At 55.6% G+C, this 57,671-nt stretch carries 56 protein-coding genes and 2 tRNA genes (1 of these 58 cut by a window edge); 29 read left to right on the plus strand and 29 right to left on the minus strand.

The window, feature by feature from the left end; translation table 11 throughout:
- From LG297_RS13850 to LG297_RS13860, 3 genes are all read left to right on the plus strand, one after another.
- A protein-coding gene (locus LG297_RS13850) for a hypothetical protein (RefSeq protein ID WP_404421200.1) crosses the window boundary here: on the plus strand, positions 1–112 show its final stretch. It extends 269 nt beyond the left edge of the window; the window shows 112 of its 381 coding nt (coding positions 270–381); the start codon falls outside the window, past its left edge; it ends in the stop codon at positions 110–112.
- A gap of 161 nt (positions 113–273) precedes the next feature.
- A complete protein-coding gene (locus tag LG297_RS13855; protein ID WP_404421202.1) occupies positions 274–627 on the plus strand; it encodes a DUF2794 domain-containing protein in 354 nt (117 codons plus the stop codon).
- 79 nt (positions 628–706) lie between these two features.
- Entirely contained in the window at positions 707–1,402 is a 696-nt protein-coding gene (locus LG297_RS13860) for a tetratricopeptide repeat protein (RefSeq protein WP_404421204.1), read from the plus strand.
- A 59-nt stretch (positions 1,403–1,461) separates the two neighbouring features.
- On the opposite strand, the gene LG297_RS13865 is transcribed toward LG297_RS13860, so the two are convergent.
- From LG297_RS13865 to fliN, 4 genes are all read right to left on the minus strand, one after another.
- Complete coding sequence (locus LG297_RS13865) at positions 1,462–2,490, minus strand: ribonucleotide-diphosphate reductase subunit beta (protein ID WP_404421206.1); 1,029 nt, start codon at positions 2,488–2,490, stop codon at positions 1,462–1,464.
- A gap of 40 nt (positions 2,491–2,530) precedes the next feature.
- Positions 2,531–4,402, minus strand: a complete 1,872-nt coding sequence (locus tag LG297_RS13870; protein WP_404426955.1) for a ribonucleoside-diphosphate reductase subunit alpha — start codon at positions 4,400–4,402, stop codon at positions 2,531–2,533.
- Positions 4,403–4,874: 472 nt separating this feature from the next.
- Positions 4,875–7,211, minus strand: coding sequence for a glucose/quinate/shikimate family membrane-bound PQQ-dependent dehydrogenase (locus tag LG297_RS13875; RefSeq protein ID WP_404421208.1), 2,337 nt, complete (start codon positions 7,209–7,211; stop codon positions 4,875–4,877).
- Between the two features lie 201 nt (positions 7,212–7,412).
- Positions 7,413–7,715, minus strand: coding sequence for a flagellar motor switch protein FliN (fliN, locus tag LG297_RS13880; RefSeq protein WP_404421210.1), 303 nt, complete (start codon positions 7,713–7,715; stop codon positions 7,413–7,415).
- A 184-nt stretch (positions 7,716–7,899) separates the two neighbouring features.
- Here fliN and LG297_RS13885 point away from each other — a divergent pair, with 184 nt between their 5' ends.
- Positions 7,900–9,003, plus strand: a complete 1,104-nt coding sequence (locus LG297_RS13885; RefSeq protein WP_404421212.1) for a PLP-dependent cysteine synthase family protein — start codon at positions 7,900–7,902, stop codon at positions 9,001–9,003.
- 77 nt (positions 9,004–9,080) lie between these two features.
- Here the strand turns inward: LG297_RS13885 and LG297_RS13890 are convergent, their stop codons facing one another.
- Entirely contained in the window at positions 9,081–9,584 is a 504-nt protein-coding gene (locus tag LG297_RS13890) for an Hsp20/alpha crystallin family protein (protein ID WP_404421214.1), read from the minus strand.
- Positions 9,585–9,881: 297 nt separating this feature from the next.
- Here LG297_RS13890 and LG297_RS13895 point away from each other — a divergent pair, with 297 nt between their 5' ends.
- Positions 9,882–10,976 carry an NADH:flavin oxidoreductase/NADH oxidase gene (locus LG297_RS13895; RefSeq protein WP_404421216.1) on the plus strand — a complete coding sequence of 365 codons (1,095 nt, stop codon included), beginning with the start codon at positions 9,882–9,884 and terminating at the stop codon, positions 10,974–10,976.
- Positions 10,977–11,098: 122 nt separating this feature from the next.
- Here LG297_RS13895 and groL read toward each other — a convergent pair whose 3' ends face one another.
- From groL to LG297_RS13920, 5 genes are all read right to left on the minus strand, one after another.
- Positions 11,099–12,754 (minus strand): chaperonin GroEL, encoded by a 1,656-nt coding sequence (groL, locus tag LG297_RS13900; RefSeq protein ID WP_404421218.1) that lies wholly within the window; start codon positions 12,752–12,754, stop codon positions 11,099–11,101.
- Positions 12,755–12,812: 58 nt separating this feature from the next.
- A complete protein-coding gene (gene groES, locus LG297_RS13905; protein ID WP_007090384.1) occupies positions 12,813–13,100 on the minus strand; it encodes a co-chaperone GroES in 288 nt (95 codons plus the stop codon).
- Between the two features lie 317 nt (positions 13,101–13,417).
- Positions 13,418–13,558 carry a hypothetical protein gene (locus LG297_RS13910; RefSeq protein WP_404421220.1) on the minus strand — a complete coding sequence of 47 codons (141 nt, stop codon included), beginning with the start codon at positions 13,556–13,558 and terminating at the stop codon, positions 13,418–13,420.
- A gap of 392 nt (positions 13,559–13,950) precedes the next feature.
- Positions 13,951–14,313 (minus strand): hypothetical protein, encoded by a 363-nt coding sequence (locus LG297_RS13915; protein ID WP_404421222.1) that lies wholly within the window; start codon positions 14,311–14,313, stop codon positions 13,951–13,953.
- 176 nt (positions 14,314–14,489) lie between these two features.
- Positions 14,490–15,668, minus strand: a complete 1,179-nt coding sequence (locus LG297_RS13920; RefSeq protein ID WP_404421224.1) for a PQQ-dependent sugar dehydrogenase — start codon at positions 15,666–15,668, stop codon at positions 14,490–14,492.
- 320 nt (positions 15,669–15,988) lie between these two features.
- Here LG297_RS13920 and LG297_RS13925 point away from each other — a divergent pair, with 320 nt between their 5' ends.
- Positions 15,989–16,933 carry a bile acid:sodium symporter family protein gene (locus LG297_RS13925; protein ID WP_404421226.1) on the plus strand — a complete coding sequence of 315 codons (945 nt, stop codon included), beginning with the start codon at positions 15,989–15,991 and terminating at the stop codon, positions 16,931–16,933.
- A gap of 105 nt (positions 16,934–17,038) precedes the next feature.
- Here the strand turns inward: LG297_RS13925 and LG297_RS13930 are convergent, their stop codons facing one another.
- A complete protein-coding gene (locus tag LG297_RS13930; protein ID WP_404421228.1) occupies positions 17,039–18,019 on the minus strand; it encodes a cupin domain-containing protein in 981 nt (326 codons plus the stop codon).
- Between the two features lie 120 nt (positions 18,020–18,139).
- On the opposite strand from LG297_RS13930, the gene LG297_RS13935 reads away from it, so the two are divergent.
- Complete coding sequence (locus LG297_RS13935) at positions 18,140–18,676, plus strand: carboxymuconolactone decarboxylase family protein (RefSeq protein ID WP_404421230.1); 537 nt, start codon at positions 18,140–18,142, stop codon at positions 18,674–18,676.
- A gap of 90 nt (positions 18,677–18,766) precedes the next feature.
- On the opposite strand, the gene glmS is transcribed toward LG297_RS13935, so the two are convergent.
- On the minus strand, positions 18,767–20,590 hold the full coding sequence (gene glmS, locus LG297_RS13940; RefSeq protein ID WP_404421232.1) for a glutamine--fructose-6-phosphate transaminase (isomerizing): 1,824 nt from the start codon (positions 20,588–20,590) through the stop codon (positions 18,767–18,769).
- Between the two features lie 58 nt (positions 20,591–20,648).
- Complete coding sequence (gene glmU / locus LG297_RS13945) at positions 20,649–21,992, minus strand: bifunctional UDP-N-acetylglucosamine diphosphorylase/glucosamine-1-phosphate N-acetyltransferase GlmU (RefSeq protein ID WP_404421234.1); 1,344 nt, start codon at positions 21,990–21,992, stop codon at positions 20,649–20,651.
- A gap of 243 nt (positions 21,993–22,235) precedes the next feature.
- On the opposite strand from glmU, the gene LG297_RS13950 reads away from it, so the two are divergent.
- Entirely contained in the window at positions 22,236–22,919 is a 684-nt protein-coding gene (locus tag LG297_RS13950; RefSeq protein ID WP_404421236.1) for an HAD hydrolase-like protein, read from the plus strand.
- A gap of 79 nt (positions 22,920–22,998) precedes the next feature.
- A tRNA-Val gene (locus LG297_RS13955) sits at positions 22,999–23,075 on the plus strand.
- A gap of 163 nt (positions 23,076–23,238) precedes the next feature.
- On the opposite strand, the gene araD is transcribed toward LG297_RS13955, so the two are convergent.
- The 4 genes from araD to chvE all read right to left on the minus strand — a co-directional run bounded on the left by araD (position 23,239) and on the right by chvE (position 29,090).
- On the minus strand, positions 23,239–24,987 hold the full coding sequence (gene araD / locus LG297_RS13960) for an L-arabinonate dehydratase (protein WP_404421238.1): 1,749 nt from the start codon (positions 24,985–24,987) through the stop codon (positions 23,239–23,241).
- A gap of 154 nt (positions 24,988–25,141) precedes the next feature.
- Entirely contained in the window at positions 25,142–26,329 is a 1,188-nt protein-coding gene (mmsB, locus tag LG297_RS13965) for a multiple monosaccharide ABC transporter permease (RefSeq protein WP_404421240.1), read from the minus strand.
- An 11-nt stretch (positions 26,330–26,340) separates the two neighbouring features.
- On the minus strand, positions 26,341–27,864 hold the full coding sequence (mmsA, locus tag LG297_RS13970) for a multiple monosaccharide ABC transporter ATP-binding protein (protein WP_404421242.1): 1,524 nt from the start codon (positions 27,862–27,864) through the stop codon (positions 26,341–26,343).
- Between the two features lie 146 nt (positions 27,865–28,010).
- Complete coding sequence (gene chvE / locus LG297_RS13975; protein ID WP_404421244.1) at positions 28,011–29,090, minus strand: multiple monosaccharide ABC transporter substrate-binding protein; 1,080 nt, start codon at positions 29,088–29,090, stop codon at positions 28,011–28,013.
- A gap of 224 nt (positions 29,091–29,314) precedes the next feature.
- Between chvE and LG297_RS13980 the strand changes: the two genes are divergently transcribed.
- From LG297_RS13980 to msrB, 5 genes are all read left to right on the plus strand, one after another.
- Entirely contained in the window at positions 29,315–30,316 is a 1,002-nt protein-coding gene (locus tag LG297_RS13980) for a LysR family transcriptional regulator (RefSeq protein WP_404421246.1), read from the plus strand.
- 108 nt (positions 30,317–30,424) lie between these two features.
- Positions 30,425–31,465: a hypothetical protein gene (locus tag LG297_RS13985; RefSeq protein WP_404421248.1), complete on the plus strand. Its 1,041-nt coding sequence runs from the start codon at positions 30,425–30,427 to the stop codon at positions 31,463–31,465.
- A gap of 158 nt (positions 31,466–31,623) precedes the next feature.
- Positions 31,624–32,178, plus strand: coding sequence for an AAA family ATPase (locus LG297_RS13990; protein WP_404421250.1), 555 nt, complete (start codon positions 31,624–31,626; stop codon positions 32,176–32,178).
- 31 nt (positions 32,179–32,209) lie between these two features.
- Positions 32,210–32,671, plus strand: coding sequence for a thermonuclease family protein (locus tag LG297_RS13995; RefSeq protein WP_404421252.1), 462 nt, complete (start codon positions 32,210–32,212; stop codon positions 32,669–32,671).
- Between the two features lie 102 nt (positions 32,672–32,773).
- On the plus strand, positions 32,774–33,214 hold the full coding sequence (msrB, locus tag LG297_RS14000) for a peptide-methionine (R)-S-oxide reductase MsrB (protein WP_404421254.1): 441 nt from the start codon (positions 32,774–32,776) through the stop codon (positions 33,212–33,214).
- Between the two features lie 45 nt (positions 33,215–33,259).
- Here the strand turns inward: msrB and LG297_RS14005 are convergent, their stop codons facing one another.
- The 6 genes from LG297_RS14005 to LG297_RS14030 are packed head-to-tail and all read right to left on the minus strand — an operon-like array spanning position 33,260 to position 39,230.
- Positions 33,260–33,751: an HAD family hydrolase gene (locus tag LG297_RS14005; RefSeq protein WP_404421256.1), complete on the minus strand. Its 492-nt coding sequence runs from the start codon at positions 33,749–33,751 to the stop codon at positions 33,260–33,262.
- Entirely contained in the window at positions 33,748–34,338 is a 591-nt protein-coding gene (locus LG297_RS14010; RefSeq protein WP_404421258.1) for a histidine phosphatase family protein, read from the minus strand. Before LG297_RS14010 ends, LG297_RS14005 begins: the two co-directional genes overlap by 4 nt.
- Positions 34,339–34,355: 17 nt before the next feature.
- The gene (locus LG297_RS14015) at positions 34,356–35,444 is read right to left on the minus strand and encodes an MBL fold metallo-hydrolase (RefSeq protein WP_404421260.1); all 1,089 of its coding nucleotides are present in this window, start codon (positions 35,442–35,444) and stop codon (positions 34,356–34,358) included.
- Positions 35,444–36,526, minus strand: a complete 1,083-nt coding sequence (locus LG297_RS14020) for an ABC transporter ATP-binding protein (protein WP_404421262.1) — start codon at positions 36,524–36,526, stop codon at positions 35,444–35,446. The genes LG297_RS14015 and LG297_RS14020 overlap by 1 nt, the downstream gene beginning before the upstream one ends.
- The gene (locus LG297_RS14025; RefSeq protein ID WP_404421264.1) at positions 36,514–38,250 is read right to left on the minus strand and encodes an ABC transporter permease; all 1,737 of its coding nucleotides are present in this window, start codon (positions 38,248–38,250) and stop codon (positions 36,514–36,516) included. Before LG297_RS14025 ends, LG297_RS14020 begins: the two co-directional genes overlap by 13 nt.
- Complete coding sequence (locus LG297_RS14030) at positions 38,250–39,230, minus strand: ABC transporter substrate-binding protein (protein ID WP_404421266.1); 981 nt, start codon at positions 39,228–39,230, stop codon at positions 38,250–38,252. The genes LG297_RS14025 and LG297_RS14030 overlap by 1 nt, the downstream gene beginning before the upstream one ends.
- Before the next feature lie 232 nt (positions 39,231–39,462).
- Between LG297_RS14030 and LG297_RS14035 the strand changes: the two genes are divergently transcribed.
- Positions 39,463–40,236: a DeoR/GlpR family DNA-binding transcription regulator gene (locus tag LG297_RS14035; protein WP_404421268.1), complete on the plus strand. Its 774-nt coding sequence runs from the start codon at positions 39,463–39,465 to the stop codon at positions 40,234–40,236.
- Positions 40,237–40,238: 2 nt separating this feature from the next.
- Here the strand turns inward: LG297_RS14035 and LG297_RS14040 are convergent, their stop codons facing one another.
- Positions 40,239–41,033 carry a class II glutamine amidotransferase gene (locus LG297_RS14040; RefSeq protein WP_404421270.1) on the minus strand — a complete coding sequence of 265 codons (795 nt, stop codon included), beginning with the start codon at positions 41,031–41,033 and terminating at the stop codon, positions 40,239–40,241.
- A gap of 220 nt (positions 41,034–41,253) precedes the next feature.
- Between LG297_RS14040 and LG297_RS14045 the strand changes: the two genes are divergently transcribed.
- The 12 genes from LG297_RS14045 to LG297_RS14100 all read left to right on the plus strand — a co-directional run bounded on the left by LG297_RS14045 (position 41,254) and on the right by LG297_RS14100 (position 48,897).
- Positions 41,254–41,329, plus strand: a tRNA-Thr gene (locus tag LG297_RS14045).
- Between the two features lie 197 nt (positions 41,330–41,526).
- Positions 41,527–43,266 carry a hypothetical protein gene (locus LG297_RS14050; protein ID WP_404421272.1) on the plus strand — a complete coding sequence of 580 codons (1,740 nt, stop codon included), beginning with the start codon at positions 41,527–41,529 and terminating at the stop codon, positions 43,264–43,266.
- A complete protein-coding gene (locus LG297_RS14055; protein ID WP_404421274.1) occupies positions 43,266–43,919 on the plus strand; it encodes a hypothetical protein in 654 nt (217 codons plus the stop codon). Before LG297_RS14050 ends, LG297_RS14055 begins: the two co-directional genes overlap by 1 nt.
- Before the next feature lie 260 nt (positions 43,920–44,179).
- Entirely contained in the window at positions 44,180–45,289 is a 1,110-nt protein-coding gene (locus LG297_RS14060) for an RNA polymerase sigma factor (RefSeq protein WP_404421276.1), read from the plus strand.
- A gap of 204 nt (positions 45,290–45,493) precedes the next feature.
- Positions 45,494–45,817, plus strand: a complete 324-nt coding sequence (locus tag LG297_RS14065; protein ID WP_404421278.1) for a RebB family R body protein — start codon at positions 45,494–45,496, stop codon at positions 45,815–45,817.
- 202 nt (positions 45,818–46,019) lie between these two features.
- The gene (locus LG297_RS14070) at positions 46,020–46,355 is read left to right on the plus strand and encodes a RebB family R body protein (RefSeq protein ID WP_062952012.1); all 336 of its coding nucleotides are present in this window, start codon (positions 46,020–46,022) and stop codon (positions 46,353–46,355) included.
- A gap of 127 nt (positions 46,356–46,482) precedes the next feature.
- Positions 46,483–46,782 carry a RebB family R body protein gene (locus LG297_RS14075; RefSeq protein WP_404421280.1) on the plus strand — a complete coding sequence of 100 codons (300 nt, stop codon included), beginning with the start codon at positions 46,483–46,485 and terminating at the stop codon, positions 46,780–46,782.
- 11 nt (positions 46,783–46,793) lie between these two features.
- On the plus strand, positions 46,794–47,039 hold the full coding sequence (locus tag LG297_RS14080) for a RebB family R body protein (RefSeq protein ID WP_404421282.1): 246 nt from the start codon (positions 46,794–46,796) through the stop codon (positions 47,037–47,039).
- A 236-nt stretch (positions 47,040–47,275) separates the two neighbouring features.
- Positions 47,276–47,500, plus strand: a complete 225-nt coding sequence (locus LG297_RS14085) for a RebB family R body protein (RefSeq protein WP_404421284.1) — start codon at positions 47,276–47,278, stop codon at positions 47,498–47,500.
- 94 nt (positions 47,501–47,594) lie between these two features.
- A complete protein-coding gene (locus tag LG297_RS14090) occupies positions 47,595–47,918 on the plus strand; it encodes a RebB family R body protein (RefSeq protein ID WP_404421286.1) in 324 nt (107 codons plus the stop codon).
- A gap of 59 nt (positions 47,919–47,977) precedes the next feature.
- Positions 47,978–48,235: a RebB family R body protein gene (locus LG297_RS14095; RefSeq protein WP_007090418.1), complete on the plus strand. Its 258-nt coding sequence runs from the start codon at positions 47,978–47,980 to the stop codon at positions 48,233–48,235.
- 89 nt (positions 48,236–48,324) lie between these two features.
- Positions 48,325–48,897, plus strand: coding sequence for a hypothetical protein (locus tag LG297_RS14100; protein WP_404421289.1), 573 nt, complete (start codon positions 48,325–48,327; stop codon positions 48,895–48,897).
- An 18-nt stretch (positions 48,898–48,915) separates the two neighbouring features.
- Here LG297_RS14100 and LG297_RS14105 read toward each other — a convergent pair whose 3' ends face one another.
- From LG297_RS14105 to LG297_RS14115, 3 genes are all read right to left on the minus strand, one after another.
- Positions 48,916–50,220 (minus strand): adenylate/guanylate cyclase domain-containing protein, encoded by a 1,305-nt coding sequence (locus LG297_RS14105; protein WP_404421291.1) that lies wholly within the window; start codon positions 50,218–50,220, stop codon positions 48,916–48,918.
- 157 nt (positions 50,221–50,377) lie between these two features.
- A complete protein-coding gene (locus LG297_RS14110) occupies positions 50,378–51,949 on the minus strand; it encodes an ATP-binding protein (RefSeq protein WP_404421293.1) in 1,572 nt (523 codons plus the stop codon).
- On the minus strand, positions 51,946–52,671 hold the full coding sequence (locus tag LG297_RS14115) for a response regulator (RefSeq protein ID WP_404421295.1): 726 nt from the start codon (positions 52,669–52,671) through the stop codon (positions 51,946–51,948). The genes LG297_RS14110 and LG297_RS14115 overlap by 4 nt, the downstream gene beginning before the upstream one ends.
- Before the next feature lie 211 nt (positions 52,672–52,882).
- Here LG297_RS14115 and LG297_RS14120 point away from each other — a divergent pair, with 211 nt between their 5' ends.
- Both LG297_RS14120 and LG297_RS14125 read left to right on the plus strand, forming a co-directional pair.
- A complete protein-coding gene (locus tag LG297_RS14120; protein WP_404421297.1) occupies positions 52,883–53,533 on the plus strand; it encodes a hypothetical protein in 651 nt (216 codons plus the stop codon).
- A 198-nt stretch (positions 53,534–53,731) separates the two neighbouring features.
- Positions 53,732–54,205 carry a GNAT family acetyltransferase gene (locus LG297_RS14125; RefSeq protein ID WP_404421299.1) on the plus strand — a complete coding sequence of 158 codons (474 nt, stop codon included), beginning with the start codon at positions 53,732–53,734 and terminating at the stop codon, positions 54,203–54,205.
- Here LG297_RS14125 and LG297_RS14130 read toward each other — a convergent pair.
- A complete protein-coding gene (locus LG297_RS14130; RefSeq protein ID WP_404421301.1) occupies positions 54,202–55,914 on the minus strand; it encodes a Na/Pi cotransporter family protein in 1,713 nt (570 codons plus the stop codon). The genes LG297_RS14125 and LG297_RS14130 overlap by 4 nt on opposite strands.
- Before the next feature lie 213 nt (positions 55,915–56,127).
- Positions 56,128–57,666 carry a glycerol-3-phosphate dehydrogenase gene (gene glpD, locus LG297_RS14135; RefSeq protein WP_404421303.1) on the minus strand — a complete coding sequence of 513 codons (1,539 nt, stop codon included), beginning with the start codon at positions 57,664–57,666 and terminating at the stop codon, positions 56,128–56,130.
- Positions 57,667–57,671 lie beyond the last annotated feature (5 nt).

Consider the following 57,671-nt stretch of genomic DNA (forward strand, 5'->3'; position numbering starts at 1 on the left):
GCTTTATTGTTATCGCTCATTGGCTGCTGTCAGTTGCTATCGCACGCCTGACCCTTATAATACCGGCGCACAAACCATTGACTGGCCACCAACCAGATCACGCAGCCTGTAAGCCAACAAGCCCTTCAACAAGCTGAAATCCCACATATATTTGTAAAAAATTCGCGCGACGGGCCATTCAAACTTGAGGCTGCCGTTAAAGCGCGCTACCGTGTCATATGGGCGTCATAAACGCCTGAACCCGGCCTTCTGAAATTACGTCCGGAGAACGACATGGGTACATTGTTCAATCTGGCTCAGTACCGCAAAGCCAAAAGCTTTGTGCATTTCGACCGGACTGAACTGATGCAACTCATGAACACCTATTCCAGACAAGTCGCAAGCGGTGCTTGGCGCGACTATGCCATCGACCATCTGGATGGCATGGCCATGTTCTCCATCTTCCGTTCCTCTCACGAAACGGCAGTATTCACCGTCATCAAACTTGGCACGGACCACAAGAATGCCGGACATTTTCTGGCCCTTCACAGCGGTGAGAAGATCAAGCAAAGCTCCGAAATCCAGAACGTTCTTGATGCCGTTGAAAAACGCGCACGCAAGGTCGTCCCGCTGTTCAAATCCCGTTAAAGATCGGTCCCGACTTTTGCCCCACCCCATCCTTGAATTTTGCACGCCCGTTCGTGGCATCCGTTCCCTTGTGTGTGGCATGGTCGCGCTGACATGCGTATGTCATGTGTTCCCGGCTTATGCCGATTACACAACCGGTTACAAAGCCTATCAGGCAGGCAACTATGAAATGGCTCGGGCGCAATGGCGCGTTGCCGCCCAGGAAGATGACCCGCGTGCCCAATATGCGCTGGGCCTGCTTTACTATCGCGGCCTTGCCGGGCCACAGGATTACCGACAGGCCGCCGAGTGGTTTGCACTGGCAGCACGCGCCAATCACCCCAATGCTATCTATTATCTTGGTTTAATGTATTTCAATGGCTGGGGTTTGCGATACGATCAGTTCCGCGCAACCGATTTTCTCAAGCGCGCCCTTCGTGCCAATGCCGATAATGTCGATGCAGCCTTCCTGATTGGCGAACAATATTTCCATGGCCGTGGTGCACAGCAAAACTATGTCGAAGCCGCGCATTATTACAGGATCGCCGCCGAAAAGGGTATGCACGCCGCCCAATTTTTATTGGGCGCCATGACCGAACGCGGCTGGGGTGTCGAACCGGATTATGCCGATGCCTATTACTGGCTGCGCCGTTCGGCACTTGGCCCCCTGACCCTGCCGCCCGGTGTCGAACTTGAACTGGACCCGGCTACAGCAATTGCCAATCTTGAACCAAAGTTGCGACTTGAAGAAATCAGACGTGTCGACAAACGGTTGCAGGAATTGGCTGTTCCCTGAACCCGATGATCAAAAGGCCGCCCGAAGGCGGCCTCGTAACATTCAATCGAAAACAGGGATCAGGAAAATGCCTCGTCCCAGGTACCGCGCGTCGCCGCCTTTGAATATTCCGTCGCACGGTTTTCAAAGAAGTTGGTGTGCTCGACTGCATTAAGCATCGCATCCATCCATGGCAACGGGTTCTGTTCGATCCCGTATTGCTCTTCAAGGCCAAGCTGATTAAGGCGGCGATCAGCGATATAGCGGATGTACTTCTTGATATCTTCTGCGGTCAATCCCTGCACCGCACCGGCTTCGAACGACAAATCGATAAATGCGTCTTCGTGGCTGACGATGGTTTTGCAGGCCTCAATCAGGTCGCTGCGCATTTCGTCATCCCAGATTTCCGGATTCTCTTTGCAGAATGTCCTAAACAGGCGAATGATGCTTTCGCAATGCAGGCTTTCATCGCGGACCGACCATGTCACGATCTGCCCCATGCCCTTCATCTTGTTAAAGCGCGGGAAGTTCATCAGCATCGCGAATGACGCAAACAACTGAAGACCTTCGGTAAAGGCACCAAATACCGCCAGCGTTTTGGCAATATTGCGTTTGCCCTGTGTAGTCAGACGCAAATCGCCATGCTCGTCGGTATATTCGTCTTCCGGACCAATACCCCAGATTTGCATATAGTCGTATTTGTCCTTCATTTCCTTGTACTGGAAGAAGGCCTCATACTCGGCTTCAGGCATGCCGATAGTATCAAGAAGGTGCGAATAAGCCGCAACATGGATGGTTTCCATGTTTGAAAATGCCGCCAGCATCATCTGGACTTCAGTCGGTTTGAACACGCGCGTATAGTGGCGCATATAGCAGTTATTGACCTCGATATCCGACTGAGTGAAAAAGCGGAAAATCTGCGTCAGCAGGTTCCGCTCGGCATCGGAAATCGTGTGGTTCCAATCCTTGACATCATCGGCCAGCGGCACTTCTTCGGGCAGCCAGTGAATTTGCTGCTGGGTCAGCCACGCCTCATAGGCCCACGGATAACGGAACGGCTTGTAGACCGGGTTTTCCGTCAGAAGATCAATTACTTTATCGTCAGACATATCGTCACTTCTCGCAAAATTTCTGTGTGCTCAAGCCGCCTTACTGGCAGGCGAGACATTCGTCATAATCGGGTTCACTGGTGGCCTGTGCGGCGGCCGCAACCAGTGCCGGGATTTCAAACGAGCTTTCCGGGCGTGGCATATCGTCATCATTCGACTTCGCACGCCCCGGAATATTCGCAACCACCTCGGCCCGTTGGATCGATTTCGACCGGCAGTAATAAAGGCTTTTGACCCCCTTTTTCCATGCCTGGAAATGGATTTGATGCAGGTCGCGTTTATGAACATTCGACGCCAGGAAGATGTTCAGCGACTGCGCCTGATCGATCATCGGTGTGCGATCACCGGCCAATTCGATCAGCCAGCGCTGATCCAGCTCGAACGCGGTCTTGAAGATGTCCTTTTCCAGATCGGACAGGAAATCAAGATGCTGAACCGATCCTTCATTCACCGTGATGGATGTCCAGACTTCCTCGGTATTCCGGCCTTTTTCTTCCAAAACCTCGGCAAGATACTTGTTACGCACGTTAAACGAGCCCGAAAGCGTCTTGTGGGTATAGGAGTTCGCCGCCATCGGCTCGATCCCCGGTGAAGCGCCACCGCAAATGATCGAAATCGATGCGGTCGGCGCAATCGCGGTTTTGTTCGAGAAACGGGCTTTGATACCATATTCCGCAGCATCCGGGCACGAACCGCGTTCTTCCGCCAACTTCTCGGACGCGGCATCCGCATGCTTTTTGACGTGATCAAAAATCTGCTTGTTCCAGACCTTGCTCATCACCCCTTCAAGCGGCACTTTCTGCGCCTGAAGGAAAGAATGGAAACCCATCACGCCAAGACCAACCGAACGTTCACGCATCGCGGAATATTTCGCACGCGCCATCGTATCGGGTGCATGATCGATAAAGTCCTGAAGCACGTTATCAAGGAAACGCAGGATATCCTCGATGAACTGGTTGTCGTCCTTCCAGGTCAGGTAATGTTCAAGGTTCAGCGACGACAGACAGCAAACAGCGGTACGATCCCCGCCCAGGTGATCCTTGCCGGTCGGCAACGTGATTTCCGAACACAGGTTCGACGTCTTGACGCTCAGCCCGGCCAGCTTGTGGTGTTCGGGCACCGCACGGTTCACGGTGTCGATGAACAGCATATAGGGCTCGCCGGTTTCAACCCGCGACGTCAGCAACCGTATCCACAATGAACGCGCGCTGATTTTGCGGGCAACATGCCCGTCTTTGGGGGATGTCAGCGCCCATTCTTCATCATTTTCGACCGCACGCATAAAGGCATCCGAAATCGCAACGCCCTGATGCAGGTTCGGCGTCTTGCGGTTCGGGTCACCACCGGTCGGGCGGCGCATCTCGGAAAATTCTTCGATCTCGGGATGGCTGACCGGCATGTAAACCGCGGCCGACCCACGGCGCAGCGATCCCTGGCTGATCGCCAGTGTCAGGCTGTCCATCACGCGGATGAACGGCACCACGCCGGACGTCTTGCCATTCTTGCCGACCTTCTCACCGATCGAACGCAGATTGCCCCAGTACGAACCGATACCGCCGCCCCGTGCCGCAAGCCAGACATTCTCGGTCCAGATATCGACAATACCGCCAAGATTATCATCTGCCTCGTTCAGGAAGCAGGAAATCGGCAAGCCACGCGTGGTCCCGCCATTCGACAGGATCGGGGTTGCGGGCATGAACCAGAGCTTGGAAATATAATCATAAAGACGCTGCGCATGCGCTTCGTTGTCCCCGTAATAGCTGGCAACGCGCGCAAACAGGTCCTGATAGCTTTCACCCGGCATCAGATATCGGTCATTCAAAACCGCCTTGCCAAAGTCCGTCAGTAACGCATCGCGTGAACGATCAACAATGACGCGCGCACCTTTTTCGTGCTGCACTACATCCAGCATCTTCATGCTCTCAAGTCCCCTTACCTGAACGGTCGCCCGTTGGCGGCGATCCGCTTCCTGTTTGTTATCTTCATCAAACGGTGTTCGCTTGCCCCTGCCTCGTTTTACCGACTGCCGGATCGCAAAAAAATCGCCGTTCCCAATGCCCGTTGGAAGATGGTTATGCCCGCTCGAGACCGGATTGAAAACACAATATGTAGTGGGAATGGATAAAAAATCGTCAATTGATTGTATCAGTTCCGTTACAATCCCGGATATTCAATGATTCGCGGCAAAGGCGTTTTTTGCCCCTGTTCCGGTCAAGTAAAAGATCGGCAAAAATTTTGCGAACTCTTTGATCCGAAAGGTTGAGTTTCAGGTTCCGGAGAAACCATTCAGACCCCAAATCCGGTTACGATTCCCCAAACAGGGCGCAAAACAAAGAACGCCCGAACAATGCCGGGCGTTCTTTCCGATGTCATTGACTTCCCGATCAGGGCAGTTTGTAGGCAATCACATAATCACCGGCTTTGGTTCCAATTGACCCGTGACCACCCGCCACGATCAGCACATATTGCGTACCGTCATCCGTGGTATAGGTCATCGGGGTCGATTGCCCACCTGCCGGCAGACGTGCCTGCCAAAGCTGTTCGCCGGTGGTGACGTCATAAGCACGGAAATAATTATCAACCGCCGCTCCAAGGAACGCCACACCGCCCTTGGTGATAATCGGACCACCAATACCCGGCACGCCAAGCTCGAACGGCAAGGGCAGCGGCGTCATGTCCTCGACCGTGCCGTTTTTGTGCTTATAGGCAATTTCCCCGGTACGCAGGTCTGCCCCGGCGACATAGCCCCATGGCGGGGCCTGACACGGCACGCCAATCGGCGAAATGAACGGTCCCATGCTGACAGCATAAGGGGCACCCTCGTTCCGGTTAATGCCCATCTCGCTGGCCTTTTCGGTACCGCGCGGGGGCACTTCGTCACGCGGGATCAGTTGGGAAATAAAGGCAAGATAGGTCGGCATGCCAAACATGATCTGGCGTTCCGGGTCGACCGCGATGCCACCCCAGTTAAACGTGCCGAAATTGCCAGGATACACCAGCGTGCCTTGCAAGGATGGCGGGGTATAGCGCCCTTCATATTTCAGCTGATGGAAATGAATACGGCATGCCAGCTGATCAAACAGCGTAACGCCCCACATATCCTTTTCCGTCAGCGGCTCTGGCATAAAGGTCAAATCCGACACCGGCTGGGTCGGGGCAGTGAAATCTTCGGGGATCGCACCGCCAGGTGCGGGAACTTCCTTCACCGGGATAATCGGCTCGCCTGTCCGGCGGTTCAGCACATAGATATCGCCCTGCTTGGTCGGCCCGACCAGTGCCGGAACAGTTTCACCATCTTCCGTGGTGATATCGAGCAGGGATGGCTGTGCCGGAACATCCATATCCCACAAGTCGTGATGCACCGTCTGACGCACCCACTCGACCTGCCCGGTCTCAAGGCTTAGTGCAACGATGGATGATGAATAGGTCTCGACTTCTTCGCTGCGTCCCATACCCAACTGATCGGGTACCTTGTTGCCCAGCGGCACATAAATCATGCCAAGATTTTCATCGGTACTCGACACCGACCAGCTATTGGGGGAATTGGCTGTATAGGTCTGGCCTTCGGGGATCGGCTCCGTCTGCTCGGGATTGCCGGAATCCCAGTTCCAGACCAGTTCACCGGTATCAACATCATAGGCACGAATAACGCCGGACTGCGATTTGGTCGAATAATTGTCATTCACCGCCCCGCCAATAATGATCTTGCCATCGGCAATAACCGGTGGCGAGGTGGAATAATAATACCCGGCCGGATTATAGGGCATACCGGTTTCCAGATGGACGGTGCCCTGATCGCCAAAATCGCGGCAAATCTCACCGTTATTGGCATCCAAGGCGATCAGACGCGCATCGGATGTCGGCAGATAAACCCGCGATGCACATGGCACATCCCCATCCACCACGCGGTCCTGATAAAATGTCACCCCGCGGCATGTCTGATGCTGTCGGTCGGGATTGTCAGGGACCTCCGGATCAAACCGCCATTTTTCCTGTCCGGTTTTGGCATCAATTGCCATTGCCCAGCTATGCGGCGTGCAAAGATAAAGCGTGTTGTCGATCTTAAGCGGCGTCACCTGATAGGTGGTTTCGGGCACATCTTCGGATCGCCTTACATCGCCAGTCTGAAAGACCCAGGCCTGTTGAAGTTCAGTCACATTTTCCACCGTTATCTGATCAAGCGGTGAATAGCGCTGCCCATAGGGCGTGCGACCATATTGGTGCCAGTCACCGGGCAAAATATTGCTGCCAAGATCGGGATTACTGACAACGGGGCTTTCGTTTAACTGGCCCTTGATTGCGTTGGGATTGTTCATCATCGAATAGACGGCAATGACAATTGCCAGAACGATGCTTCCCTCAAGCACGAATGACCGTGCCGGTTTGACTTCCGGCACCGGCTTTCCGACCGACAGTGTCTTGCGATAGACCGGCATTGCCATCCACAATCCGATCAGGACAATCAGTCCTCCCCGTGGCCCCAGTTGCCACCAGTCGAACCCGACTTCCCAGACCGCCCAACCAAGGCTTGCAATCATAAAAACTGCGTAAAACGGTAAAACGGCCGGTCGTTTGGTGAATGACAGAACGGCCGCAACAAGAAACGCCAGTCCGGCCAGCGCATAATACCAGCTACCACCAAGCATGATCAGCCACACGCCGCCAGCGCCAAGCGCAAGACCGATCAGGGCCAGCAACCCCGAAGTCAGAACATTGATCATGAGATTGTCCTCGTTTTAATGATTCAGGACATGCAAACGCAGCCTTTGACCAGAAAATGGCAGGTTAAAGGCAGTATCAGGCTTTGGGCGGAACGTGCGAATGGCGGTTCCGGTTCCTTCAAGCAACTGAAAAAAATGAAAAACCACCGACCTGTCGCAGCCGGTGGTTTGAAATGCGTAGAAGTCGTGAAGGGTTAGCCCCTAGTGATGCGTCTCGATGATCGTGCCGGATTTGACAACTTCGGTAATCGTCACGCCAAGGTTTTCGTCCACCACCACCAGTTCGCCGCGCGCGACAAGCCGGTTATTGACGTAGATATCGACCGGTTCCCCGACCTTGCGATCCAGTTCCAGAACTGCACCACGGGTCAGGCGCATCAATTGCGAGACCTGGATCTGGCTTTTGCCGATCACGGTCGATACGCGCACCGGCACATCATAGGCCGCCCCGATCTCAGACGCGGCATGACGTTTGGCAAAGGGATCGTCATCATTATTGGCCATGGTAACCAGATCACCCGGATAAAATGGAAGAATCGCGAAACTCTATTCTAGAGGTTAGCTTTGAAAAAAGTGTTAGCAAGCTTATTCGCAAAATTTACGGTAGTTTTCTGTATAATAATCGCCTACATGACGAAACCTTCAGGGCTCCGCGCCACCAGCACCAAACAGAAATGCAGGACTTTTCATGAGCTACGATCGCCAATGGGTGGCAGACGCCATCAACATCATCGAAGCCGATTTCAATCGGTCCGCCGATACGCACCTGATCCGTCTTGATCTGCCATCCCTTGATGGCATCGGTTTGTATCTGAAAGATGAATCGACCCACCCATCGGGCAGCCTGAAACATCGCCTGGCACGTTCGCTGTTCCTGTATGGCCTTTGCAATGGCTGGATATCCAAAGACACACCAATTATCGAGGCCTCAAGCGGCTCGACCGCCGTCTCCGAAGCCTATTTTGCCCGCCTGCTCGGTCTGCGCTTTATTGCGGTGATGCCCAAATCGACATCGCAGCAGAAAATCGATCAAATCGCCTTTTATGGCGGCGAAAGTCATCTGGTAGATCACAGTGGCCAGATTTATGCGGAATCCCAGCGACTTGCGCGTGAACTTGGCGGCCATTACATGGACCAGTTCACCTATGCCGAACGCGCGACCGACTGGCGCGGCAACAACAACATCGCCGAAAGCATCTTTGATCAGCTCAAGCGCGAACCCCATCCCGTTCCGCGCTGGATCGTCGTTGGAGCGGGCACCGGCGGGACATCATCGACCATTGGTCGCTATATCCGGTACGGACAGATCCTTGGCATGGGATGCGAGATGTGTGTTGCCGACCCGGAAAACTCGGTTTTCTATGACGCCTATGAAACCGGGAAATGCGACATTACCGGTGAAAGGGCTTCACGCGTCGAAGGCATCGGTCGTCCGCGCGTTGAACCAAGCTTTAACCCCAACGTCGTCGATCATATGATCCGGGTTCCCGATGCTGGCAGCTTCGCCGCCCTGCAGTATCTGGAAAAACATATGGGCCGTCGCTGCGGCGGATCCACCGGCACCAACCTGATCGCCACCCTGTCGCTTATCAGCCAGATGAAAAAGGCTGGCGAAACCGGATCGGTCGTCACCCTTCTTTGCGATGGCGGGGATCGCTATCGCGATACCTATTATAATCCGGAATGGGTTGTCCAACAGGGGATCGACCTTGCCCCATGGCACGCAGCACTCGAAACTTTCGATAAAACCGGCGTGTTTGACATGCCGATGGATTGCTGCACGGCCCGTTAACCGCCTTCGTAACAAACAAAAAAAGACGGGCGGATTTCTCCGCCCGTTCAGGTGCTTCATCAAGGTTGAGGCAAAACTTAGCCCGAAATCGCGATCTTGCGCGGTTCCGGCTTCACTTCCGCTACTTTAGGGAGAGTGAGCGTCAGGACACCGTTCTTGAACGATGCCGCAATTTTGTCTGCATCAACAGTGTCGGGCAGACGGAAGGAACGTTTGAAGCTGCCATAGGTACGCTCAACAACACGCGCACCATCATTGCTTTCACGGGTCGATTTCTTTTCCCCCGTGACCGTCAGGACACCTTCAAGGACCGACACATCGACATCGTCCTGTTCAACACCGGGAAGTTCGGCAGACAGTTCGATCTGATCGTCGGTTTCATGGACATCAATGCGCGGAGTCAGGAGCTTTTGCGTCACCCCATCATCACTTGCACCGACAGTATTCACAAGCCCGTCACGACCAAAAATCGAGCCGATCATACGGTCGAAATCACGTCCGAAAACACCGAACGGATCACCATATGCCGGACGAGAAGCCAAACGACGAGCAGTACCATTTACAGTCTGAAGACCAGTCATAATTACCCTCCTAAACAGACAGGTAGTTCTTGCGCCGCAGGTCCAGTCATGCTGCAACCCTGACGCGCACAAGGCCACCGTGGCCTTTCAAACCAACAAATAGATCAGGGTTATTTTTCAGCAAGTGGCAGCATGCATTTTTTTGAAAAATTTATTCAGGCCCTTCACCTTCGCATTCCACAAGATGGAAAAAACCAAAGCATTCCCTAAGCACCTATGGCGCAAGCGTCTGATTCGAACTAGCTTCTTTTCATTGTTCGCAGGCTTTCCCTGCCCTTCACAGATACAGGACGTTTCATGAGCCAGCTTTTCACGCCCCTTTCGCTGGGCACGCTTGAACTTGATAACCGCATTATCATCGCTCCCATGTGCCAGTATTCGGCTGATAACGGCAAAGTCACCGCATGGCACGACATGCATCTTGGCAATCTCGCGCAATCGGGTGCCGGGCTTCTGATTATCGAGGCCACCGCAATCGAACCCGAAGGCCGCATTACCTATGGCGATGTCGGATTGTGGGACGACGAAACCGAAGCAGCCCTTGATAAGACGCTGAAGGCAGTGCGTAGCCATTCGGATATGCCGATTGGCATTCAGCTCGCCCATGCCGGACGCAAGGCATCCTGCGAAAAGCCCTGGGATGGTGGCGGTGCCATCGCACCGGATCACAAAAATGGCTGGCAGGTCGTTGCCCCATCTGCCGTCCCGTTCCGTGCAGGTGACCCGGAACCCGAAGCACTCAGTACATCGCGCATTCGCGAAATCATTCAGGGCTTTGCCGATGCCGCAAAGCGTGCGGATCGTCTTGGTATTGATGCTATCGAAATTCATGGGGCACATGGCTATCTGCTCCATCAATTCCTCTCACCACACTCCAACAAACGCCAGGATGACTATGGCGGATCGCTTGAAAACCGTATGCGGATCGTGATGGAGGTTTACGATGCCGTGCGCGCCGCTTTCGATCCGGCCAAACCGGTCGGCATTCGCATTTCGGCTTCTGATTGGGTCGATGACGGCTGGGATATTGATCAAAGTGTGGAACTGGCGCGCATCTTAAAGGAACGGGGTTGCGATTTCATCCATGTATCGTCGGGCGGTCTTCACATTGATCAGAAAATCCCGGTTGGCCCGAACTATCAGGTCCCGTTTGCCAACCGGATCAAATCCGAAACCGGCATGACCACCATCGCGGTCGGACTGATCACCGAGGCAGAACAGGCCGAAGCTATCGTATTTACCGGCCAGGCCGATGCCATCGCCCTGGCGCGTGGCATCCTCTATGACCCGCGCTGGCCGTGGCATGCTGCGGCAACCCTCGGGGCGGAGGTCAAGGCCGCCAGTCAGTATCTGCGATGTCAGCCAAGAACGCTGAAAAAACTGTTCGGCTAATCTGGAAAATCCCCGCGGTTCCTGTGGCTGCGGGGATTTTTGTCGCAATCGACACACAAACAAAAAGGGCCTCGCAAATGCGAGACCCTTTCCGTAGCGAGAAGGTCGGTTGGTGGTAAGGCTTAGAAGCCCATACCGCCCATGCCGCCCATACCACCCATGCCGCCCATGTCAGGCGCGCCGCCACCGGTTTTTTCTTCCGGCTTGTCGGCGATCATGCATTCGGTGGTGATCAGCAGACCTGCGACCGATGCTGCGTCCTGCAGGGCAGTACGAACAACTTTGGCCGGGTCGATGATGCCGGCTTTGACCAGATTGGTGTATTCACCTTTCTGGGCGTCGAAGCCAAACTCAACATCAGACTGCTCAAGCAGCTTGCCGGCGACAACCGCACCGTCAACACCTGCGTTCTGGGCGATCTGACGGACCGGAGCCTGCAGCGCGCGACGAACGATGTCGACACCGATGGTCTGGTCGTGGTTTGCACCTTCAAGACCGTCAAGAGCGCGGGTTGCGTACAGCAGGGCCGTACCACCACCAGCAACAATGCCTTCTTCGACAGCAGCGCGGGTTGCGTGCAGGGCATCGTCAACACGGTCTTTGCGTTCTTTCACTTCGATTTCCGAAGCACCACCAATTTTGATCACGGCAACACCGCCAGCGAGTTTCGCCAGACGTTCCTGCAGTTTCTCGCGGTCATAATCGGAAGTGGTTTCTTCGATCTGAGCACGGATCTGGCCAACGCGGGCTTCGATCTGGGCTTTCTCACCGGCACCATCAACGATGGTGGTTTCTTCTTTGGTGATGGTGATCGATTTCGCGGTACCGAGCATATCGAGCGTAACGCTTTCAAGCTTGATGCCGAGATCTTCGGAGACAACCTGGCCACCGGTAAGGATGGCGATGTCTTCGAGCATTGCTTTGCGACGGTCGCCGAAGCCCGGTGCTTTGACAGCAGCGATTTTCAGGCCACCGCGCAGCTTGTTGACGACGAGCGTTGCAAGAGCCTCGCCTTCGACGTCTTCAGCAATGATCAGAAGCGGCTTGCCTGACTGAACGACAGCTTCCAGAAGCGGCAGCATCGGCTGCAGCGAGGAAACTTTTTTGTCAAACAGCAGGACATACGGGTTGTCGAGTTCGGCAACCATCTTTTCCGGGTTGGTCACGAAATACGGCGACAGGTAACCGCGGTCGAACTGCATGCCTTCGACAACGTCGAGTTCGGTGTGCAGGCCTTTGGCTTCCTCGACGGTGATAACACCTTCGTTGCCGACTTTTTCCATGGCTTCAGCGATCATGTCGCCGACTTCACGGTCACCATTGGCCGAAATGTTACCGACCTGTGCGATTTCGTCCTTGCCCGACACTTTACGTGCGCGGCCCTGGATGGCTTCGATGACTTTGGTGGTCGCAAGATCGATACCGCGCTTCAGGTCCATCGGGTTCATGCCGGCAGCAACGGACTTGTTGCCTTCACGAACGATTGCCTGGGCGAGAACGGTTGCAGTGGTGGTGCCGTCACCAGCCAGATCGGCGGTTTTGGAAGCCACTTCGCGCAGCATCTGTGCGCCCATGTTTTCGAACTTGTCAGACAGTTCGATTTCCTTGGCAACCGAAACACCGTCCTTGGTCACACGCGGTGCGCCGAAGGATTTTTCGATGACAACGTTACGGCCTTTCGGGCCGAGCGTCACTTTAACGGCATCAGCAAGGATGTCGACACCACGCAGCATTTTGGCGCGGGCGTCGGTGGAGAATTTTACTTCTTTAGCAGCCATAATATTCTTTCCTCTCTATGAGACGGATGAACGTGGAATAAGTCACCAAAAGGCTGACTTACTCCATGATGCCCATAATGTCGGACTCTTTCATGATCAGCAGCTCTTCGCCATCGACCTTGACTTCGGTGCCCGACCATTTGCCGAACAGAACCTTGTCACCAGCCTTGACGTCCAGCGCGACAAGCGAGCCGTCTTCTTTGCGAACACCGGAACCGACAGCGATGATTTCGCCTTCCTGCGGTTTTTCTTTCGCGGTATCCGGGATAATGATGCCACCGGCTGTCTTGGTGTCGGATTCGACACGACGCACCAGCACACGATCATGTAACGGACGGAACTTCATGTTAGACAACTCCGTGTTTAAGTATGGCTCGATTAAGTACAAAACTAACCGGGATGAGCCCGTATTAGCACTCACCCCCGGCGAGTGCTAACAGCATGTATGGGAACCACGGGATTTTGTCAACAGAAGAGAGAGGGGGGACGCAAAAATGTCATGATTTCCGGGTGTTTTACCCTGCGAAGAGTCATAGACATGACCAGAAATGACCGCCCACATCCCTACCGGTATTGGCTGTTAATGGCAAGATATTTGCCTTTTATCGGCAAGACAAAGGGGGACGACCGCCCCCCCCCCCCCCCCTTCCTCAAAGAACCTGCCTATTTCTGATCTGGCGACCGGTCAAGCGGCGACTGATCTGGCTGGGTTACGGGTGCATCACCCGGCGCCCCCTCAAGCGGCTTGGGCGGCATTGCCTTTTCCGGAACGGATTGCTTCGACGAAAAATCTCGAAACGACATGATGACTATCTTCCAAAACGGAAGTCAAAAATCTGCTTCCTGCTTACAAATGACAATCAGAACATGCATCCGCAATCCCATGCTCCCGAATAGCCACCGTAAACGCATGGGAGAAAGGAAACCGTCAAAGATTCCATTGGCTACTTATTTTGGTCTGACGCCCGGTAAAGCGAGTTTCCCGTCATATCGGTAATCACAAAATCGTCCGGACGTTGCGGCAGCTCTACCCGGAGTATAAATTTTTCTGCCACCCGGACGGCCGCCGCGATATCGAAAACATCATATTCCGCGCGATCAAGCACGGCATGCGCCCCGTCGTCAGATCGCACCCGGTAAAACTCGATTATAACACGAATCATATTCTTTATATCCCGAGCTCATCATCAAACCGCTCAATCAATCGCCAAGCCTTCATTCTCACCCCGGGAAATCGCTTGTTGATCATCTATCCTGTCCGATTTCAGCTTCGGGCTGACACTTTCAATCGGCTCACATTGGCTGCGGTCGATCAGTCTGGCGCGATCAAGATCTCGGGGATCGACCGTGAAACTCCTTGATATAATCGCCTCGCCATCCCGTCCCTGCTGATAAAGCAGCGTCGCTATGCGCCGATAGGCAAGAAAAGATACGCTTTCGATCTGTTCTTCTTCGGTTTCAACCTCGTAATGTCCGGGCGGGAATGGCTCGGGATACCCCTTCAGTGCAAAAGGATGGATGAAATCTATTCCGTGCCGACTTGTGCGGGTCAGGCTCATGATAAAGGGGCCTCCTTAAGACCCTCATTGAAGATGTCCATCCCCCCGGCAAACTGCAATCGGCACATTTTCTCTTGTAACCCTAAGATTACAAGAAATGGCGCATAAGGCAGTTATTACCGGCAAACTTTATTTCCATATTTGCATTCGGCGCGATAAAAACAGCATACTATGCCCTATGCCCCGGGACGCAGCCGAAGAACCCGCCCAGAAGATGCATCTGTCAGCAGATATATCATGCCATCCGGCCCCATACTGACATCGCGGATACGTTCACCCAAATCCTCAAGCATTCTTTCCTCGCCGGTAATCCGGTCATCCTCCCGGTCCAATCGCACCAGCAAACGACCGGCAAGTGCTCCGACAAAAATATCCCCCTGCCATTCGTCAACGGCATCGCCGGTATAAAACGCCATGCCCGACGGCGCGATCGAGGGGACCCAATAATGGATTGGCTGTTCCATGCCTTCCTTCTCTGTGCCGACACCTATCTCGCCGCCAAAATATTCCTGCCCGTGGGTTATGACTGGCCAGCCATAATTCTTTCCGGCTTCGGGTATGTTCACCTCGTCTCCGCCGCGGGGGCCGTGTTCATGAAGCCATAACTCCCCGCTTTCAGGGTTCAATGCCGCCCCTTGTGGATTACGATGACCATAAGACCAGATTTCGGGCATGACCCCGTCCTGGCCGACAAAGGGGTTGTCATCCGGCACGGAACCATCCGGTGCAATACGCACGACCGTTCCAAGGTGGTTACCCAGATTTTGTGCCTCGTCTCGCAATGAAGATCGTTCGCCCAGTGTCACAAACAGATTGCCGTCCGGCGCAAACACCAGCCGCGATCCAAAATGCTTGTTGCCGCTATAGGATGGTTGCTGCTGAAAGATGACTTCGACATTTGATAACCACTTGTTGCTGTCATCAAGAACCGCGCGGGCAACCGCCGTCGCATTTTCTCCCTGACTGCGTGGCTCGGCGTAGCTCAGATAAACCCGGCGGTTGCTTCCAAAATCGGGATCAAGCGCAATGTCAAGCAGCCCACCCTGCCCCGAAGCATAAACCTCGGGCACGCCGCTCAGCCCTGCGGACAAACTTCCATCCGGTGCCATCAGCCGAAGCCTCCCTTCCCGTTCGGTAATCAGGGCTGATCCATCCGGCAGGAAAACCATCGCCCAAGGATAACTCAGCCCGGTTGCGACTTCTTCGACAATGATCGTGCCATGTTCGGTCTGTTCACGATGGATTTCTCTCGCCTGCACCTGTACCTGCGCAAAAGGGACAAGCGCGAAAATTATCATTATCACGAAACCCGCAAGGACGGTCTTGTTCCTGTGGTCAATTACAACAGATGTCATCGCTGCCTCTCCTCATGTGACTGACGGAGAATATGACTTGCTGTACAAAACAGCCAATCCGTCGTCCTAAATCATTGCCGGATTAATGATGATTGTTGTTCAAACGCGGGCGAGGCAAGGACGTTCCTCAACACAAACCTGTGAGTGTGAAGCAAATCTCAGTACTGGAACGGACCATACGTCTCTTGCTGCAGGGTAAAAGATTGTATACAGATCAAACGCTTAGATAACGGGTATCTGCACGACAGGTTTGAATATATCCAGACCGTTTTGATACTCCAACTCCTCAACATAAATACAAACGGGCAGGAGGAACATCCGTGCTTCTTCAACTTTTCCCTTTATGGGCCGCGCTTCTGTCGCTGCTGGCCTATTTTGTACCGGGGGCTTTTACATCCATGAGCGGGGCGATCATCCCGCTTCTGACGGTCATTATGCTGGCGATGGGCCTGACGTTAACCACGCGCGATTTTGCAAATGTTGCAAAAAGCCGCAAGGCAATGGCGGTTGGTGTGGCGCTGCAATTTTTGATCATGCCTGCGGCGGCATGGTCGGTGGCAACCCTGTTTGGTTTTGGGCCTGAACTGATGATCGGCATGCTGCTGGTCGGCAGCGTTGCGGGTGGCACATCATCCAATGTCATGTGCTATCTGGCCAAAGGGGATACCGCGCTGTCGATTTCAATGACGGCGGCCTCGACCCTGATCGGCGTTTTCCTGACCCCGGTTCTGGCATCATTCTTCGCCGGACAAAGCATTGATGTTCCGGTTCAACCGATGCTGATGACGCTTCTTCAGGTGGTTCTGGTCCCTGTTGCGATCGGGGTTGCACTGAATGAATTCGCATCGAAATGGGTACGCAAGATCGAAGGGCTTTTCCCCTATGTCTCGATGTTCGCGATCCTTCTGATCATTGCGATTGTTGTTGCTCTCAATGCCGGGAAGATTGCGACGGTCGGTCTGATTGTCGCTTTCGCCGTTATCCTGCACAACGCCATTGGCCTTGCTCTTGGTTATGGCATCACGGCCCTGCTTGGATTTGACCGCAAGATTTGCCGCACCATTGCCTTTGAAGTCGGTCTGCAGAATTCTGGCCTTGCCACGGCACTGGCGTTGAAATTCTTCACGCCGGCAGCCGCCCTGCCCGGCACGCTATTCAGCGTCTGGCACAATATTTCAGGCTCCCTTCTCGCCGGATATTGGAGCCACAAGCCGATTGCAGACGATGCGGATAGTCCTTCCAAAACCCGTCCCAAATCTGCCTGATGCATTACCCATAAGGTAATAATCGCAAAATGAAACAGGCCAGTGACAGTTGATGTCACTGGCCTGTTTCATTTTGCGATCTTCCAATCACGGACACGCACAATATTACGGCGAGCCGCCATTCGTCCTAACAACCCGCACCGCACTATCTCGGCGCCATTGTGCTGGCGTCACCCCCATATGCTTTTTGAACGCCCGCTGAAAGGCCGCTTCGGACTGATAGCCTGCCAAATCGGCAACTGCCCCGGTCGAAATATTGCTTTTCTCCAACTCCTTCGCTGCCAGCGTCATACGAATATCGAGCAGAAAGTCATTGGCCGAATGGCCCAAACGTTCCTGAAAATGGCGTACCAGAGTAGCGCGCGACATATTGCAGATATCGGCAAGTTCCGGCAGGGTCCATGCTCGCGCCGGATCATCAAGCATTGCCCCCAAAGCCGGGGCAAGCCGCGGATGCCCCGCAAGAGCCAGAAGCCCCATCGGTGCGTTTTCGGATTCACTGGCAAGACGCAGGACGAGTGTGAACAGGGCTACCGAACAGGCATTAAGCATCGCCCTGCCACCAAGACACTCGCCATCGGCCTCAGCCCGCATCAGGGCCACCAGATTTGCCAGACGACTATCGGTCGTATTATTTCCCCGGCTTTCGGTCTGAATGCCAGCACGAACAATCAGCCTTTCGGGCAGATAACGCAGCAACACCCGATCATAAGGGGATTCCAGAAAAAAGCTGCCGCACAGCATGTCGAACTGTTCGCCCGTACCGCTGTTTTCGTTGATCACGACATTGATCCCATCACGCCGCACAACCGGTTTGGCTCGTTGTCCACTGCCGTCGTGCAGGTTATGTGCCTCGCCCCCCGGCAATAAAAGGATATCCCCCGCCATCAGACGGGTTTTCCCCAAACCAGCGGAATCCTCCAGAACAGCTTCCCCTTTTAGCACAATGTGATAGGGGATCTCACCTTTTGCTACAGCATCATGAGACAATGCCCAAGGCGCACCAAAGGAACAACGAATATCCAGAGAACCCCTTACCGGCATCAGGGCAAACAGGTGGCTGAGCCAATCGACGTTCGGCAACATTGCCCCCTAAAATGAAACTATTGAGCATATTTTCAATACTTAACAACATTAACAAACTCACTTCCTGATCGTAAAGTCCGTTCATAGACAACACGAACTTACACCAAGGAGTTACACATCATGTCTCGTATTTCTTATCCGGCGATTGAAACTGCAACCGGTCCCGCCGCCGAAGTTTTTGCCCAAGTAAAAAAAGCCGCAGGCAGTGTGCCAAACGCCTATGCCACCATCGGGTCACTGGCACCCGATATACTCAAAACCATCCTGAATGCTGAAGGTGTTCTGGCATCGGCTACGCTTTCCAAACAGGACCGCGAAACCATCAAGCTGGTGGTCAGTGAGGTGGCCGGTTGCGACTACTGTGTAGCAGCCCACAGCTTCCTCGGCAAATTGGCCGGCATTGCCCCGGACACTCTTTCCGATATTCGCAATGGCACGCCCACTGGTGATCCAAAACGCGATGCTCTGATAGGATTTGTCCGTGCGCTGCAACAATCAAACGGCACAGTTGCCGAGGCTGACTTCAACGCCATCAAGGCGGCAGGATACAGCGATGCCCAGTTGGTTGAAATCAGCCTTGCGATTTCGCTGATTACTTTCACCAACATCTTCAACCGCATCAATGACACTGTCGTCGATTTCCCGTCCATTGACTGACCTCGCTTCTGGTATCTTCCCTCCCTATGCAAACACCCCGCAGTCCATGGCTTCGGGGTGTTTGTGTTTCCGGAAGAAAGCAGCAGCGTTTTATTCCACCGTAACCGATTTCGCGAGGTTCCGTGGCTGGTCGACATCCGTACCCTTGTGGACCGCCACATGATAAGCCAGCATCTGAACCGGGATGGTATAAAGGATGGGAGCCACGAAATCGGCAACCTTGGGTAGTTCGACCGTGGCCGATGCCATATCGCCAAGCTTCGCAAGACCCTCTGCATCCGAGAGGAAAATCACCCGCCCGCCACGTGCGGCTGCTTCCTGCATATTCGAGGCCGTTTTTTCAAAAAGTTCATCGGATGGCGCAATCACGATGATCGGAACCGACTGATCAATCAGGGCAATCGGCCCATGTTTCATCTCACCCGCCGCATAGCCCTCGGCGTGAATATAGGAAATTTCCTTAAGCTTCAGCGCCCCTTCCATCGCAATCGGATAGCCAAGACCACGGCCCAGATAAAGCACATCGCGCGCATCGGCGATATTGATCGCAAGCTCGCGGATTTCATCATCATGATGAAGGACTTCGGCCGCATGTTTCGGTACTTCGGTAAGCGCGTTGACGATGGCGGCTTCCTCGTCCTTGTCCAGCGTCCCGTTATCGCGCCCGATGGTCACGGCAAGGCAGGCCAGAACCGTCAATTGCGTGGTAAAGGCCTTGGTCGATGCCACACCGATTTCCGGCCCGGCATAGGTCAGCAAGACCACATCGCTTTCGCGTGCAATCGTGCTTTCGGCCACATTGACGATGGAAACAATTTTCTGCCCCTTGGACTTCGCATAACGAAGGGCTGCCAGCGTATCAAGCGTCTCGCCCGATTGCGAAAGAAACAGCGCAACGCCCCCTTTTGGAAGCGGCGGGCAGCGATAGCGGAATTCGGATGCGATATCGACATCAACGCCAAGCCCGGCATAGCGTTCGATCCAGTGCTTTGCCACCATACCGGCATAGAATGACGTGCCGCACGCCACAATCGTCAACCGGCTGACATCGTTAAACGAAAACGGCATATCGGGCAGCTTGATCGTCCTCGTCGCCGGATTGATGAAGGCATGCAACGTGTCACCAATCACGGCTGGCTGTTCGAAAATTTCCTTCTGCATGAAATGGTTATAGTTACCCTTGCCCATCATGGCTCCGGAAACAGCCGAAAGCTTTGTTTCACGGGTAACGTCATTGTCATGCTCGTCACGGACCTGAACACCATCGCGGGTCACTTCGACCCAATCACCTTCTTCAAGGTAAATCAGCCTGTTGGTCAGATGCGACAACGCCATCGCGTCCGAGCCAAGATACATCTCGCCCTCGCCCAGTCCAACCGCAAGCGGCGTGCCACGGCGCGCACCAAAAATCACGTCATGCTGCCCGGCAATCATGATCACCAGCGCAAAGGCCCCCTCAATCCGATGTAATGTGGCGGCGACTGCGTCACGCGGGGTTTTGCCCTGATCAAGGAAGTCGGAAACCAGATGCACAATCACTTCAGTGTCGGTATCAGTGGCAAAAGCCCGGCCCTTGCCGGAAAGCTCCGCCTTGATTTCCTGATAATTTTCGATGATGCCATTATGCACGACGGCAACCTTGCCATCGGTGTGCGGATGGGCGTTGTTTTCGGTCGGAACCCCGTGCGTCGCCCAGCGGGTGTGACCAATCCCGAGATCCCCCGCCAACGGCATTTCCGCAAGACGGTTGGCAAGATTGATCAACTTGCCCTCGGCCCGGCGACGGTCAATATGACCATTCACAAGGGTCGCAATCCCGGCACTGTCATAACCCCGATATTCAAGCCGTTTAAGCCCCTCGAGAATACGGTCACTGACGCTGTCCTTGCCGATAATGCCGATAATGCCGCACATAGTGTTGTCTTCCCCGTCGAAATTTGCCAATCGCGCGACTGCGGCGCGTTAATTACCGTTATTTGCCCAAAAGGGCCTTCATCTTTTCACGAAACAGTTTGGCCCAGCCCGGCTTATCCAACCGCTGTGCCCTCTCGATCACCAATGCGTCGGCCTCGACGGTTCCGGTAATGGTGCTGCCTGCACCAATGATCGCGCCATCGCCAATCTTGACGGGTGCAACAAGGGCAGAGTTCGAGCCAATAAATGCACCTGCCCCGATGTCGGTATGCTGTTTGCGGTATCCGTCATAATTGCATGTGATGGTCCCGGCCCCGATATTGGCCTTGGCCCCGACGCGGGCATCACCGATATAGCTGAGGTGATTGACCTTCGCGCCGTCTTCAACAACGGCCTTCTTGATCTCGACAAAATTGCCAACCCGCGCCCCTGCGCCAATTTCCGCCCCCGGTCGCAAACGGGCATAGGGCCCGATATCGGCTTTGTCGCCCACAACACAGCTTTCAAGATGACTGAATGCCTTGATCGTCACATCATCGCCAACCGTAACACCCGGGCCGAAAACCACATTTGGTTCGATAACCACGTCACGGCCCAATCTGGTGTCGCTGGCCAGATAGACGGAAGCCGGATCAATCAGCGTCGCCCCATTGGCCATCGCCACCTCACGCAGGCGTGACTGCATAATCGCTTCGGCCACGGCAAGCTGGCTTCTGGAATTCACGCCAAGTGTCTCTTCCTCGGCAACCTCGACGGCAACGCAGCTATTGCCGTTTGCACGCGCCACCTCGACCGCATCAGTCAGGTAATATTCGCCCTTGGCATTGGCATTTCCAATTGCTTCAAGGATTTCAATCATGCTTTCAGCACGGAAGCACATCACACCAGAATTGCAGAAATTGATCGCACGTTGCGTTTCGTCACATTCCTTGTCCTCAACAATCGCCAGCAATTCGCCATTTTTTGGATCGGTGACAAGGCGCCCGTAACCGGCAGGGTCTTCCGGACGGAATCCCAGAACCGCAACCGCGTGATCGCCGTCCTCACGCGCAGCCATAAGTCGCGAAAGGGTTTCCGCCCTGAATAGCGGGCTATCGGCATAAAGCACAAGGACATTGTCCGTAAGGCCGCGAAGGGCCTCTTTGGCGGCAAGAACCGCATGTGCAGTGCCAAGTCGATCAGTTTGTTCGAATGTCGGATGGGGGGAAACGGCTTCAACCAGCTTGGGCATATCCGGGCCGACAACAATCAGGGTTTTGATTGCGTTCAGATGGCCCGCCGTATCAATCACATGATTGACCATCGGTTTGCCTGCAACCTTGTGCATGACCTTGGGGATCGCGCTTTTCATTCGCGTTCCCATACCCGCAGCCAAAACCACCACACTTAATTCACGCGACATGCTTTAACCCTGTAGTGCCATGCGTTGCATGGCGTCCCCTTTTTTCGATCCGGGTTACATCCATCTGCCCGAACCTGCCACAGCCAATTTGAAGCAACTCCTAACCCATATTCCCCAAAGGCAAAAGCCCCGAAAGAATCACGTTTTGTTACTTCGTGTTAGTGGATGTTACCGTTTGTTAATGGCACCATTTCGGTTAAGGTCGGATAAACCTTTATCCGTTTTCAGAGGCGGTCCCCCAAAATGGCAAAATTCATTCTGTTCGATCTTGACGGCACCCTGATTGACGGGGTCGATGACCTGCTGTTTGCGATGAACGAACTGCTTGCCGCCCATGGCCTTGCCCCGCTGGTTCGCCATGAACTTGAAGCCATGCTGGGTGACGGCACAAAAATGCTGACCAAGCGTGCCTTTACTGCGCGCGGGATCAATCCTGAAGCCGAACAGCTTGACGAACTCAACATCGATTTCACGCTGCGTTATGTCGCAACCGACTATGCCCATACCAGACTATATGACAATGCCGAAACCACCCTTCGCCAACTGGTATCGGAAGGCTGGACCATTGGCCTTGCATCAAACAAGCCGACCGCACCATGCCGACGCATTCTTGATCTGCTAGGGATTTCCGACCTGTTCGCCGTCATTGCGGGTGGCGACTCAACAACCGTCAAAAAGCCCGATGGTGGCCATTTGGCATTCGCCCTCGACAAAGCCGGATATGACCGGGCACACGGCGATATTGCCATCATGGTTGGCGATCACGGAAATGATGTCAATGCCGCCCGTGATTTTGGCATTCCTGCCATCGCCGTTGCGTTCGAGGTTGACGATACGCGCGCCAAAAGCCTTGGGGCAGATGCGGTTGTAACCGCGTTTGAAACTTTGCCGAACGTGATCGGAAAAATCGCCAAACAGCCTGCTTGACACCTTTTGACCCCGCCCTTATAACCCCGCGCTACCGACGGAAAACAAGCTGCCCAACCGGGCCGCGATTTCCGAATTCGGGCGTATAGCTCAGTTGGTTAGAGCGTTCCCTTCACACGGGAGAGGTCACAAGTTCGAATCTTGTTACGCCCACCATTTCCCCCAAGAATTTAAGCTCCTCATACAATTTATATGCCGGTTACTTACCGGATAAATTTCCCGCTGCATTTGTATGAAAAATAAAAAAACCGGCCAGCAGTTTCCTGCCGACCGGTCGGAGTACGCAATCAACGCTATCGCGTCTTGCGGGAGCTTTGGTCTAGTGGCTGTCCTTCGGAATTTCCTTGCCGCGATGACCGACGAGGAAGTCGAAATCGGCCCCCTTGTCCGCGCCAATAACGCTTTTGTAATACAGCGATGCATAACCGCTTTCGGGTACCGGCACCGTCGATTTCCAGTTATCAAGACGCTTTTTAAGCTCCGAGTCACTGATATCGAGATGCAGTTTGCGATTTGGCACATCCAGTTCGATCATGTCGCCATTCTGCACCACCGCCAACGGCCCACCGGCAGCGGCTTCGGGGGATGTATGCAGGACGACCGTGCCATAGGCAGTACCGCTCATGCGGGCATCGGAAATGCGCACCATGTCAGTAATACCCTTGCGCAGCACCTTGGGCGGCAGGCCCATATTGCCTACCTCGGCCATGCCCGGATAGCCTTTTGGCCCGCAGTTTTTCAGGACCATGATGCAGTTTTCATCGATATCAAGGCTTTCGTCATAGATCTTGGCCTTGTAATCGTCGATATCTTCAAACACCACGGCACGACCACGATGGGTCAGCAAGGCCGGTGTTGCAGCGGAAGGCTTCAAAACCGCACCATTGGGCGCAAGGTTGCCTTTGACAACCGCAATGCCGCCGCTTTGCGTCAGGGCCTTGTCAAACGGACGAATGACATCGTCATTCCAGTTCTGAACATCCTTGACCTGATCCCACATGGTGTCACCCGAAACGGTCAGCGCATCGTTATGCAGCTTGCCCGCCTCGCCCAGCGCCTTGATGACCACCGGCAAACCACCGGCATAGAAGAATTCCTCCATCAGGTATTTGCCCGATGGCTGCAAATTCACAATCGTCGGAATATCACGACCCAAACGGTCCCAGTCATCAAGTGTCAGATCAATGCCGACACGACCGGCAATGGCAAGCAAATGGATAACCGCATTGGTCGAACCGCCAATCGCACCATTGACCCGGATTGCATTTTCAAACGCTTCCTTGGTCAGAACATCGGACGGTTTCAGATCGTCCTTGACCATCTGCACGATCCGGCGACCGGTGATATGCGCCATCACGCGGCGGCGACTGTCGACGGCCGGGATCGCAGCATTACCCGAAAGCGCCATGCCCAATGCCTCGGCCATGCTGGCCATAGTGGATGCGGTGCCCATCGTGTTGCACGAACCGGGCGAACGCGACATGGCGATTTCGGCCTCAAGGAAGTCCTCGGTGCTGATCTTGCCAGCCTTGCGGTCTTCGGAAAGCTGCCAAAGCGACGTACCCGAACCGATATCCTGCCCGCGCCATTTCCCGTTCAGCATCGGCCCGCCGGTGACCACAATCGCCGGAATATCCACACTGGCCGCCCCCATCAAAAGCGCCGGGGTGGTTTTATCGCAGCCAACCATCAGGACAACACCGTCAAGCGGCGTTCCGCGCAGGGCTTCCTCGACATCCATGGCCGCAAGGTTCCGGAACATCATGGCCGTCGGACGCAATGTGCTTTCACCCGCCGAGAAAACCGGAAATTCAAGCGGCAAACCACCGGCTTCGTAAATGCCATGTTTTACCCGTTCAGCCAGATCGCGCAGATGCGCGTTGCACGGGGTCAATTGCGACCAGGTATTGCAAATCCCGATCACCGGGCGACCGTCAAACAGATCCGATGGCAGCCCCTGATTCTTCATCCAGCTGCGGTGATAGATATTGTCCTTGCTGGTTCCGCCGAACCAGCCTTCCTGCGAACGCAGGACGCGGGGCCATGCTGCCGGTTTGAACTTCGTCATGCCCGTTCTCCTTTATGAGTTTTTATTGAGACGGGTCCGATCCCGCACGGATGTGGCATTCCGTATGGGGGACTTTGAACAGCACAGTTTTGCAATTGCCATATCCGGGCAACCGATCCTGTCAAAAACTGTGCCGTTCCTCGTCTGCATGTTGTTACGCTTTATTCTTGTTATAGACGTCGAATATCACGGCGGCGAGCAACACCAGGCCCTTGATAACCTGCTGCCAGTCAATACCGACACCGATGATCGACATGCCGTTATTCATGACCCCCATGATCAGGGCGCCAACCACTGCACCAATCACCTTGCCAACCCCGCCCGACATCGACGCACCGCCAATAAAGACCGCCGCAATCACGTCAAGTTCGAACGCAAGACCGGCTTTCGGTGTTGCTGTATTCAAACGCGCGGCAAACACCAGACCGGCGAGTGCGGCAAGCATGCCCATATTGGCAAAGGTCAGGAAAGTCAGGCGTTTGGTATTGATGCCCGAAAGCTTGGCCGCTTTTTCATTCCCGCCCAGTGCATAAATGCGCCGGCCAAGCGTGGTGCTGTTGGTGATGAAGGTAAAGATCGCAATCAGAAGCGCCATCACGATCAGAACATTCGGCAATCCGCGATAGGTCGACAGAAGATAGCTGACATACAGGATAGCCAGACCGGCCATCGCATGCTTGGCAGCAAAAACCATCATTGGTTCTTCGATTTCAGCAAATTTCGCCTGCTTGGCACGTGAACGCAAACCAATGATCGGCAGGATCACGGCAATCGCAACGCCAAGTACCATCGAAAAAATATTAAAGCGACCTTCGATCAAACCGGCAAAGAAGTCCGGCAGGAAGCCCGACGACATCGCCTGGAAGCTTTTCGGGAACGGACCGACCGATGCCCCGCCCAGAAGGGCAAGTGTCAAACCTTTGAAAACCAGCATACCGGCCAGCGTCACGATAAAGGACGGAATGCGCCAATAGGCCACCCAGTAACCTTGTGCTGCCCCGATGAGAGCCCCGACAACAAGGCAGGCAGGGACAACCACAATGGTCGGCAAATCCCAGTAAACCAGCATTACCGCGGCCAATGCGCCGATAAAGCCGACGACCGAACCGACCGACAGGTCGATATTGCCGCCAACAATCACCAGCAGCATGCCAACTGCCATGATGATGATATAGCTGTTTTGCAGGAACAGGTTGGTCAGGTTGACCGGTTTGAGCATCACGCCATCTGTCATCACCTGAAAGAACGCCAGAATGGCGATCAGCGCGACCACCATGCCATATTCGCGCATATGCGTGCGCAGGTAATATCCGATCGATTTGCTGCTGGAAATATCCGTCATTGTCTGCTTCCTCACGCTTTCAGGATCATGCGCATGATTTTTTCCTGATCGGCATCACTTGCCGCCAGTTGCCCTTTGATCTCACCTTCGTTCATCACATAGATGCGATCACACATGCCCAGAAGCTCCGGCATCTCCGACGAGATCATGATGACCCCCTTACCGTCGGCCGCCAGCTGGTTGATAATCGTATAAATCTCGTATTTCGCACCAACATCGATGCCACGTGTCGGCTCGTCCAGAATAAGGACTTCCGGCCCGGCAAACAGCCATTTTGCCAAAACAACCTTCTGCTGGTTCCCGCCCGACAGATTGATCACCTTCTGCGCGACATTCGGGGTGCGAATATTGATTTTCTTGCGGTAATCCTCGGCCACCTGGCGCTCGGCACCTTCGTTGATGACGCCGCGTTCGGCAACCCCGTCAAGATTGGCCAGCGTGATATTGGTCGTGATGCTTTCTTCAAGCACCAGCCCCATTTCCTTGCGGTCCTCGGTCACGTAGGCAAGACCCGATGCAATCGCCTTTTCAACGGTCGATACATCCGCGGGCTTGCCATTGATCAGGACCTCGCCGCTGATATCCGCGCCATAGGCACGGCCAAAGATGCTCATGGCAAGTTCGGTTCGCCCAGCCCCCATCAGGCCGGCAATGCCGACAACCTCGCCTGCCGCCACATCAATGCTGACATTCTTGACAACCTTGCGTTCGGGATGCATCGGGTGGGTGACATTCCAGTTACGCACTTCCATCAGCTTGTCTGTACCGATATTGGGTGTGCGATCCGGATAACGGTGCGCCATGTCGCGTCCGACCATATCCTTGACGATATCGTCTTCGGTAATTTTGCCCCCACGGGCATCAAGGGTCGAAATCGCCTTGCCATCGCGAATGACCGTGATGCGGTCCGCAACGCGATTGATCTCGTTCAGTTTGTGCGAAATCAGGATCGACGTGATCCCCTGCGCCTTGAATTCCAGCAACAGGTCCAGAAGCTTCTGGCTGTCATTTTCCTGCAAGCTTGCTGTCGGCTCGTCAAGGATCAGAAGCCTGACCTTTTTGGACAACGCCTTGGCAATCTCAACAAGCTGTTGCTTGCCGACACCGATATTCGTAATCAGTTCGCTTGGCGTTTCGCGAAGGCCGACTTTCTTCAAAAGCTCACCCGTGCGGGCAAAAGTCGCGGGCCAGTTGATCACACCATTTTCACAGATTTCGTTGCCCAGAAAGATGTTCTCGGCAATCGACAGCAACGGCACAAGTGCCAGTTCCTGGTGAATGATGATGATGCCGCGCTGTTCGCTGTCGCGGATATCCTTGAATTCCTGCACATCCCCGTCATAAAGGATGTCACCTTCATAGGACCCGATCGGGTACACGCCGCTCAATACTTTCATCAGGGTCGATTTACCGGCCCCGTTTTCGCCGCAAAGGGCGTGGATTTCACCACGTTCCACCTTCAGGCTGACATCGTCCAGCGCCTTCACCCCCGGAAAGGTTTTGGTGATGTTGCGCATTTCCAGGATGGTATCCATCCGGTCCTCCCACTGCCGATGCTTTCACAACGGCGCTATTCTCGCTCGCAGTCTTGTTTGACTGTTACTGCACGTCAGACAGCACAGAAAAAGGCGGGCCAGCATATCAGAGCGAGCCCGCCCTTCATTACATTCAGATCAACGGATTACTGGACTTCGTCTTTTTCGTAGTAACCCGAACCCACCAGGATTTCTTCCCAGTTGGATTTATCAACCATGACCGGTTCCAGCAGATAGGACGGCACGACCTTGACACCATTGTCATAGGTTTTGGTGTCGTTGATGGTCGGCTCTTTACCGGCAAGAACGGCGTCAACCATCGAAACGGTGACACGTGCAAGTTCACGGGTATCCTTGAAGATCGTGGAATACTGTTCGCCGGCAAGGATCGATTTGACCGACGGCAGTTCGGCGTCCTGACCGGTAACAACCGGCATTTTCATGTCACCGGAGCCATAACCAACGCCCTTGAGCGACGACAGGATACCGATCGAAAGACCATCGTAGGGGGACAGAACACCGTCTACCTCATCGTCGGTGTAATAAGCCGACAACAGGTTATCCATACGCGCCTGCGCAACCGCACCATCCCAGCGAAGCGTACCGACCTTGTCCATGCCCATCTGGCCGGATTTGACCACAACAGTGCCTTCATCGATCAGCGGCTGCAGAACCGACATTGCACCGTCATAGAAGAAATAGGCGTTGTTATCGTCCGGCGACCCGCCGAACAATTCGACATTAAACGGCGGTTCGCCCTGTGCCAGAAGACCGTCAACAAGCGAAGTCGCCTGCTGCACGCCAACCTGGAAGTTGTCAAAAGTCGAATAATAATCGACATTCGCACTTTCACGGATCAGACGGTCATAAGCAAAAACCTTGATCCCGGCTGCCTTGGCGTTTTCCAGCGCATTCGAAAGCGTGGTGCCATCAATTGCCGCAATCACAAGGACATCGACGCCCTTGACGATCATGTTTTCAATCTGGGAAAGCTGGTTGGGAATATCGTCTTCTGCATATTGCAGATCGGTTTTGTAACCGGCGTCTTCGAACTGCTTGACCATGGACTCGCCGTCCGAAATCCAGCGTGCCGAGGATTTGGTGGGCATCGCGATCCCGACATATCCTTTTTCATCGGCATGTGCATAGCTGCCGGAAATCATCGGGCTCATCATTGCGGCCGCGCCAAGGGCGACCCCTGCCATTACGGCACTGAGACGTTTCATATCTTTCCTCCCTAAAAGACACGGCCTTTACAGCCTTTTGCCCGACTTTCCAGGCAAAGCTGCCTGTATGCGCCGTGTCTTTGTTTTTCGCTTGGTGATGCATCCCGTTTTCCCGCGGGGTGCGGCGCCATTATTCCGACACCAGACATAACAATCAAATAAGTAATTTCGAAACTTGCATATCAAAAATGATATATTAAACTGGCCAGACAAGGAGAATTATCATGGCCGACCCCGCCAAGACGCTGCCGCTCAGTTCTGCGAAATCCCTGCTGTTTCGATCCGGAAATCTGTTTCAGCGCGGCCTGAAGCTCAGCCATCTGCGCATGATTGTCGCGATGGAAGAAACCGGGCAGATCAGCCAGGCCGCAGATATGTTGCAAACATCGCAGCCGGCGGCATCGCGTCTGTTATCGGAAATGGAAACCATTCTTGAAGCCCGGCTGTGCGTGCGCGGATCACGCGGCATTGAAATGACCAATGCCGGGCGCGCACTGGCTCGGCGGGCACGCAGTATGTTGATTGAAATCCGCGAGGCCGAACGCGAGATCGAGGATATCAAACATGGCGGCGGCACCGTATTCATCGGGGCAGTGACGGCCGCAGCCGTTGATCTGGTCGTACCCGCGATCCGAACGGTCCAGTCGATCAATGCCCTGCTTGAAGCTCATGTCTCGGTCGGGCCATCGCATTTGCTGATCAAGGATCTGCTGGCGGGCGATCATGATTTTGTCATTGGCCGCGTCCCCGAAGACATGGACCCCCGCCAGTTCAACATCCGCGAAATCCGCAGCGAGAAAATCCGCCTGATGGTCCGTGCCGGTCATCCGTTACTGGCCGAAAACAAGCCTGTGTCCCTTGCCCGTCTTGCCAAATTCGAATGGATATTGCCGCCGCCGGGTAACCTGATGCGCCGCACGATCGAGGATGTTTTCATCTCGCGCCATCTGCCTTTGCCGCATTCAAGCCTGAATTCCGCATCACTTCTGGTCACCCTTTCCACCCTTTCGGGCACCGATGCGATTGCGCCCATGGCCGAAGAAGTCACATCGCTTCTGAGCATCGGGGGCATGATTGCCGAATTGCCGTTTGACGGTACGATTGAAATCAAACCCTACAGCCTGATCACTGCGCGCGGACATCGTCTGTCGCCATCAGCACAGTTGGTGTCGGATCATATTCTGGCCCGCATTGAAAAACCGGAACTGCAAAATCCGCAAATCTAGGTATTCCGCCGTTTCCCATCCCCTGCCCCTGCCAAATACGAGTGGCGCGATGGCATGCATTTCGCATAAGGTTCTGTCACAAATAAAAAACATTCCACCGGATGCGTGATGCGACTTGTAACATTTGCAGTTTTGACAGTTTTGACACCGGGACTGGCACATTTTTCCGCGACGAGCCGCGCACAGGAAAACACTGCCGATATCCCCGATCCTTATGTCCTGTTTGACCTGCGCGACAATTTTGTCTGGAACCTGACGCATTACCAGATCCTCAATCCCGATGAGGACGTGGTCGAAACCCTGATCACCGAAGCAGACCAGGGACAGATGATCTTTGATCTTGTGCTGCGCGATACGGTCCCGCCCTATTGCGAATTGCGATTTGATCCAGCGATTTGCGATGGTCGCGGTACCCCGGTCGACTGGTTCAGCGACCTGCCGCAGACCATTTGCATGGAAATTCCAGCCAATGCATCGTTCAATTTTGCCGAACAGCTTAAGGGGGCCAGATTCCTGTGCCTTGAACCGCGCGAGCGGCTGATGCTGCCCGAAAACTGGCAAGGAAAACAGTCCGACACACAAATCTATCTGTCGCAGCGGATCGAACCGGGGGCTGTTACAGTCCGCGACGATATCGCCACCATCGATATCCTTCTGCTCGACGCGATAAACACGCCGCTTTCAACCCTGACACCCGAAGGATATGGCGACGCCAAAATCGGCATGACCGAGGATGAAGTGCGCGCTGCCATGATCGAACCTATGACATCTACCCGAGAGGGAACCGAAGATACTTCCTGCTATCATCTGCAATCGGCAGGCGGCCCGACCGGGCTTGGCTTTATGATGCTTGACGGCAGGCTTGCCCGCGTCTCGGTCTATGCCGATGAATATGACATTGCCACCAGCCTGATCAGAACCGGCCGCGCCATTCAGGTTGGTGACGATATCGAGGATGTTCGCGCCGCCTACGGTGATAGTCTGATCGAAGAAGAAAACGAATATCAGGGTCCTGACGGTCGTTACCTGACTTGGTGGGCCAATGATGGCAAAACGTCGGGCATCCGCTTTGAAACCGGCCCGGATGGCACGATTACAGCCATGCATGCCGGAACCGATACAATTGCGCAGTCCGAAAGCTGCTACTAGGCGTCCATCTCTATATTGACAGTCTGAGGCCAGCGGATTAATGCCCTGCGTCTCCCAGCCTTGCGGGCGTCCTGCCCCAAAGGCCCAAACAATCATTTTTACGCCATCAGCTTGCCGCAAAGCGCTTTCATATCGTGCGCCTTGTGCAGGGAATACGAATGCAATCGCCTTATCCATCCAACCTTGTTGTCATCACCGGCGGGCCCGGTGCCGGCAAAACCACACTGATCAATTATCTTCATGAACGCGGCTATGAAACCAGCCGCGAAGTCGCGCGTGCCGTGATCGAGGAACAGCAGGAACGCGGCGGCAATGCCCTGCCCTGGGGCGATAACGAAGCCTATGCCGGATTGATGATGCGCGGCTCGATCCGCGCCTGGCAACACGGCATGGGTCAGGACCCGCAAACCGTATTCTTTGATCGCGGCCTGCCCGATACGCTGGCCCATCGAGAACTTTCCGGTCTGCCCGATGACCCCGGCCTTAAACGCGCCATTGCAACCTATCGCTATCGCAAAACGGTTTTCATCCTGCCGCCATGGTCGGAAATCTACAAAACCGATAGCGCGCGAACACAAAGCTTTTCGGACGCCGTCAGAACATATGTCGTGCTGTATCGCACCTACCTGCAATGCGGTTACGAGCCGGTTGAAATCCGCAAGGGCCCGGTCGAAAAGCGCGCCGCCCAGATTCTTGCCCGCCTGAAACTTTAATCCGCCTTCGACAAATCAGAAGAAAGCGCCCATGCCCCGCCCGCCCCGACGCCGCATCATCACAACAATGATCTTCGCGATCACCCCGTTGCCCATTACATCCATCGCGGCGGCGGCCTGCTATGACTGGCCGCTGCGCGAACGGCACGGCGAATACGCCTATGATGGCGATACGATCTATGTGAACATCCCCGGCCTTCCCGGTGAAATTGCCGATATGTCGGTGCGTGTGCGCGGCGTGGACACCCCCGAAATACGCGGCAAGTGCGAAGGCGAAAAGTCCCTTGCGGGCAAAGCCTGTGATTTCGCGCGTCAAAGCCTGAAATCGGCCAAACGGGTTGAGTTTTGCGAACCGGAATGGGGCCGCTATGGCGGGCGCGTTGTCGCATCGGTGCGCATTGATGGCAAGTCACTCGATCAGGAACTGATCAATCAGGGGCTCGCCCGCCCCTATGACGGCAAAACCAAACGCCAACCCTGGTGCCAAGGGTGAACAGGCACCAAAAATCCATAACTTTGCCGTGAAGGCACTGGACATTGCGGCCAATCCAACCATCTTCGGAAGCATGACCAAATCACGCCTACCGGAGAAACCATGACGAAATACACCAAGAACCCGGACGCCATCAAAGCCCTTGACGCCAATCAGTATCACGTCACGCAAAACAGCGGCACCGAACCACCGTTTCGCAATGATTTCTGGGATCACAAGGAAGACGGGCTTTACGTCGATATCGTCTCGGGCGAGCCATTATTCACATCCCGTGACAAGTTCGATGGCGGCTGTGGCTGGCCAAGCTTCACACGCCCGGTCGAAACCGATCATGTCGTCGCCCGCGAAGACAATACGCATGGCATGCGCCGGATCGAAGTTCGCTCCAAACATGGCGACAGCCATCTGGGCCATGTCTTCCCCGACGGCCCCAAAGAAGCCGGAGGACTACGTTACTGCATCAATTCCGCATCGCTTCGCTTCATCCCCAAAGCCCGGCTCGAAGCCGAAGGATACGGCGAATACAAACCGCTTTTTGATTAAAACAGCAAAGACCGGCACACACGCCGGTCTTTCTTTATCAAGGCCTTAAAAATCCCCCGGCGCACATTGCAGGCAGGTCAGTCCCATATCTCGCCATTTGTCCACCACGCGCTTGCGATCATCGACCACCAGCCACGGATTAAACCCATCAGCACGGATTTGCGCCAGAAGGTCTTCTTTGACTTCCTCGTCCGTGCGGTGATCGGCATCTTCCGGGCGCAGATACATGCCATCAAACGGAATGCCATGCGCACGAAGCCATGCCTCGGACCGGTGCTGCCACCCGGCCGGGCGTCCAGAACAAATCACAATCGCCTGCCCGGACTGGTGCAATACCCGCAAAAGCCGTTCGATATCGGCAATCGGGGCGGCCTTGTCCATTTCATCGAAAAACGCATCCCAGTGCTTTTCCACCCCATGCACCAGGTGCCCCAATTCATCGGCATCGAAATGGGCCAATGTGCCATCCATATCAAACACCACCGCATCACGCGGGTTACTGATCAAATCGGATCGTATGGTTTCTGGCTGGCTCACGCGGAAATCTCCCTGATCAGATCTTCGGTCAAATGTTCATATTCCCATCCCGTTCCGACCGGGCGGAACAGGATAGGTGTTGCATTGGCAATGCGCGGGCCTTCGGCATCAAAACCGGTCATGTAAAGAATGCAACGCGCGACGCCGGAATGGGCGATCACCACCGTCAAACGGTCGCTGACTTCGGCCAATGCCTGCTGCATGGCAAACGATACCCGCTGACACATCGCATCGAACCCTTCGCCATTAGGCGGGGTATCGAAACGCGATCCCGCCTCGGCAATCGGGCGGCCTTCAAGGTCACCCCAATGGCGTTCGCGCAAACCGTCAAGGATATGCGCATCATAATCGGGTAAAACCAGTTCGGCGGTTTTCCGCGCCCGGTCCTGCGGGCTGACATAAACCGCATGCCATTTGCCCATCGCCATCAAGGGGGCAATCGCACGCGCCTGATCGCGTCCGGCATTGTTCAATGGCGGTTCGTTCGACCCGGCGATGATTTCGGCCTTGTTGGCATCGGTTTCCCCGTGCCGGATAAACACAAACGGCACTTTCGGGAAATCAAACGTCTTTGCAGGATAAATCATGTTTGGTCATTGCCCATTTACAGATAAAACCGATCCGAAAGCTGTAACCGCCCGTCAAATCCATCGACAAGGCTAAAGTCCTCGGGGCGGCCATTAAACAGCGGCACGATCTGCATCGCATGGCAGTCATTGGCCATCGCAACCACATCATCAAACAGTGGATGCACGTTCCAACGCCGGAAATGCGCATGGCCCTTTTCGACCATGCGGCGCGCCTCGACCGGCATGAAACCGGTAAAGATCACATGTGCATCGCGGCCCAGCCGCCCTTCCTGCCCCCATTTTTCAATCAGTTCGCCCGCCATGCCATATGTGCCGCACGGCGCATGGCACAAAAGCAATCTGGCATCGGGGTTAAAATCGCGCGCCTTGTCCTTAAGGCCACGCAGTTTTTTGATCGCATCAAATGACACATAATCCGATCCGCCATCACCCAGAACCTGTTTGACCCGACCATAGCACCGCGCATCCATCGACCAGTCGGTCATGCTGTGCTTTTCAAACAGCAATGCCATTTCGGCTGCCCGTCCGCTCGGCGGTACTGGAAACAGGATTTGCCCGTCAAGCTTGGACATCTTGGTCAAAAGTCCGTCGATCCGCACCTGCTGTGTCAGGCGTTCCATGCCATAGGACGCATCCATCAAAACCGTCGCGGCATCGGGCGGCGTGTCATAGAGGAAGTAATCAGACTCCTTGCAGAAATCGCCGGTGTAAAGAACCCCACCGCCCAGTTCGAAATGCAGCCACACCCCGCCAAAGGCATGCCCGGTCCGCCCGGTGGTGACGGTGACACCGTCAACCTGGATTTCCCCATAGGGCGGCAGGATGATCACATTCGCCCCTGCAGGCAGGGATCGCGCCGTGACCTCGGTACAGTAAATCGGTAACCCGGCTGCTATCACCTCCGCCGCGGCACCGATATGATCGACATGATCGTGGGTGATGAAAACAGCGTTAACTTTGTTCAACCATGCCGGATCAAAACCGCTGTCATTTTCCGGACCGACCCCGCAATCCAGCATCCATCGCCGATTGAAGAACTCCAGCCGCAGACAGGCCGGACCTTTTTCACCAAGTCCCGATAAAACACGCATCCGGGCAGACATCAGGCAGCCTCACCTTCTGAACGGTTAAACACCCAGCCATCGGAAATCACCAATCCGACGGTTTCGCCGATCCGGGCACGTTTCGTCGCATAAACCGGCAAAACCTGATCGGCACCGACCCGCACCTGAAGCCGGAACCGACCGCCCAGATAGACGCAATCCTCGACCGAACCGCGCAATGTCCCGGCCTCATCGACCCAGACATCCTCGGGCCGAAGGCAAAGACCAAGGTCCTGCCCGTCGTTGTTACTTGCTGCCTTCTGGCAAATCCGCGCATGGATCGCCGCATCACCCAATCGCACCGAACACCGTCCGGCATCGCGCATAGATACATCGCCAATCGGCAACACCGCCCCGGCCCCGACAAAGCCCGCAACCATATGATCGGCCGGTTCACGGTAAAGGGTCTCGGGGGCGGCCATCTGACGAATACGGCCCTTGTCCATCACCGCAATCCGGTCGGCCATGGCCATCGCTTCGGCCTGATCGTGGGTGACGTAAATCATTGTCGCACCGGTCCGGCGGTGGAAATCCAGAAACGCCTGCTGCATGGTTTCGCGCAGATGCACATCAAGGTTCGCAAGCGGCTCGTCCAGCAATACAGCACGCGGTTCCATTACCAGACAACGCGCCAGTGCCACCCGCTGGCGCTGCCCACCCGAAAGTTCCGTCGGACTGCGATCAGCATAAGGTTCAAGGGCGACAATCGACAATGCCTCGGCAATCTTCGCATCACGTTCCGCCCGGCCAAGCCCGCGCACCTCCAACGGATAACCGACATTGCGCGCCACTGACATATGCGGCCAAAGCGCATAGGACTGAAACACGATGCCAAGGTTGCGCGCTTCGGGGTTGATCATCACCCCGTTGGCCGGATCGGCAACCGCCAGCCCACCCAGGGCTATGACGCCGTGATCGGGTTCCTCGAACCCGGCCAGAAGACGCAGCAACGTCGTCTTGCCACATCCCGACGGGCCCAGCAGGGCTACAAATTCGCCATCATGGATATCAAGCGATACCTGATTGACCGCTTGGTAATCGCCAAACGATTTGGTAATCCGCGAAAGATTTATGTCTGCCATGGCACAACTCCCTTGGGCAAACGACGTGATGCCAGTTGGAAACCGGTCATCAAGGCAATAACAACCAGCACAACCAATACCGCCACGGCCGAGGCCAGAACGGTGTCGCCACTGTCATCCAGATTGAAAATCAAAACACCCAGCGTCTCGTTTCCGGCCGACCACAAAAGCGCCGAAACCGTCAGTTCGTTAAACGCCGTCAAAAACACCAGCAACGCCCCCGCTGCTGCCGACGGTGCCGCCAGCGGCAAAAGGATATCGCGCAAACGGCGGCCAAGTCCTGCACCGCACGCCTGTGCCGCTTCTTCCAATGCCGGATCAAGCTGGGAAAAACTGTTCATCACCGGACGCAGCGCAATCACCAGAAACCGCGCCAGATAGGCGACAAAAATGATCGCAAGCGTCCCATACAAACTGACATCAATCACCGGAATGCGAATGAACAGAAGAATGCAGGCAATCGCCAGAACCACACCGGGCAAGGCATAGGGCACCTCGACCAGAAGATTGACCATATGGGTCAACCGGGTCGGCCGCCTTACAATCACATAGGCCAGCGGCAAACAGATCGCGACCAGCGTCACCGCCGCCCCGACCGACAACATGAAACTGTTATGGAAGGCCCGGATGGTCGATGGCTGAACAAACAGGACTTCGTAAAACGCATCGAAACTATAATTGGCAAGGCTAAGCTTAACACCAAAGGCCGGGACCAGTGCGGTCGCAACCAACGCCATCAACGGGATCACCAGAATGGCGATCAAAACCGTCCACAACACCGCTTCAACCAATGTCCTGCGTGCGCCCAACCGGATATCAAGCGGCCGCCCCACCATCCCCATAAGACGATAGTCACGCTTGCCCAGTAACCGGTGATGCACCGCCACACCCAAAATCGCAATCGTCCCGATCAGCATCGCCAGCACCGATACCTCGCCCAGAACGGACGGACCAAATCCGGCCAGTTTCTGGTAAATCAGGGTCGGTAATGTCGAATAATTCGCAGGGATCCCCAGCATCGCCGGTATCCCGAAATTGCCAAGGGCTGTGACAAACGCCATCGCGGTTCCGGCAATTAAACCGGGGCTTGTCAGCGGCAAAATGATCTGCCACCACAAACGACTGCCACGCGCACCCGCCAAACGGGCCGCTTCGATCTGTTCGCGCGGCAGCATGCGCAAATTGGCCCGCAGCGTCAAAAACACGATTGATGCATGCTGAATACCCAGCAATAGCGCAATCCCCTCGGCCGAATAAAACGGCTGGGGCGATCCCATCGGGGGTGCCATACCCAGCGCATTCAAAAGCGCACTGCTCGGCCCGGTCAGTTGCACCCACGCCAATGCCGTAATCTGTGGCGGGATCATCATCGGGATCATGAAACAGAAAACCAGCACCGCCTTGGCGCGGATATCGGTCAGCGCGACCAGAAACGCAAACGCACCCCCGATCAAAAGCGAAATGACCGTACCAAGCCCTGCGGTATAAAGACTGTTGGCAGTTGCCCGCCATGTCGTCGAACTGCCCAGAACATCGCGGATATAATCCGTACTGGGCACGCCACCGACAAACACGCCCTCAATCGCAAGGCGCGCAATCGGTAAAATCGAAATCACGAACACCGGCAATAAAAGCCACGACAGCAACCGGTCCGAAGACCGGTTGCCAACCGTCGGGCTTGCAAAGCCGGGCATGAAGCCGCGAAGGCGACTTGCAGCCTGCATTATTCAGCCCCGAAAATGTCCGCGAACTTTTTCTTGTTCGCTTCTGCCTGTTCCAGTGCCACGGCCGGATTGAAATCCATCAGCTTGATGTCACTGCGCGCCGGGAAACCTTCCGGCAATGCCATGTCTCCGCGTGCCGGGACATAACCCATATCCAGAACCAGTTCCTGGCCCTCGCCGGACAGGACGAAATCAACAAACTTGTGCGCCGCATCGACGTTCTTGGCGTCTTTCATGATCGCAACCGGCTCGGTCACATAGGTGACACCCTCGGTCGGGAAGACGAAATCAACCGGCGAACCGTCTGCCTTGCCACGGATCGCAAGGAAATCAACCACCACGCCATACGGCTTTTCGCCCGATGCAACCGCCTTGAACACGCCGCCATTACCGCCCTGTGCGCGTGCTTCGTTCGCGGCCAGTGCCTGATAATAATCCCAACCCAGTTCCTTGTTTTCCGTCAGTGTCGACAGGTGAATAAGGGCCGCACCGGAATAAAGCGGGCTTGGCATGACAAGCTGGTTTTTAAGCGCTGGATCGGAAAGGTCTTTCCAGCTTTTTGGGGCTTTCTCGACACCGGTATTATAAACGATACCGGTCGTGATCAGCTTGGTGGAATAGTAATAGCCATCCGCATCATAAAGTGCGGCTTCATAGGCCGATGCTTCGGGCGATTTATATGCCTGCAAAAGACCTTCGCCCTTCATGCCTTCCAGGGTCACGGTATCGGCAATCAGCAACACATCCGGGCGCGGATCACCTGCGGCGATCTCGGCACGCAGTTTTGCCATCAGTTTGGTGGTGCCATCACGCACCCATTCGACTTCGATATCGGGGTATGCCGCCTTAAAGGCATCAACAGTGGTCTGGGCATCCTGATTTGGCTGGCTGGTATAAAGAACCAGTTTTTCGGCTGCCTGACCAACAACCGGCAGCATCATCGCAGCAGAAGCCACGGCAGCAAGAAGAACGTTACGCATCATCCACATCCCTTGATTGCGTGGGGCGTACCTTTTGCGGCCACCCCGAAGGTTTCGTTCGAAAACAATCCGACGGGGACGCTATATGGATTTCGATTTCAGTTGTGTGACAAAGCAAAGAATTAAATGTTTCAACAAGCCTACCGGGCTTTTCAGGCGCAACCAAGCCTGTCTATACTCCTTGATATCGCGAAATACATACTTTCGAACGAAAGAATATCAAAGGAAACCAATGTCCGATCCCGTGCCTCTTGACCGCCGTCGCGACCGGATTGTCGCCCTTGTCAAATCCTGCGGCTTCATGGCGGTCGAGGAACTGGCACGCCGCTTTAATGTCTCGGTCCAGACGATCCGGACCGATTTGCGCGATTTGCAGGAACAGGGGCGCATCTTCCGCCGCCATGGCCTTGCCGGTCCGGCGCCCGATCCGGATAACTCGGCCTATGAAAAACGCGAAGTCTGGAACCGCAGTGGCAAACGCGCCCTTGCTGCCAAGCTGGCCGATATCATCCCCGAAGGCTGCACCATCGCGATTGGCACCGGCACCACCGCCGAACTCGCCGCTCAAAGCCTGGCCTCGCACCGAAATCTGACGGTGCTGACCAATAATATCCATGTCGTGCTGACATTACAGAACGCTCCCAATGTCACGCTGCGCCTGGCAGGCGGGACCATTCGCACTCGCGACCTTGATATCATCGGTGCCGACAGCGCGGAATTCTTTGGCACCTACCGCGCCGATTTCGGGATTGTCAGTGTCGGGGGGATGTCGGAAACCGGGGACCTGATGGATTTCAACATGGACGAAGTCCGCGCACGTCGCGCCCTTGTCGCCTGCTGCGATCACGCGATCCTATTGGTCGATGAAAAAAAGGTCGGCAGAAAGGCCCTTTGCCGGGACGGCCACGCATCGGATTTCAAAACCGTGCTGCTGAACACCGCACCGGGCGATGTTTTGCAACAGCAACTGGTGCGGGGCCGGTCACAGGTGATCGTCGCGAACTAGGATCACGCTGCGCCCTTGCACCCGGTCGCCGAAAGCGTCGGTTCTTCGCAGACATTCAAATCTCGGCAAACATGCAGGGTATGATTGGGGGCCACCGCGATCCAGCTATCGCTTTCGGCATCCAGCGGTTCGGACACGACAATCACGTGATCCCCGCGCTTGCGCCAATAAAGCGATGGTGGCTTGTCATCGCTGGCATGGCGGATGGCACAAACGCTCTCGCCATTTGACAGGCAGGCAGTGAAACGAAATGGCGCAGTTGCCCCGCGTTCCCTCATTTCACGTTCGACAACTTCAATCGTCTTGCGGATCGCGCGATGCGGGTCGGTGCGCAGGCCAAAGGTCAACATCAGGCAGAAAATAAGTTCGCTATCGGTCGTGCCGTGGCGGGTTGCGTAAAATTCGTCATCAATCATCGCTTCAAGCACACGCCGTACCAGCGGATAATCCCCGATCTGGCCGTTATGCATGAACAGGTAATTTTCATGGGCAAACGGGTGGCAATTCGTGCGGCTGGTTTCGGTCCCCGTCGATGCCCGGACATGGGCAAAGAACATGCCCGACCGGATATGATGGGCAAGTGATCGAAGGTTCGGATCGTTCCAGGCCGGCAGGATTTCACGATAAAGACCGGGTGTTTTACGTTCGTCATACCATCCGATACCAAACCCGTCGCCATTGGTCGGCGTTTTGGCCTGTTCGGCATGAAGGCTTTGTTCAACAAGGGAATGTCGCGGCTCGAACACCAGTTTTTCAAGATAAACCGGATCTCCGATATAGCTCAGCCAGCGGCACATATGACTTCCCTTGATTGACGTTACGGCATGAAGCAGTACTGTGCGCTATCTATGCCGGGGAACTACATAACGGTCAATGTGATATTTACGGTTTTGGTCGATCTTCCGGCTGCCCTGCGCAATCTGCCGGATACAGTTGGGGATGGACGATAAAAAGAACAATAAAGCACTTGCCAACCGGGGGGATTATCCGTATTTTCCGCGCCACAAAATGAATCGTGCTGATGTAGCTCAGCTGGTAGAGCGGCGCATTCGTAATGCGTAGGTCGTAGGTTCAAATCCTATCATCAGCACCACTATAACCCCGTCGGGCAAACAGCCCTGCGGGGTTTTTTGTTACCCCTCCCCGGACGCGATTTGACGTTTTTTGTCACAACCCCCGGTGCTCCCCGTCCTTCTGACATGTGAACCGTCGCAATCCTTGTGAAATCCGGTTCGGCGCAGGCATGCACCTTCCGCAGCGTTTCACAAGTGCAACCAGGGGATTGCCAGCATGACCGACAATGACAAACAGCCTGACAGCACAGCCAATACCACGCGCAACCCGACTGCCCGCAATGGCACAGGAAGCCCTGCCGTCGATAATTGGCCGTGGGCCCATGTGCTCGGTTTCGACACGGCAAAGGAATGGGGGCTTGATGCCGTCATTCCTCGCCCGTCCTCGGCCGCTCCGATCCCCGATCCGGCAAATACCACCCCCGATACCAATAGCCCCAGCCCACTGGACGGGTTGTCAGGTCATACACCTTTGGCCGGTCAGAACCTGATTGAATATGCCATGCAGAAAATCGAACAGGCCCTTGGTCAGCCGATGCAACCGGTGCCGCCGCTGTCATCCTACAGCTATGACGAATACGGCAATCTGACCACAATGGCGGGCACGACACCCCCTGATCCTGCGCCCTCGTCTGCCACACCATCCCCTGCAATGACGGATAAAGCGGCAACCACGGCAACCGCCCCGGTCGGCGACAGAACTGGTGGCGGTGACGATAGCGGTGACGCATCCCCGGCACCTGCGGCTCCGCCGCACGATATGCCTCGTAATTCCGACCCGACCACATCCACGCCAACCGAACCCGGCCCGCAATCCTATCGTGTCAATCTGGTCCGCGATGACGGGCGCACGACCCGGCTCGAAGGCACGGTGACATTTGGCGATCTGTATCGTCCGCTTCTGCCCGAACTTTCCGGCAATGCGCAAAATGCCAAAACGTCGGACTGGTCGATCACCCTTGATCAATTGCCAAGTCCCGGCCCGACCAGCAGCGATACCGATACCATCGTTACCGCGAAACTCGACGCTGCCGACATTCCAGCCGATATCCGTCAATGGTCGCTGTCGGTCGGGCCGCAGAATATCAGTACAGCACGACTGGCACTTGATATCCCCGCCACCCTGCCCTCACTGACCCGCGCCAGCATCATCGGCGGATTGCCGTCAAGCGAATGGCATATGGTCGCGGCAAGCCTCGCAACCGGTGACAGCCCGGCCATCCCAGATACAGAACCCGCCGCCCCCGCAAGCCTTGGCATGGATCAGCAGCTCGGCAGCCCCGATAGCACGCAGGAACCCTTCATCGCCACCCTGCGGATCACATCGGCCATTGCCAGCCCCCCGGCATCGATCCCGGTGCAATTGCAATATGCCGGTACGTTGCCAAGCCCGATCCTGCAGGGCGACGTCCCGCTGACAACCACGACAAGCCTGTCGCTTCGCATGCAGGTCATTGCCCCCACCGATGGCAAATCGGGCGCAACCCTGGTCGCGCTGATCCTGCGCGGGGCTGCATCGGGCTTCTCGGTCACGGCGCAGCTGCGCGGCAATCAGAAAATTTCCACCCCGACCGCGATGCTCGGTTGTGTCGATCCGGGGCAGGATACCGAATGCCGCGCCGAAAGCATGATCGCCAATGCCACATCCAGCCTGCAAACCAGCCTGATCAGCATCACCGACGCCCCCGACGATGACGGGCTTGCCGCCTATGGCTTTGTCCTGCCCGCCCCATCCGACAGCGACAATACCGCCGACGCCAGCCCGGCTGCAAAACCGGACAAGACCCCTGATCCGGCACCGGCAACCCCGACCAAATCCCCCCCGACAAAAGGCAAGGACAAGGCCGCATCCGGGACCACCGCCTCAGACAACAGCGACAGCCTCCCGGATACTGACAGCAATGCCAATACCGGCACCGGCACAACAACCGGAAAACCGGACAAGGGAGCCTCCTGATGAATAGCGGCCCGAACTTTCCCGGTGTTGAGACGGCAAGCAGCAAAAAGGACGCGGTAAAAAAAGCATTTAACCAGGAATATCAGGCAACCATGAAGGCGATGGCCAACGCCGCTGATCGCGCCAGAACCCAGATTCTGGATCAGAAACTGGCCGCCGCCAGTCATGCGCAATCAAGCCAAAGCGCAAAAACCGGTACCGCGCAACCCGCATCGTCGGGGCCGTCATCGTCGAAACAGACCGGCACAGGCGGAACAGGCGGAGGAAGTGCATCTTCGGCACCGGCAGATCCCGGTGCCATGGTGATGATCGAAATCGCCAACGAATTGCGCCGGATCATTGTGGCCGAAATTGACATGCGCATGAATCATCTCGCCCGACAGGTCGAACAGGCCATCTCGAACGCGATACCAGATGCCCCGGATGCCCCCAAATCAGCCGAACCTGCGGATACAGGCAACGCCGAAACCGCTAGCGACACAGGCAATTCCACGGCCCAACCGAATAAACCCGCCTCCCCGTCGTCCGGCAACAACACCGCGGCCCCAGACCCTGCCCCGAACCCTGCCCTAGATCCTGCCCCGACGCCAACGCCCGCCGCATCCGCCACCCCCGAAAATGCATCCAAACCCGAACCGTCCGGTAAAGGGTGATTCGGCCTTTTGCCAGAAGTTGCAAAGGCATGCCTGAACACGACCATGAAACACCCTATACACACCCCCTGCGGGAAACCGGTTAAAGTTTAGCAAAAACAAAATCTTACGACCAAGCAGCCCTAGAAAATCCCCTAAAATTTAAAACAACTTTAAGTAGAATTTTTCTTTTTATTCACAATTCAAATTGCACACCGTCATAATAGTCGCGAGAGACCTAAACAGCCTTTGGTTGTAATCTTTCTGAGGAGGGGTCCGAAGTGCAGTACGAAAAAAACACCGAACAGGGACGACCCGAACTATCGGAGAACGAAATCACGTTCGCAAAATCTCTAGATGATGCCTTGGACAAGGCATTGGGGACAGGAGAAAATGTCACATCAATCTGGTCGCACCTGAAAGACGAGCAACGCGCCAGATTGGCAGAAGATTACCTTGCTGCATTAAGCAGTAATTCCCGTGAAAGTTGTAAAACTGGGAATGTCACCGAAGTAAATTATGCCCCCCGCGAACCACAATCGAAAACCGGAAACCCGGCCGTTCCGCGTGGATATCCGGCGAATTTCAATCCTCTGGCCGGATTGCCGGGACTGGAACCGTCATCTCGCGGACCAAGCCCGACCGACATTATTGCCGGAAGCCTCGGCAACCTTGGCGGCAATCCGCTGTCACAAATGCAGCGGTCAATGCAGGATGCAATGTCACTGTTTGGCAATCCCGGTTTCGAACAACCGGCACCCTGTCAGCCACTTGGTCATCCATCCGGGGCGCCGCAATCCTATCGCGACGACGCCAGATCATGGCAAACCGGTCCTTTGGATGATGCCGCCTCATCCAGCATGGAACCGGCCGCGCCAAATTTTTGGCCGCTCTGGATGGATCAGCAAGACAGCCTTTTAAAGCAATGCCTGAAACTGATGTCGGGCAATATGGACGATGCGCAGGATGCGCTGTCCGAAGCCATGCTCAAGGCATCGGTGAAGTTCGAAGATTCAATGGACGAAATTCGCAATCATCGTGCCTGGCTTTCGCGGATCGTGCACAATGCCTGTATCGATCTGCATCGGCAAAACCGTCGCAAGGCGGAATACAAGGAAGAAAACCACGGCACTGCCGATGCCGCCCTGCCACCGATTTCCGGTCGCAATGATCCCAGCCCCGAAGAATCTTTCCTCGCGACCGAAATGTTCGACCATCTTGAACGCGCCTTGCGCGCCCTTCCGGAAAAATTGCGCAAGCCGCTTCTGATGCGATGCGTCGAAGACCGAAGCTATGACGACATTGCCGACAGTCTGGGACTAAGCAATTGCGCCGTGCGCAAACGCGTCCAGCTTGCCCGCGATCATTTGCGCGGTGCCGGCATACAGTAACGGTCATCACATCCTGAAACCGGGCGGAATGAATCAATCCCGTTCCGCCCGGTTCGTTGCGCCCATCACCTACAAAGATCCACTGCTGGCAAAAAAATGAGCCGTCCCGTCACAAGCCCGATCTGCCAGCGTCGATAGGATGAATTCGGGACGGAAAAACCCGTCAGGATTTCCACCGCAAGCAGCATACGAAGGAGTTTTAAAATGGCGATTCCGACCCCGGTAAACGGTCAGATCACCGATGCCGTCACCCAGGCAAACGTCAAGGTGCTCGGTGATGCCCCGGCTATGGCCATGGGCTCGATCTTCCAGTCTCTGGCCCACTCCACCGGCATTCTCTATGAAAATGCCGTCAGCGCCCAGCAGCAGCTTGGCATTTCATCCCAGGCCGCCACCAACCAGGGCGTCATCCAGATCTATTCGGTCGATACCATGGCCGATGCCGTCGCGACCTCGAAAATCGCGCAGAGCGACGTTCCCGACAACATGCTTTCGCTTCTGACCACCCTTCAGGCCGTCAAAAGCTAAGCGGTTTCCTCCCAGACCTCCCCGATTGGGCGGCCCGTTTTCCGACCGGCCGCCCAATATCGTTTCCCGGTAATTTTGCCCGCAGTTTTTGGCGGTTTGGCGTCACAAAGGCCCATCGTCCCCGTCAAATGACTGATCGCCGCGCACCACGCGGAACGGGCCGGTTTCCGGCATATTTTTCCAGGCAACCAGGAGACAGATTATGGCTGATAATACCCCGGTCAATGGCATGATTACCGATGCAGTGACCCAGGCCAATGTCAAAGTACTGGGCGATGCACCGGCCATGGCCATGGGCTCGCTGTTTCAGTCGCTGGCACATTCCCACGGCATTCTTTATGAAAACGCCGTCAGCACCCAGCAGCAGGTCGGCATCTCGTCGCAGGCTGCAACCAACCAGGGCGTCATTCAGGTCTATTCCGTCGATACCATGGCGGGTGCCGTGGCAACGCAGAAAATCGCAACCAGCGACGTTCCGGACAACATGCTTGCATTGCTGTCCGCCCTGAAGGCGACCACCGGCACCGCAGTGTCGTAACTTCCTTCATTGGTTTCGCCGCCCGAACCGGCCCGGCATGCAAACGCTTGCCGGGCTTTTTTGTGTCACACATTCCGCCCTGCACCGTCATAGCGATGTAGTCCACGCGCCAGCCAAGGAGATCGTGATGGCACCGGCAAAAACCGACCCGCCTACCAAGGATACCGACGACGAAGCCGCCACCGAAGCCTTGCTGTCCCTTCAGGATCAGGTGTCGCACCAGATCAGCGACGCTGTCAGTCAGGTCAATGTCGGCACCATCGGTGTCGGCCCGGCCTATGCCACACTTCAGGCCATGCTGGCCCAATCGCAGGCACAGGGCGTGCTGATGGCCAATATGGTATCCGGCCAGCGGCAGCTTTCCATGACCGGCATGGCGACCCTGACCAAAAGCATCGAACAGATGATGTCGCGTCAAAATCGATAAGGATCAAAACGATGAGCTCTCCGCGCGAAGTCGACGAACAGATCACCGATGGTGTGACCCAGACCAACACAACGGTGATCGGCACAGCCCCCGCAATGGGCACCATGCAATCCTATCTGGCGCAAGCCCAGGCACAGGGCATCCTGTTTGCCAATATGGTCAATGAACAGCAGCAGCTTGCCGTTGCCAGTCTGGCGACGACCATGGAATGCACGCGCAATACGCTGTCGGTCGGAAACAGGGACCCAAAGTCGTAAGGGGGAATGAAAGCGGGACAGCAAAGCGCCCCCCTGTTCTAAAGAGCGCACCGCCACCCGATCCCGCACCACCGGAAGAACCGGCTGCGCATGTCGAACTTACTGACGACGAACTCAAACGTCAGCAGGAAGAACATGAAAGACAAAGACAGGCCGGACAATAGCGACACGATTGCAGGTTCAGCCGGTTCTGATCCGGCCTGCAGGCTCACCATTCAAGGCAAAGGCATGATGTCATGAGCGATATCGTCAATCCGCAAATCACCGATGCCGTGACACAGACCAACGTCAAGGTACTGGGCGAAAGTCCGGCACAGGCGGTATCGATAGCCCTGCAATCGCATTCCCATGCAACGGGTCTGGCCATGGAAAACGCCACCCTGACACAGGGCAATATGCAGCAGGTCGCCAATACTGCAACCTCGAAACTGGTGGCAATGATTACCGCTCAGGCGGGCTGACAATCCGGATCGTCATTCGGGATTTTCGTCACAAAGATCAATCATCTGCGTCAAGACGTGTACGGTCATCGTGACCGCCAAATCGGAGGAAGAAATGGCTATTCCAACCCCAGTGAACGGTCAGATCACAGATGCGGTGACCCAGACATCGGTCAGCGTTCTCGGCTCGGCCCCGGCGAACGCCATGGGCATGATCTATCAAAGTGCCGCCCATTCGACATCAATCCTGTTCCAGAACGCCGTCCAGGCCCAGCAACAGGCATCAATGTGTTCGCAGGCGGCCACCAATATGGGCGTGATGCAGCTTTACTCGGTCAATACGATGGCCGGGGCGCAGGCAACCACCAAGATGGCGCGCTCGGACAACAGCAATACACTACTGACCCTTCTGGTCATTTTGGCAGCAACTCGCCGTTAGGCAGAATTCGGATGTCACGCGCCGTGCGTGTTATCCGGAAATTTCAGTGAGGGCGTGACATGGCAGACAACACCCCGGTAAATTCCCAGATTACGGACGCGGTCACACAGACCAACGTCAAGGTTCTGGGCGAAGCTCCGGCGCAGGCAATGGGGCTCGTGTATCAGACGATGGCACATTCCATCAGTCTTTCGATGCAGAACGCCATGCAGACCCAGGGCGGCTTGCAGCAGATCGGCAATGCCGTAACTTCCAGCGCGTGCAAAATGATTCTCGACAGCTCCGGTGGTGGCATGGGCGGCGGTGGCAAATCCTGACGCCGCCAACATCATTTCCCACGCCTGAAACGTCCGGCAACTTTGCGCCAAACTCCTGAAACCGTTCTGTTAACGCGATGAGGCCCATCATGGCTGACGAAAACGAAAATCCCCCAAAGGACACCCCGCCCGCTGGTGGAAATCCCCCCGATGAACAGGATGCCGCCGATCCCGAAAAAGCCGACGACAAAGCCACCCCTGCGGCCAATGCCCAGGGTGGCGCTGGCGGCGTTGGAAACGGTGCTACCAAAGAAGGCGGCGACACCCCGCCCGCGAATGGTGGCGCGGCTGGCGGTGGTGGCGCAAACAGCACACCGCTTAGCACCGCCCTTAACCCGCAAATCGTGCAGGCCGTCGGCACTACAAATCATGCTGTACTGAACGGGGCCGGTCCGGGCGCAAACGGGATTGCCTATCAAAAGGTCGCACAGGCCGCCGCCTATGCCGTGCAGGACAGCACCGATTACATGCGCAACATCATGTCGATGGCATCCGCCACAACCGGTGTGGCACTGCAAAAAATGCTGGTGGAAAAAACGACTGATCCCTATGCCGATATCATCAAGGCGGCAACACAGGCCGTCACCGACGCCCAGCAAACATTCACAAGCGTCGGTACCGCTTCAAGCAGCGTGGTCAAGGATTTCGACAGTATGGCGTGATGTCGCCGCCAAGGGTGATCAACCGGCCTGCATCAACTGAATGCGTTCACAGGCTTCCTTGAAGTCCGGCGCAAACAGCTTCAGGCTCAGACCCGTTCCCTGAAGCTCGAACGCACCCATTTCTTCCGTCGGACAGGAAATGAATTTTGCCACCTGATGGCTTACCAGAACCCGCTTGCCAAGTTGCTTGGTCAGTTGCTCGATCCGGGCGGCCTCGTTGGCCGCCTGCCCGATTACGGTGAAATCGACACGATCAGGCACGCCGACATTGCCGTAAATCACATCGCCGACATGCATGCCAAGCCCATAGTCGAAGGCAGGTAAACCGCTTTCTTCGCGCTGACTGTTCAGTTGATCGATATTGATCTGTGCTTCTGCCGCGGCATAAACCGCCGCCGTACAAGCCTGCTCAAGATCCTGCTCATCCTCGCGGATCGGGAAAATCGCCAATGTTGCATCCCCGATATAGCGCAAGACCTGCCCGCCATGCTTCAGGACCGCACCCGCCGTCGCGGCAAAGAAATCATTCATTTCACCCAGGAAAGCATCATCCCCGACACTGGCGGCAACCGATGTCGAATTGCGCATATCGGAAAACCAGATCACTGCACGCGTCTTGGTACTGTCGCCCAGCTTGATCTGTCCGTCGCGCACCCGATGCCCGGCATCCGAGCCCAGATAGGTTTCGAGGATCGTCTTGGTTTCTTCGTGCATGATGCGCATTTTGCACGACACGGCAAAACGGCGCTGGATCGATGACAGGATTGCCAGATCCTCGTCGGTAAAGCCGCTGGGCCGACGCGTCATATAGGTCATGAAGATACGGTTCGTGCCCAGCGTGCTGTCGCGGTCCGTGGTAAAGGGCGTCATCAGTGCCAGATAATCCGTGCCGCCGGATTTGCGGAAAGTCTGCAAAACATTGAAATCAAGGATCGCCCCCGGCCCGATCAGGTGGCGGCGCATGAAGGTGACATCGTTATCGGACATCCACTTCATCGGGCTGTCCAGCCAGTCCGGGTTCTTTTCGCGCACATCAAGATGCAACGACCGTTCAACCCGGCCCTCATCCTTTGACCAGATATAGGAAACGCCTTCGTAAAGCGGATGCAGGGTCTTGAAGCCGACCATGACGCGCTCGATCGGAATGCCCGCGGCAACAAGGCGCGCCACCATGCCTTCGACAATCGCATCGATATCGGTATCGTCAAGCGCGCGCTCCATCAGCCAGTCATTGACCGCCCGCACAAAACCACCGCCCGACAGGGCACTGTTGGTGCCTGGCAGCGACGTGACATTGTTCGTCGGTTTTGAATGTTCTGACATGGCCTGCTCCGCCCAATTCTTACACTGATATTACATCGCATAAATGGGACAGGCTTACGATTTCGCAATCGCAAAATCGCAAAAACTGTACTGCTTCACATTATTCCTGACAAAACCAGGTCAATCCAGCGAAACCTTATTGCTTCCGGATTCCGGATCAATGGGCTATCGGCGGCAGGTAGATACGGGCCAGAAGCCCGCCTGCGGGTGCTTCTTCCAGATAAATCTCGCCGCCATGCGCCCGGATTGCGGTGCGGGCAATCGCAAGGCCAAGCCCGATCCCGCCCGTTTGCCGATTGCGCGAGGTTTCAAGCCGGAAGAACGGTTCAAACACCTGATCGCGCTGATCAGCGGGAATACCCGGCCCGTCATCGCTGATTTCTATCCATATCCCGCCATCATCGGCTGGCTTCAGGGCCACCTCGACCTGATCGCCAAATGTCAGTGCATTTGAAATCAGATTGCCCAGCGCACGCTTGATCGACAGCCGCCGACACGGATAAACCCGCGGTGCCCCGTCACCCAGAAAACGGATCGGCCTGCCGGTTTCGGCCAGATCTTCGACCGCGGCCTCGATCAGGGCGGCGATATCGATCTTGCGGGTTTCCTCGTTCGCGGTTTCCTCCCGGGCGAAGGTCATGGCCGCTTCGACCATCTGTTCCATTTCATTTAATGTCTCGATGATCCGCGACCGGTTTTCGGCATCCTCGACAAATTCGGCGCGCAGGCGAAGCGATGTGATCGGGGTGCGCAGGTCGTGCGAAATCGCCGCCAGCATCCTTGTCCGATCCTCGACAAAGCGTTTAAGCCGGGCCGTCATACGGTTGAATGCCGTGGCAGCGCGCCGGATTTCAATCGGGCCGTTTTCGGGAACCGGTTCGGGATAATCGCCGCGCCCGACACGGTCGGCCGCCTGCGCCAGCACCGCCCAGGACCGCGTCATGCGCCGCGCCAGAAAGAAGGCAATGATCCCGATCAGGATCGCCGAAACAGCAATGCGAAGGATATTTTGCAGCACCACGCGCGGTGGCGGGGCAACACCATTGATCCGAGCTTCCAGCCAGATCACCGGTTGATCGAGATTCTGCGTACCCGTACTGACCGTGTCATCGTCTGTCGTGGCTTCGTCGCCATTCACCGGAAAGATCGGGACGCTGATCTGCATCAAAGGGGCCGCGACACAATCCAGATGGTCAAAAAACCGCGGGCGTTTGTGGCCCGGCTGATAGGATTCCCAATCCCCAGGCCAGCCCCTGCCATGCATTTTACCATGACGGTCACCGTCATCATCGCGGTGTTTCTTGCGGTCCTTTTTCTCGCGTTCCTCGACCGCACGGCAATCATCTTCGGACAGGACGTGCACCCGTGCAGGAACGACAGGTTCATCAAGCGCCTGATTAAGCCGGTCACTTAATGTGTAACTGATGTCTGACATCGGCAAGCTGTTATCAGGCTGATCAACCAGACGCATGATGCTTTGCGGCGACTGACCGACCCGCAGCACATCGCGCCAGTTTTCCGACGGCGTTGCCGCCAGAACACGCGAAATCGCCGCCACACGGGCCAACGCCCCGCCGCGACGTTCGCTCAGCAATGCATCGCGCCGTTCCTCGGCCAGAAGCAAACCCAGAACGACATGGGTCAGAATAACCGCCCCCAGGATCAGCAAAACCAATTGCCCGACCAGGGTTTCCGGCCAGAAACGGGAAATGAAACCGCGCAGTTTCATTTTTTCACCACATCGCAGGTAAACATATATCCCCCGCCCCAGACGGTTTTGATCAGGGTCGGGTTTTTCGGATCGGGTTCGATCTTTTTGCGCAGGCGGCTGACCTGATTATCAATACTGCGGTCAAACGGAATGGCTTCGCGCCCCTTGGTCAGGTCCAGCAACTGATCGCGGTTCAGCACCATATTGTGATGATCGACAAAGGCACATAGCAGGGCAAATTCCCCCGCACTTAAAGGCACCACAACATCGTTCTCGTCACGTAATTCATGCCGCGTGCGATCCAGTATCCAGCGATCAAAGGCAATTTCACCCCCGGCCTTCTGACCGCGCCGCCCGCTTGGCAGGCTTTGCGCCCGCCTGAGCACCGCCTTGATCCGGGCCAGTAATTCACGCGGATTGAACGGTTTGGCCAGATAATCATCCGCGCCCATTTCAAGGCCGATGATGCGGTCTGTTTCCTCGCCCAGTGCTGTCAGCATTACAACCGGCACATCATGATTTTCACGCAGCCAGCGGCACAGGCTAAGCCCGTCTTCGCCGGGCATCATCAGATCCAGCACGATCAGATCGGGCAGAAGGTTTTCACCCATCAGCCTGCGCAATTCGCGCCCGTCAGATGCCAGCGTCACGCGATATTCGTGCTGACGCAAATACCGCCCCAGCAAATCGCGAATATCGCGGTGGTCGTCAACGACAAGAATATGGGCCGGATCACTCATTAAGCTTTGCCTGTCTTTCCAACATTATCCGATCCCAGCTTATCGCGCCCGATGCCCCATCAAAAACAGCAATTTGTATCAGGTTGTCGCAAAAGGTCGTTTTGGTAAACATTGCGACCATTTAGCCCTCTAACCGGGATCATTTCGCGACAAATCAGGTTCATAAAGACCTCAGTCAAACAAAACGTCCCCCCAACGAAAAGAGGCCCGCATGACCCGTAACAGCAAACTTAAAATCGCATCCCTTCTGATCGCGACCAGTATTGTCGCAACCCCGTTCGCCACCGCCCTTGCATCGGGTGGCGATCATCGCCCGTGGCATATGAATGACGATGATCGTGGCGACGGTCCGAAATTCGGCAATCATCACGGCGACCACCACAAAGGCATGTATGGCAAGCACGGCATGCGCCGCACCACACCGCTGACGGTGGATGAAGCCAAAATTCTGGTCGATGCGATGCTGCTGCGTCGTGGCACGACCGAACTTAAAACCGGCGATGCCAAACCCGTCGATGACGGCAAGGAAATCGAAGTCACCCTGCTGAATGCCAATGACGACGTTGTTGACACCGTCACATTCGATGCCAAATCCGGTCGCCCGGATCGCGGCGAAATGCGCGACATCCACCGCATGATGCCCAAACCGGACCGTGAAGACCGCTTTGACCGTCGCTTTACCACCGAACAGATGACCCTTCTGGCAAATGCCATGGTGATCCGGTTTGGCGGCGGCGAACTGATATTGGGCGAAATCAAGGAAACACCGCGCGGCACCTATATCGCGACCGTCACCAACAAGGCAGGCGACATCGTCCGCGAAATGGAGCTTAGCCGCGTGACCGGCCGCCCGATCAGCTAACCGGCTTTGCCAATACACGCACGACCCTTCGACCCAACTCCCTTTGTCCGGGTTTCCCCACCCAACCGATAGCCCGGACATTACTGGCGCCCCCGATATTTCCCCTGGGGGCGCCATTTTTTCTATTTGTATGACTTTTGGTTTGACGTGCCTTCGATCTCTGATCATTCTGCGTTTTTAGAAACCAAGAGCTGCCTGATGTCTGCCACCGACCTTTCCCCTGCCCCGCGTACTGCCCTTGAAACCGATATTCCCTCGATCACCAAACTTTGGCAGGAGACCGGGCTTTACCGGCCCTATAATCCGCCGGAATGGGATGTGCGTTTTGCGCTCTCGGATCGCAATTCGACCCTGATGGTCTGCGAAGATTCCAATAGTATCATCATTGCGACCGTGATGGTCGGTCATGACGGACATCGCGGCTGGATTTATTATCTGGCGGTCGCACCCGCCTATCAGAAAACCGGGCTTGGCAAAAAGCTGGTTGCGATTGGCGAAGACTGGCTGCGCGAACACGGTGTCTGGCGCATGCAATTGATGGTGCGGTCGGAAAACGGTGCGATGCAGGATTTTTACCGTCATCTTGGCTATCGCGCGCTGGATGTCACGGTCATGCAAAAAGACATCGACACCCCGCCCGCTGATCGCGGCGAACAGACAAACAGCCGTTAAGGTGCCACCGGCTGCGCGGTCGATGCCCGTTCCGGGCTGTTGCTGTTGTCGCCCCGATCATCACGCGCAATTGCCAGCGACGCCCGTGCGATACGGCGCGCGCGTACATATAATCGGTTGATGCGTTCGACCAGCGCGACCTCGGTTCGGTAACGACGAATATCGGCGTCGCGCGGGCCGATATCATCGCTGATCCGGCGCAGGGTGACGTCCATTTTTTCAATGAACTCTGCCTTGCGGGCCAAAACGCGGTTGGCGGCCTCGACATCGTCGCTGGCAAAGGCGGTCAGCGCCTGCTTCAGGCATTCCTCAGAAAAAGTGAATAATTCGGACATTTTTTCACGGCTATCCAATAATGGCAGATTGCGTTCGGATAACAATCTGCCGACCAGCTCGGTCATTTCCTCGCTGATAATATCACCGATGGCCTCAAGATGATTGCTGATCGCAAGCTTGTTTAACAACCGGTTCTGATCCGATGGCAGCAATTCGGAATGGCGCAGTTTTCCGGCAAACCGCGCAATCGCATCCTGAAGACTGTCAATTCCGTCATCAAGCTCAGCAATTTTTTCAAGCTTTTCGCGTGTCGGGTTCTGCATGGTTTCGCGCCCGCGCCGCACGACATCGCAGACGATATCACCCATATGCATGACCTCGTTTCGCAGCAGCATCAGGGCCGCAGAGGGGGTATTGGCAATTTCATTGACCAGAAATTTTGGTGCCGGGTCAAGCGGCGGTTCGAACACATCACGCACCGGCACACATTTTTCGATCAGACGCGCAATCCACGGCACGAAACCGATCATGATCGCCACATTGGCAATGTTGAAAATGCTGTGCGCATTGGCGATTTCACGCGCGATATCGACCTGCCCGCCATTTCCGCCAAGCGATATGACGCGCACAAGATCGGCCAGTTGCGAAATGAACGGTAACCAGATCAGCACCCCGACCACGTTAAAGAACACATGACCAAGGGCCGTGCGCATCGCATCGCGGTTCTTGCCAATCGTCACCAGAAGGGCTGTGAAACAGGTGCCGATGTTCGCCCCGAAGATCAGGGCAATTCCGCCTTCGAGCGGCACCAGTCCCTGTCCCGCCAGCACAATGACAATCCCGGTTGTTGCCGCACTTGATTGCACAAGGGCGGTAAAGGCCGCGGCAATCGCAATCGCGATCAGCGGGTTGGTCATTTGCGCCATCAGATCGATGAAGGGGCCATAGGTGCGAAGCGGTTCCATCGCGTCGCTCATCATGCCCATGCCAAAGAACAAAAGCCCCATCCCCAAAAGTGCCCGCCCGGCAAGCGACCAGCCACGATGGGGAACGAAACTCATGACGCCAAATCCGATCGCAATCATCAGCGGTGCGATTGCATCGATCCGAAACGCGATGATCTGCGCGGTCAGGGTACTGCCGACATTGGCCCCCATGATCACCGCAATCGATTGCCCGAAATTCATCAACCCGGCCGAGACAAAGCCGACCACCAGAACCGTCGTCACACTGGAAGACTGGACAAGCCCGGTAATCGCCGCCCCGGAAAGCGCTGCCATGAAACGGTTTCGCGTCATTTTGGCAAGGATTGCACGCAACCGCCCACCGGCCAGCGTTTTAAGCGCGGTCGCCAGATGATCCATGCCATACAGGAAAAGTGCGAGGCCGCCCAACAGGCCGACGGCCATCCAGCCTGCGTTTAATTCCGGCATTAAAGGATCACCGGTCGCGGCGAGCGCGCAATCCAACGGAACGGAAGTGATCAGGATGGAGAGGGACGCTAAACAGCGAAAGAATGACATCGGCGCGCAACCTGCCATAAGCTATTGATATCGCATCATAGCACACAGAAATTGCGCGCATAGACCAGACTCGATGCCCGCCGTTACGCCCGCCCGGGAAACGTGAAATGACGAGCAAGCCGATTACTGTGCTGCAATCCGGTCCGATTTTACCGATGCCAGACGTTTGCGCAGCACGGCAATCTGATCTTCTGACAGGCGCAGACCAAGTTTGGAGCGACGCCAGACAAGGTCTTCGGCCTCGCACACCCATTCTTGATCGACCAGGTAACGGACTTCGGCTTCATACAGGTCATAGCCATAACAGACACCAAGGTCCGCCATGCTGTTGCAACCATCAAGCAGCTTTTCGATCCGGCTGCCATAGGCGCGCAGAAGACGTTTCAGGGTGGCTTCGGGCAGCCAGTCATATCGGGCACCATTGGATTGCAGAGCATTTTCAAAGGATGCATCGGGCAAATCACCCCCCGGCAGGGCTTCGCCCGCCGTCCACGGACGATCCACCACGCCAAGCTGTTTTGAAATCAGTTGCAGGGCATGTTCGGCCAGCTTGCGATAGGTGGTGATTTTGCCACCAAATACATGCAGCGCCGGGGCCTTGCCCTGCCCGGCTTCGAGTTTGAGCGTGTAATCACGCGAGACTTTGGATGCGTTGGCAACTTCGCCGTCCCCTGCATACAGCGGACGTACCCCGGAATAAGACCAGACGACATCCATCGGCGAAATCGGTGTTTCGAAATAATCACCAGCCAGCTTGCACAGATAATCGACTTCGTCAGCGCCGATTTCAACCTTGGCCGGGTCGCCGTTAAAATCGACATCGGTGGTGCCGATCAGGGTGAAATCATCCTGATAGGGAATGGCGAAAACGATACGGCCATCCGGATTCTGGAAAATATAGCAATGATCGTGATCGAAAAGTTTCGGAACCACGATATGGCTGCCCTTGACCAGACGGATATTCGCCCTGGTTTCGGCCTCGACCACACCATTCTCAGGATCAATCAGCGATGCACACCACGGACCGGCGGCATTGATCAGCATCTTGCCACTAACGATGCGTTCGGCGTTGCTGTCGCGATCACGCAAGGTGACCTGCCATTTGCCACCCTGCCGGGTCGCGCCGACACAGCGGGTGCGCGTCAGGATTTCGGCCCCGCATTCGCGGGCATCCATGGCATTCAGAACCACAAGTCGCGCATCATCGACCCAGCAATCGGAATAGACGAATGCCTTGCCCATCCCGGCCTTGAGCGGCTGCCCCGCAACGTGCTTGCGCAGTGAGATGCCTTCGCTTCCCGGCAGTTTTTTACGACCGCCAAGATGATCATACAAAAACAGGCCAAGGCGGATCATCCATGCCGACCGCAGGCCGGGAACATGGGGCAGAACGAAACGCAGCGGCCAGATGATATGCGGCGCGTTGCCCAGAAGGACTTCGCGTTCGTTCAGTGCCTCTCGGACCAGACGAAATTCATAATGTTCGAGATAACGCAGACCACCATGAATCAGCTTGGTGCTGGCCGAAGAAGTCGCACTTGCCAGATCGTTCATTTCGCACAGCAGGACCCTGAGCCCGCGACCGGCTGCATCACGGGCGATCCCCACCCCGTTGATCCCGCCGCCGACAATGATCAGATCATATTCCGAATGGTTCTGCATGGCAT

This window comes from Thalassospira australica, from assembly GCF_044790785.1.
Classification (GTDB): domain Bacteria; phylum Pseudomonadota; class Alphaproteobacteria; order Rhodospirillales; family Thalassospiraceae; genus Thalassospira; species Thalassospira australica_A.

What these genes read in the sequence shown, in the direction of transcription:
- groES (WP_007090384.1), bottom strand. Translation starts at nt 13,100, where the DNA reads ATGAAGTTCCGTCCGTTACATGATCGTGTGCTGGTGCGTCGTGTCGAA.
- LG297_RS14115 (WP_404421295.1), bottom strand. Translation starts at nt 52,671, where the DNA reads ATGAGTGATCCGGCCCATATTCTTGTCGTTGACGACCACCGCGATATT.
- LG297_RS14075 (WP_404421280.1), top strand. Translation starts at nt 46,483, where the DNA reads ATGGCACCGGCAAAAACCGACCCGCCTACCAAGGATACCGACGACGAA.
- LG297_RS14110 (WP_404421293.1), bottom strand. Translation starts at nt 51,949, where the DNA reads ATGAAACTGCGCGGTTTCATTTCCCGTTTCTGGCCGGAAACCCTGGTC.
- LG297_RS13895 (WP_404421216.1), top strand. Translation starts at nt 9,882, where the DNA reads ATGAGCCAGCTTTTCACGCCCCTTTCGCTGGGCACGCTTGAACTTGAT.
- LG297_RS14025 (WP_404421264.1), bottom strand. Translation starts at nt 38,250, where the DNA reads ATGCAGGCTGCAAGTCGCCTTCGCGGCTTCATGCCCGGCTTTGCAAGC.
- mmsB (WP_404421240.1), bottom strand. Translation starts at nt 26,329, where the DNA reads ATGACGGATATTTCCAGCAGCAAATCGATCGGATATTACCTGCGCACG.
- LG297_RS14050 (WP_404421272.1), top strand. Translation starts at nt 41,527, where the DNA reads ATGACCGACAATGACAAACAGCCTGACAGCACAGCCAATACCACGCGC.
- glmU (WP_404421234.1), bottom strand. Translation starts at nt 21,992, where the DNA reads ATGTCGCGTGAATTAAGTGTGGTGGTTTTGGCTGCGGGTATGGGAACG.
- LG297_RS13890 (WP_404421214.1), bottom strand. Translation starts at nt 9,584, where the DNA reads ATGACTGGTCTTCAGACTGTAAATGGTACTGCTCGTCGTTTGGCTTCT.
- LG297_RS14070 (WP_062952012.1), top strand. Translation starts at nt 46,020, where the DNA reads ATGGCTGATAATACCCCGGTCAATGGCATGATTACCGATGCAGTGACC.
- LG297_RS14020 (WP_404421262.1), bottom strand. Translation starts at nt 36,526, where the DNA reads ATGGCAGACATAAATCTTTCGCGGATTACCAAATCGTTTGGCGATTAC.
- LG297_RS14130 (WP_404421301.1), bottom strand. Translation starts at nt 55,914, where the DNA reads ATGCCGGAATTAAACGCAGGCTGGATGGCCGTCGGCCTGTTGGGCGGC.
- LG297_RS14065 (WP_404421278.1), top strand. Translation starts at nt 45,494, where the DNA reads ATGGCGATTCCGACCCCGGTAAACGGTCAGATCACCGATGCCGTCACC.
- fliN (WP_404421210.1), bottom strand. Translation starts at nt 7,715, where the DNA reads ATGGCCAATAATGATGACGATCCCTTTGCCAAACGTCATGCCGCGTCT.
- glmS (WP_404421232.1), bottom strand. Translation starts at nt 20,590, where the DNA reads ATGTGCGGCATTATCGGCATTATCGGCAAGGACAGCGTCAGTGACCGT.
- LG297_RS14125 (WP_404421299.1), top strand. Translation starts at nt 53,732, where the DNA reads ATGTCTGCCACCGACCTTTCCCCTGCCCCGCGTACTGCCCTTGAAACC.
- LG297_RS13865 (WP_404421206.1), bottom strand. Translation starts at nt 2,490, where the DNA reads ATGTCTGACGATAAAGTAATTGATCTTCTGACGGAAAACCCGGTCTAC.
- groL (WP_404421218.1), bottom strand. Translation starts at nt 12,754, where the DNA reads ATGGCTGCTAAAGAAGTAAAATTCTCCACCGACGCCCGCGCCAAAATG.
- araD (WP_404421238.1), bottom strand. Translation starts at nt 24,987, where the DNA reads ATGACGAAGTTCAAACCGGCAGCATGGCCCCGCGTCCTGCGTTCGCAG.
- glpD (WP_404421303.1), bottom strand. Translation starts at nt 57,666, where the DNA reads ATGCAGAACCATTCGGAATATGATCTGATCATTGTCGGCGGCGGGATC.
- chvE (WP_404421244.1), bottom strand. Translation starts at nt 29,090, where the DNA reads ATGAAACGTCTCAGTGCCGTAATGGCAGGGGTCGCCCTTGGCGCGGCC.
- LG297_RS13860 (WP_404421204.1), top strand. Translation starts at nt 707, where the DNA reads ATGGTCGCGCTGACATGCGTATGTCATGTGTTCCCGGCTTATGCCGAT.
- LG297_RS14090 (WP_404421286.1), top strand. Translation starts at nt 47,595, where the DNA reads ATGGCTATTCCAACCCCAGTGAACGGTCAGATCACAGATGCGGTGACC.
- LG297_RS14100 (WP_404421289.1), top strand. Translation starts at nt 48,325, where the DNA reads ATGGCTGACGAAAACGAAAATCCCCCAAAGGACACCCCGCCCGCTGGT.
- LG297_RS13875 (WP_404421208.1), bottom strand. Translation starts at nt 7,211, where the DNA reads ATGATCAATGTTCTGACTTCGGGGTTGCTGGCCCTGATCGGTCTTGCG.
- msrB (WP_404421254.1), top strand. Translation starts at nt 32,774, where the DNA reads ATGACGAAATACACCAAGAACCCGGACGCCATCAAAGCCCTTGACGCC.
- LG297_RS13910 (WP_404421220.1), bottom strand. Translation starts at nt 13,558, where the DNA reads ATGTCGTTTCGAGATTTTTCGTCGAAGCAATCCGTTCCGGAAAAGGCA.
- LG297_RS13995 (WP_404421252.1), top strand. Translation starts at nt 32,210, where the DNA reads ATGCCCCGCCCGCCCCGACGCCGCATCATCACAACAATGATCTTCGCG.
- LG297_RS13980 (WP_404421246.1), top strand. Translation starts at nt 29,315, where the DNA reads ATGGCCGACCCCGCCAAGACGCTGCCGCTCAGTTCTGCGAAATCCCTG.
- LG297_RS14095 (WP_007090418.1), top strand. Translation starts at nt 47,978, where the DNA reads ATGGCAGACAACACCCCGGTAAATTCCCAGATTACGGACGCGGTCACA.
- LG297_RS14055 (WP_404421274.1), top strand. Translation starts at nt 43,266, where the DNA reads ATGAATAGCGGCCCGAACTTTCCCGGTGTTGAGACGGCAAGCAGCAAA.
- mmsA (WP_404421242.1), bottom strand. Translation starts at nt 27,864, where the DNA reads ATGGATACCATCCTGGAAATGCGCAACATCACCAAAACCTTTCCGGGG.
- LG297_RS13990 (WP_404421250.1), top strand. Translation starts at nt 31,624, where the DNA reads ATGCAATCGCCTTATCCATCCAACCTTGTTGTCATCACCGGCGGGCCC.
- LG297_RS13935 (WP_404421230.1), top strand. Translation starts at nt 18,140, where the DNA reads ATGTCTCGTATTTCTTATCCGGCGATTGAAACTGCAACCGGTCCCGCC.
- LG297_RS14080 (WP_404421282.1), top strand. Translation starts at nt 46,794, where the DNA reads ATGAGCTCTCCGCGCGAAGTCGACGAACAGATCACCGATGGTGTGACC.
- LG297_RS14030 (WP_404421266.1), bottom strand. Translation starts at nt 39,230, where the DNA reads ATGCGTAACGTTCTTCTTGCTGCCGTGGCTTCTGCTGCGATGATGCTG.
- LG297_RS14085 (WP_404421284.1), top strand. Translation starts at nt 47,276, where the DNA reads ATGAGCGATATCGTCAATCCGCAAATCACCGATGCCGTGACACAGACC.
- LG297_RS14040 (WP_404421270.1), bottom strand. Translation starts at nt 41,033, where the DNA reads ATGTGCCGCTGGCTGAGCTATATCGGAGATCCGGTTTATCTTGAAAAA.
- LG297_RS13950 (WP_404421236.1), top strand. Translation starts at nt 22,236, where the DNA reads ATGGCAAAATTCATTCTGTTCGATCTTGACGGCACCCTGATTGACGGG.
- LG297_RS13885 (WP_404421212.1), top strand. Translation starts at nt 7,900, where the DNA reads ATGAGCTACGATCGCCAATGGGTGGCAGACGCCATCAACATCATCGAA.
- LG297_RS13930 (WP_404421228.1), bottom strand. Translation starts at nt 18,019, where the DNA reads ATGTTGCCGAACGTCGATTGGCTCAGCCACCTGTTTGCCCTGATGCCG.
- LG297_RS13870 (WP_404426955.1), bottom strand. Translation starts at nt 4,402, where the DNA reads ATGCTGGATGTAGTGCAGCACGAAAAAGGTGCGCGCGTCATTGTTGAT.
- LG297_RS13920 (WP_404421224.1), bottom strand. Translation starts at nt 15,668, where the DNA reads ATGACATCTGTTGTAATTGACCACAGGAACAAGACCGTCCTTGCGGGT.
- LG297_RS13915 (WP_404421222.1), bottom strand. Translation starts at nt 14,313, where the DNA reads ATGAGCCTGACCCGCACAAGTCGGCACGGAATAGATTTCATCCATCCT.
- LG297_RS13855 (WP_404421202.1), top strand. Translation starts at nt 274, where the DNA reads ATGGGTACATTGTTCAATCTGGCTCAGTACCGCAAAGCCAAAAGCTTT.
- LG297_RS14120 (WP_404421297.1), top strand. Translation starts at nt 52,883, where the DNA reads ATGACCCGTAACAGCAAACTTAAAATCGCATCCCTTCTGATCGCGACC.
- LG297_RS14035 (WP_404421268.1), top strand. Translation starts at nt 39,463, where the DNA reads ATGTCCGATCCCGTGCCTCTTGACCGCCGTCGCGACCGGATTGTCGCC.
- LG297_RS14010 (WP_404421258.1), bottom strand. Translation starts at nt 34,338, where the DNA reads ATGATTTATCCTGCAAAGACGTTTGATTTCCCGAAAGTGCCGTTTGTG.
- LG297_RS14015 (WP_404421260.1), bottom strand. Translation starts at nt 35,444, where the DNA reads ATGTCTGCCCGGATGCGTGTTTTATCGGGACTTGGTGAAAAAGGTCCG.
- LG297_RS13985 (WP_404421248.1), top strand. Translation starts at nt 30,425, where the DNA reads ATGCGACTTGTAACATTTGCAGTTTTGACAGTTTTGACACCGGGACTG.
- LG297_RS14105 (WP_404421291.1), bottom strand. Translation starts at nt 50,220, where the DNA reads ATGTCAGAACATTCAAAACCGACGAACAATGTCACGTCGCTGCCAGGC.